The following is a 55,264-nucleotide window of genomic DNA, read 5'->3' as shown; positions in this document are numbered from 1 at the left end:
CACCTTCGAGGGGTCGGCGGCGTCGAGGAGGATGGCGCCGGCCGCGTAGTTGACGTGCTGCTGCTGCGAGAAGGCGCTGTCGATGGTGCCGGTGACGCCGTGGTGCAGCAGCAGCCAGCCCTCGGGCACCCGCAGCGGCACGGGGCCGCCGCCGATCTTCAGCTCCTCGAAGGCGAACTCGGGGCCCGCGACGAAGCGGTGCCGGGTCCAGCGGGTCAGGTTCGCCAGGTCGCGGTCCACCTCGTCGACCGGCACGTAGCTGATCCAGATGCTCTGCCGCGGGTCGTCGACGCCGGCGGGCAGCCGCACGCCCTCCCCCGGCCGGGTCTCGCCGAGGTCCCACATCGGCCGGTGCAGCACCGCGAACGAGCGCGTGCCGTCCGGCGCCGAGACGATCTCGGGGAAGAACACCGTGTCCTTGTTGTGGAAGAGCCCGAGGTCGATGTCGAGGGCGTCGTCGTAGGCGAAGGTCACGGGGCCGAGGCGCCGCCACTCGCGCAGGTCCTCCGAGACGGCGAGCGCCGTCCGCGGCCCGAGCGGCCCGTAGGCGACGTAGGTCATCACGTGCAGGCCGAGCGCCTCGATGAAGGTGACCCGCGGATCCTCGACGCCGGAGTGCGTCGCCCCGCGCTCGAAGCCGCGGTCGGGCGCCAGCACGACGCCCTGGCGCTCGACGCCGACGGGCACGCCGTCCTCGACGAGCACGCGGGCCAGGCCGATCCGCGAGACGTTGCCGGCGGCGACCATCCGGGGCAGGAGGTAGAGCTCGCCGTCGGGGCCGCGCCCGCTGCCGGGGTTGAGCACCCCCTCGGCCTCGAGCGGCTCGCCGGGGAGCGGCTCCATCACGACGCCGACGCGCTCGAGGCGGTAGGGGACGGCGGTGCGGGTGGTGGCAGCGGCGGTGGTGCCGGGGGTGGGAGTCATGGTCATCCTTTCACTCCGGATCCGAGATCCGTCGAGACGAAGTAGCGCTGGAACACGATGAAGAGCACGACGACGGGGGCGGCCAGCACGACGGCGCCCGCGAGGATCGCGCCGAACGGGTTGTCGGTCGACGACGCGACGTTGGAGATGTAGTTGGCGAGGGACACGGCGAGCGGCTGCAGCGACGCGTCCTTCGTGATCAGGAACGGCCAGAGGAACTCGTTCCACGGGCCGATGAAGGTGAGCAGCACGGCCGTGACGAGCGCGGGGCGCACGAGCGGCAGCGCGATGTTCCACAGCAGCTTGATCTCGCCGGCCCCGTCGATCCGCGCGGCCTCGAACAGCTCCTTGGGGAGCTGCAGGAAGTACTGCCGGAAGATGATCACCGCCGTCGAGTTGATCGCGAACGGCAGGATCATGCCCAGGTGGCTGTCCGCGAGTCCGTAGTCGCGGGCGATCAGCACGTAGAGCGGGATCTGCAGCAGCTGGAACGGGATGACCTGCACCAGCAGCGCGAGCGCGAACACCGCGTTCCGGCCGCGCCACTCGAGCATCGCGAGCGCGTAGCCCGCCAGCACCCCGAAGACGATCGTGCAGAGCAGCACGCCGCCGGTGAAGATCCCCGAGTTGATCAGGCCCGTGAGCAGGTTGATCCGCTCGTTCACGTTCACGTAGTTGTCGAGGGTGAGGTTCCCCGCCTCGGGGATCGCCCCGGCCAGGGTGGGGTCGGGGTCGGTCTGCAGCGAGCCGATCACCATGTAGTAGAAGGGGAACAGGAAGACGATCGCGCCGAGCGCGAGCACGACACCGCGGAGGATCACGGCCGATCGGCTCGAGGCCGGGCGCTTCCGCCGGGTCGGCGGGGCGGCGGCGGCGGGGACCGCGGAGGTCGCGCCTCCGGCACTGGCGAGCGTGCTCATGAGTTCCTCTCCCCGGCGAAGCGGTTCTGCAGGTAGGCGATGACGAGCACGAGCAGCACCAGCACGACGCCGATGGCCGAGGCCACGTCGGGCTGCCCCTGCTGGATGCCGAGCTGGTACATCAGCAGCACGGGCGAGGCGGAGGCGCCGTTGGGACCGCCGCCGCCGGTGAGCAGGTAGGGCTCGGTGAAGAGGTTCGCGCCGGTCACGGTGGAGACGAGCAGCACCAGCAGCGTCGCCGGCCGCACGCTCGGCACGGTCACCGACCAGAACTGCCGGATGCGGCCCGCACCGTCGGTCGACGCCGACTCGTAGAGCTCCTTCGGCACGTTCTGCAGCGCCGCCAGGTACAGCAGGATGTAGAAGCCGAGCTGCTTCCAGGTGACGTAGAGCGCGATTATCGGCATCGCGAGCTTGTCGTTGATCAGCCAGGACGGGTCCGGGGCGAGCGGCCCGAGCAGGCTGTTCACGAGTCCGTTGCCGTTGAAGAGGAACAGCCAGACGCCGACGACCGCGACGCTCGCGGTGACGTAGGGCACGTAGAAGCTGACCCGGAGGAACGTGCGCAGGTGCACGACCTTGTCCAGCGCCGAGGCGAGCAGCAGCGAGAGCACCACCGTCAGCGGCACGTTGATCACCAGGAAGATCCCGATGTTGCCGAAGGAGCGGATGACCTGCGGGCTCGAGAACGCGGTGACGAAGTTGTCGAAGCCGACGAACGGGCGCTCGACCTGCACGCCGGGGGCCGCGAAGAAGAAGTCGTGGAAGGCGATGTAGACGGAGTAGCCGACCGGGAACGCGAAGACCGCGAGCACGAACAGCAGGTAGGGGCTGCCGAGCAGCAGCCCGAACGGCTGCGGACCGAGGACGCGGCGGAGCAGGCTCCGCTTGTCCTGCGGCCGCGGGGCTCCGGCGCCCTGCGACGCCGGAGCCTTCGGGGCGAGAGTCGTCATCTCACTGCCGTCCGGCGTGTCACTGCTGGCCGGCGAGCCCGGTGACGGTCTCCGCCGCCCCGTCGAGCGCCGACTGGACGTCGCCGTCGCCGAAGATCACGGTCTTGCCCCAGGCGTCGCGGATCGCCTGCAGCATCTGCACGGTGTTCGGGCCCGAGGGCACCTCGATGGTGCGGCTCGCCTGGTCGCCGAAGCGCTGGTAGGCGGGGTTGGCCTCGAAGTAGTCGGCGTAGGTGGTCTGCAGATCGGTGCGCAGCGGCATCTGGCCGGTGGTCTCCAGCAGCGAGCGGTCCTGCTCCTCGCTGGTGGCGAACTTCAGGACGTCCCAGGCGGTGCCCTTGTTCTCGCAGGCGGAGTAGAGGCCGACGTTCTTCGCGTCGCTGAAGGTCCAGGTGTCCTCGGCGGGCGTGCCGTCGGGGGTGGGCACGGAGACGGAGCCCCAGTTCAGGTCGTCGTAGACCGAGACCGCCCAGGGGCCGACGATCGACATCGCGGCCTGGCCGTCGGCGAACGCGTCGCCCTGGTACTGCTCGCGGCCGGCGAGGCCCTGGTCGTAGAGGCTCTTCCAGAAGTCGGCGACCTGGTAGCCGGCGTCGTCGGCGAAGGTGGCCTTGCCGTCCTCGACCAGCCCCGTTCCTCCGGTCGCCGCGGCGTAGAGCGGCATGAAGTCGAACTGGGTCTGGAAGAACTCGCTGGTCGGCGCGGGCTGGATCGCGGCGGGCGCGGCTCCGGACTCGACGAGGGTCTTCGCGGTGGCGGTGAACTCGTCGTAGGTGGCGAGCGAGGGGTTCTCGGGGTCGAGCCCGGCGGCGGTGAAGATGTCCTTGTTGTAGAAGATGACGACCGGGTTGCTCTTCCACGGCATCTGGAAGTAGTCGCCGTCGGCGTTCTGGTACTGCTCGGCGAGGTCGCCGCTGCGGGTCTCGATGTAGTCGACGCCGTCCTCGAACTCGGACAGGTTCACGAGTCCGCCCTGGCGCTCGAACTGGCCGACTGCGCTGGGCGCCGTGTTGAAGACGAGGCAGGGCGCGTTGCCGGCGGTGATCGCGGCGCCGATGACCTCCTCGCTGCTCTTGCCGGCCGGGATCTCCTGGCCGGTGATCTGCTCGTCGGGGTGGTCGGCGTTCCAGGCGTCGACCATCGACTTGCCCCACTGCACCTCCTGCTCGTTGTTCGAGTACCAGATGGTGATCGGGCCGGTCGCGGTCAGGTCGGTGGAGGCGCCGCCCCCGCCGCCGCTGCAGGCGGTCAGTCCGAGGGTCGCGAGCGAGGCGATGCCCACTCCGGTCAGCCAGCGTCTCTTCATCGAGGCCATGGTGTTCTCCTTGTTCTGCGCGTGCGCGGCGGTGCGCAGGCGCGTCAGTGGATCGGGTTCAGGGGGTCGGGGTGTCGGTGGGTCGGGACCGCGGTGGCGCAGTCGAGTGGCGGACCACGAGTCCGGCGGGCTCGAGGTCGACGTCGGGGGCGGTGCCGTTCTCGATCAGGTCGAGGAGGGTCCGCGCGGCCGCCTCGCCCCAGCGCGCGGGGCGCGTGCGGGCCGAGGTCAGCGACGGGTAGACGTGCGCGGCGATCTCGGAGTCGTCGAAGCCGGTGATCGAGAGGTCGTCCGGCAGGCGCAGCCCGCGGGTGTGCGCGACGCCGAGGCCGGCGATGGCCATCGGGTCGTTGGCGAAGACGATCGCGGTGGGCGGGACGGCGGAGTCGAGCAGGGTCTCCGTGGCGCTCGCGCCCTGGCCGGCGCTGAAGTCGGTGACGACGACGGGGCCGGGCTCGAGGCCGGCGTCGGCGCAGGCGCGCTCGAACGCCTCGCGGCGGCGGAGGGAGTGCAGCAGGTGCCCGGAGCCGGCGACGTGCGCGATGCGGCGGTGGCCGAGCTCGGCGAGGTGCTGCACGGCGCCGGTGATGCCGGCGGTGTCGTCCATCACGACCGCGGGCGAGGCCGAGCCGTCGAGGCGGCCGAGCGTGACCGCGGGCAGGCCGAGCTCGGCGAGCAGCGCCGGGCGGGCGTCGGCCTCGCGCAGGTCGCTGAGGAAGACGCCGTCGACGCGGCGGTCGGCGGCGAGCGTGCGGTACACCGCCTCCTCGGAGGCGCCCGGGTCGACGACGCTGAGCACCAGCACCCGGCCGTGCTCGGCGAGCACCCGCTCGACCCCCGAGATGAAGGCGGGGAAGAACGGATCGGCCGCGATGACCTCGGGGTCGCGGGCGACCACGAGCCCGACCGCGAAGGAGACGCTCGTCGACAGCGAGCGGGCGGTGAGGCTGGGCCGGTAGCCGAGGTCGGCGGCGACGCGGAGGATCCGCTCGCGCGACTCCGGCGAGACGCCCGGCCGGTCGTTCAGCGCGAAGGAGACGAGCGCCTTGCTGACGCCGGCCGCGCGGGCGACGTCGAGGATCGTCGGTCGTGCCGCCATGGCCGCGCCTCCTGCTCGTCGTCGAGTCCGGATCTGAACCGGTTTACTTAACCGGTTCAGGCACCGTAGCAGCCGCGTGCGGGCGGAGGGAAGTGCCGGCGCCGCGCTGACCCCCGGATCGAGACCTGCGCCCGTCCGAGCATGGTGGTCGAGTAGCCCCGCAGGGGCGTATCGAGACCCGACATCGCCAGCAGGGCGGGACTGCAGACTCGCCCTCCGGCGCCGGTGGATCTCGATACGCCCGCTCCGCGGGCTACTCGATCAGCATGTAGACGGCCCTGCGGGCACCTCGATCAGCGGGGAAGCACGCCGCGGGCGCATCGATCAGCGAGGAAGCCCGCTCCGCGGGCTGCTCGATCAGCAGGCATTCGCCAACGGACCCACGATGGGGCTCGCGCCGCGAGCGGGCCCCTGTACGCGTCCACTCACCAGCGCCGACCCGCGCGAGTGGACGCGCACCGGGCCCGGCGCTTCAGCCGAACCCCGTTCCGGGTCCACTCGCCGAACATGCTGGTCGAGTAGCCCCGCAGGGGCGTATCGAGACCCGACGTCGCCGGCAGGGCGGGACTGCAGACTCGACTTCGGGCGGTGGTGGATCTCGATACGCCCGCTGCGCGGGCTACTCGATCAGCATGGAGACAGCCCGGCCTGTCGCCGCCGGCCCGTCGAAACCCGACGATTGCCGGAGAAGGTCTATGCATACGCATGCAGGGTGTGAGACAGTCGGTTGTCGCGACAGGCAACCCGAAACTGCCGTCGTGACGAAGAACCGAGCGGCACGGGCATCCCGAGCGGCGCACCTCGCGTGCGGCGCTGCCCCGCCGCTCTCACTCCCGCCGCCGGCCCGCCTCCTTCCGGAGCGCCCTGGCCCGCGCACCTCACCCCCAAGGACACCCTGATGAACGACACCCGCCTGCGCTCCACCCTGCCCACTCTGCCCCGCCGCAGCGTCCTCTCCGGCGCCGCCTGGTCCGTCCCCGTGATCGCCGTCGCGATCGCCACCCCGGCCGCCGCCGCCTCGACCGCCCCCGAGGCCGACAAGGGCCCGATCACCGGCACCATCGCCTTCACCCCGGTCCAGTACCGCGGCGCCCGCGCCGGCGACCGGGTCGAGTTCCCGGTGCTGACCGGCGTCGTCACGATCTCCCGCGGCCCGCTGCCGACCAAGATCTTCCTCAACTTCTCCGAGGTCAGCGCCGGTCGCGTCGACCTGCGCCGCGACGCCGGCCGCTACGTCGCGGTCGACCCGGCGACCGGCCGCTTCGAGGTCCGCGGCGTCTACAACGCGATCGTCGGCGGCGACAACCCGTTCGGCTTCGTCTACGCGGGCGTCGAGGCGGAGGACGCCGACGGCGCGCTCTTCGGCTACACCGTGGCCGAGCTGATCGGCTGACCCGCCGACGATCCCGCGAGGTCGGCGCGCGTCACCGGGCCAGGGCGGCCAGCTCCGCCCGGTTGCGCGCGCCGGCCTTGCGCAGCAGGTTCGACACGTGGAACTTCGCGGTGTTGCCGCTGATGCCGAGGTCGTCCGCGATCCGCTGGTTCGACGCGCCGAGCGTGATCAGATTCAGCACCTCGCGCTCGCGGGCGCTGAGCTCGGCGACGTCGAGCCCGTCCGGCTGAGCCGGCGGATCGAGCGGCAGGCGGATCGACAGGGTCGAGCCCCAGCCAGCCGTCGACGCGATCGACAGCTCGCCGTCGAGACCGCGCACGCGCTCCGCGATCGGGCGCAGCGCCTCGTCGCGGGTGGTCAGCTCGCCGCGGCCGTCGTCGCGGATCTCGACGAGCAGGTTCAGCCCGTCGCAGTCCCACTGGATCCGCACCCGCCGCGTCTGCTCCGACTCCACGAAGGCCAGCACCGCGCTCCGCACGATCGCACGCGCCGCGTGGGCGACCTCGCCGGGCAGAGCGCGACCGGTCGTCGGCGGCTCGACGAACTGCACGTCCAGGTCGCCGAACCGCACCAGCGGGCTCAGGTCGCGCCGCAGCCGGGCGAAAGCGCCGACGACGGGCTCGAGCATCGCACTGCGCTGCTCGTCGGAGGCGGTCCGCAGCTCGACCAGCGCGTTCGCCGCGATGTCGATCGCGACGGTGCGGGCCGCCCGATCGTCCAGGCGCTCGGCGCGCAGGGCGGCGAGCACCGACTCCAGCGCCACCGCGTGCCGGTCGGCCTGCTCGGCGACGGTGCGGGCGTGCTGCTGCAGCAGCGAGCGGGAGGCGGGTGTCTCGGCGGCGGTCTCGGCTGCGGTCTCGGCTGCGGTCTCGGCGGTCTCCATCCCTCGAACCTACCCGGCCTACCCGCGCACAGCGCCGCCCACCCGATCGGGTAGGCGGACCCGTTCCAACGGGTGGTGGGAGCCGGAGCCGCCCACGCGCAGGCTGGCCACATGCCCGCATCCACCGACGTCACCACCGACCCCGCCCAGGCCCTCGCCGCGATCGTCGCCGAGGTCTCGACGGCGACCGCCGCGCTCACGACCGACCGCCTCGAGCCCGTCGCCGAGCTGCTCGCGGACGCCGAGCGCGTCTTCGTGCACGGGGCCGGCCGCTCCGGCCTGGCCCTGCGGATGACCGCCATGCGGCTGATGCACCTCGGTCTCGTCGTGCACGTGGTCGGCGACGTCACCACCCCCGCGATCCGCGAGGGCGACGTGCTGCTCACCGCGAGCGGCTCCGGCACCACCGGCGGCATCGTGCGCGCCGCGCAGTCCGCCGTCGACGCCGGAGCGCGGGTCGCCGCGATCACCACCGCCGCCGGGTCCCCGCTGGCCGAGCTCGCCTCCGCCGTCGTCATCGTGCCGGCCGCCGACAAGCTCGACCGCTCGGGCGCCGCCTCGGCGCAGTACTCCGGCGGGCTCTTCGAGCAGGTCGTCGTGCTCACCGGCGACGCCCTGTTCCACGCGCTGTGGAAGCGCGGCGGCGCGAGCGCCGACGAGCTCTGGCCGCGCCACGCGAACCTCGAATGACGACCGGCCCCACCCTCCTCACCATCCCCACCTCGACAGGAAGAAGCACCCCGTGAAGCTCCAGTTCGCCATGGACACCCTCAGCACCGACGCCGCCCTCGAGCTCGCCGCCGCGGCCGCCCCGCACGTCGACATCCTCGAGCTCGGCACCCCGCTGATCAAGAGCACCGGCCTCTCGGCCATCACCGCCATCAAGGAGGCGCACCCCGACAAGACGGTCTTCGCCGACCTCAAGACCATGGACGCCGGCGAGCTCGAGGCCGACATGGCCTTCAAGGCCGGTGCCGACCTCGTGACCGTCCTCGGCGTCGCCGGCGACAGCACCATCGCCGGCGCGATCGCCGCCGGCAAGAAGCACGGCAAGGGCGTCGTCGTCGACCTGATCGGCGTCCCCGACAAGGCCGCCCGCGCCCGCGAGGTCGTCGCCCTCGGCGCCGAGTTCGTCGAGATGCACGCCGGCCTCGACGAGCAGGCCGAGGAGGGCTTCACCTTCGAGACGCTCCTGCGCGACGGCGAGGCCTCGGGCGTCCCGTTCTCGGTCGCGGGCGGCGTGAGCACCGCCACCATCGAGTCGGTGCAGCGCGCGGGCGCCGTGGTCGCCGTCGCGGGCGGCGCGATCTACGGCGCGCCCGATGTGGGTGCGGCGGCCGCCGCGCTGCGCGCCGCGATCGCCTGATCACCGACATCGCCTGATCACACGGGGCGGCGCCGCGCTCACGCGCAGCGCCGCCCTTCTTCCTGCCACCCTCCGATTTCAGCCCGCCACCCTTGAGGCGGCCGGCCTCGGGTCGCGGATCCGGGACAATTGCGGGATGACTGGACGCGACGTCGAGCTGCCGACCGGCTACGAGCCGTTCTTGCGTTCGCTGGCGTCGCGCGTTCAGGATGCGCAACTGCGCGCTCAGCGCACCGTGAACGCGCAGCTCGTCAGCCTGTACTGGGAGCTCGGCCGCGCGATCCTCGACCAGCAGGCCAAGGAGCCGTGGGGCACCCGGGTCCTCGACCGGCTCGCTGAAGACCTGCGCCGGGAGTTCCCGGCGATGACGGGTCTGTCTCGCAGCAACCTCTTCTACATGCGCGCTTTCGCCGCCGCCTGGCCCGATCGGGAGAAAGTCCCACAGGCTGTGGGACATCTGCCCTGGGGCCACGTCCGCCTGCTCCTCGACAAGCTCTCCACCCCCGATGTGCGCGCGGCGTACGCCGCCGCTGCGGCCGAGAACTCGTGGACGCGGTCGATGCTGCTCACCCACGTGAAGAACCAGACCCTGGAGCGGTCCGGTCGGGCACCGTCGAACTACGTCGACCGGCTCGCGCCCGCCGACTCGGCTCTCGCTCGGGAGATCGCCAAGGACCCCTACGTCTTCGACTTCCTGAACCTCACCGAGGACGCTGCCGAGCGCGACATGGAGAACGCCCTCCTCGACCGCATCGCAGAGACGCTGCAGGAGCTCGGAACCGGGTTCACCTTCGCCGGCCGCCAAGTGCACTTCGAGGTCAGCGGCCGGGACTTCTCCCTCGACCTGCTCTTCTTCCACACCGAGCAGCTCCGGTACGTCGTCGTCGAACTCAAGAAGGGCGACTTCGAGCCCGCGTTCACCGGCCAGCTCGGGTTCTCCATCGCCCTCGTCGACGAACGACTCCGGCGGCCGAGCCACGCCCCGACCATCGGCATCCTCATCTGCGGCGACAAGGACGAGCACATCGTCCGCTACGCCCTCAGCCAGGCGGCCTCACCCATCGCCGTCGCGACCTACACCTACGACGCGCTGCCCGACGCCGAGCGTCTCGCGCTTCCCGACGAGCAGCGCATCATCGCCGCCATCGACGCCAGCGGGGTCGTCGACGAATAGTCCCACAGCCTGTGGGACTATCGATCATTCCTCACGACGATCGATGCGGGCGAGCTCGGAGCCGGCGTGATCGCCGCCGGGAAGAAGCACGGCAAATGCCTCCTGCCGGGCCGTTCTTGCGAGGAGGCGCGCGAACACGATGCCCCAACGGCGCCGTGAAAGCTTCGCGATCCTCGATGAGGGAGAGGACATAAGCTCGCACGCATGGCAGCCGGCGCAGTGATGTACAACTTCGCGATACAGCTGGCTGATGTGGACCGCGGCGTCTACGAGGACATCACGCTGCGGGCCGCTCGGCACCCTTCCGAGACCGACGCGTTCATGATGACGCGCGTGCTCGCGTACTGCCTCGAATACGTGGAGGGGATCACCTTCAGCGAGGGGATCTCGTCGACGGCGACCGAGCCGGCGGTGCTGGTCCGTGATCTCACCGGCAGGCTGATCACGTGGATCGAGGTGGGCGCGCCGGATGCCGAGCGACTGCACTTCGGGAGCAAGCTGGCCGACCGCACGACGGTCTACACGCATCGCAACCCGGAGAAGGTGATCGCGGCGTGGTCCGGCAAGCGAGTCCACCAGCTCGAGCGGATCACCGTGCAGAGCTTTGACCAGGGTTTCCTGGATGCCGCGGTCGCGGTACTCGAGCGCCGCAACACGCTGACCGTGTCGGTCGTCGAGGGGCAGCTGTATCTCGAGTTCAACGGCGTGACGTCGAGCAGCGACATCCACGTGCATCAGCCGGGCTGAGCGTCGGCACCCTCGACGCGAACGGAAGGACCGAGTCGCGTCCTGTTGCACGTCGACGTCCGTCGACTACTGCATTTCAGGCGGAGGCACGGCCGTCACGACGGGCCGGGTGCAGTGTTCGTCGGTCTGCTGCTCGCGTAAGAGGCGGCGTTGGAGGCGTTGACGCGCCGACGCCGTGGTCGCGGGGGTGACGAGGGAAGTCGATACACCGCACCGCGGGTCGGCGGTCAGCAGATTCATGTCTTCGAACGAGGCAGAGAGCATCTGGTTCCCCGGTGCAGCCGACTCACTGGGGCACCGGGCTCTCAGCGACGCCGAGCCGGGCGGTCCTCTCGAACGTCTCAGTGCGCAGTGCGCGGCCGCCGCCGCCGCCGCCGGTCGAGCCGCCGTCGCCTGATCCCCGCGGCGCTGCGCGCCCTTCCGCAGGAACATCGCCCTCCTCCAGCGCCACCCCTCCGACTTGACCCCTCCCGCCCCCGCCCTCCATACTCGTCAAAACGAACTTTGAGTTCACCTAGTGAACTCCGCATCCCTCAACGACGAGCGGAAGGAACACCCCATGGGGTTGGCTGTCTGGGCCCTCATCGCGTACATCGCGGTCATCGTGATCTGGAGCGTCGCGCTCAAGCGCGGCATCGGCGAGGCCATGGTGGTCGGCTTCCTGGTCGTCTGCGCCTTCGGCGGCGGTGACTTCCTCCGCCTGGTCCTGGTCGGCATGCAGGCCGCCTTCGACCAGGAGATCGTGTTCGCCGCGCTGGCCTTCACGTTCATCGGCTTCCTGCTCGCCTCCACCGGCGTCATCGACCGGCAGGTCGACCTGCTGAACTCGCTGCTCGGGCGCCTCCGCGGCGGCGCGGGCTACGTCGCCACCGTCGGCTCGGCGCTGTTCGGCGCGGTCGCGCACTCCGGATCCGCGAACGCGGCGACCATGGGCTCGGTCGCGATCCCGTGGATGAAGCGCTCGAACTGGCCGCCGCACGTGGCCGCGACGCTGATCGCCGGCAATGCGGGCAACGGCACCGTCATCCCGCCGAGCGCCTCGTTCTTCATCCTGATCGGCACCGCCACCGTCGCACCGTACATCTCGATCGACCAGCTGCTGCTCGCGATGTTCGCCGCCGCCGCCTGGTGCATCCTCTGGCGCCTGATCGTCGTCTTCTACTTCGTGCGCAAGTACAAGATCGGCCGCGTCGCCGCCGCCGACATCCTGCCGTTCGCGAAGTCGTTCCGCCGCGGCTGGACCTCGCTGCTGGTCTTCCTCGGCATCATCATCCCCGTCGTCGTCACCCTCGGCCCGACCGGCGAGGCGCTGACCGGCGTGCTCGGCGCGGACGTGATGGACGCGATCAGCATCATCGTCTGGATCCCCGTGCTGCTCGGCCTCTTCGCCGCCGCGCTGGGCTGGCGCGGCCTGCCGAAGTCGGGCCGGGAGTGGTACGGCTTCGTCGCGAAGACGGCGCCCCGCTACCGCGACATCGGCGCGACCCTGGTCTTCGCCTTCGCCGGCGGCGCGGTGCTCACCGAGCTCGGGCTCGCCGAGCAGCTCTCCAGCGTGCTGAACGGGCTGAACGCCTCGCCCGTCGTGATGTCGGTGATCGTCGCCGTGATGGTCGTCCTGGTCGCCGGGCCGTTGAGCTCGACCGCGACCATCGCGACGATCGGCGGCATCGGCTTCAGCGTCCTCGTCGCCTCGGGCGTCGACCCGGTGCTCGCCGCGTGCGTCGTGCTCGTCGCCGCCTCCACCGAGGGCGCCTCGCCGCCCGGCGCCGCCGCGATCTACATCGCGACCGGCATCGCGCAGGTGAACCCGGTGAAGACGTTCGTCCCGCTGATCGTGCTCTACGTGCTCCCGATCCTGCTCATCGCCGCCCTCATCGGGCCGGGCTGGCTGCCGGTGCCGCACTGATGCGCGCCCGCCCCCGCCCCCGCCTCCGTCCCGCCGCCGCATTCCCACCCTCGTCCTGGAGACACTGATGTCCGAAGAAACCGCCCCCCGCGACTCCCCGCACGGCCCCGGCCGTCAGCGCGTCATCTCGCTGATGACCACGGTCTTCGTGGTCCTCCTCGTCACGATGCTCGTGCTCGGCACGATCCTCGTCCTGCTGCAGATCGCCGGCCTGATCGTCGTGAACGGCACCCTCATCGCCGGCGCCTCCGCCGCGCTCAGCCCGTGGACGTTCGGCGTCGCCGGCGTGCTCGGCATCTGGACGCTCCTCCTCTCCTACGCCCACGGCTGGAAGCCCGCCGACTAGGCGGCGCCCCCTCGACACGGAACGAGAACGACATGACCGACAGATCCCTCCTCGAGCGCTTCGCCGCCCTGCCCGTCGCCAACGTCGGCGACTCCATGGACCGCCTCGGCGTCGTCGACGCCGCGATCCGCCCCGTCTGGCGCGGCGCCCGACTGGCCGGCCCCGCCTTCACGGTGGAGGTCGCCGGCGGCGACAACGCCGGCATCCACGAGGCGATCGGCCGGCTCAGCCCCGGCGACGTGCTCGTCGTCAACGGCCACGGCGTGCAGGACCGCGCGCTCGTCGGCGAGCTGATCGGCGAGCGGCTGCGCAAGGTCGGCTGCATCGGCATCGTCATCGACGGGGCCCTGCGCGACGTCGACGACCTGGAGGAGATGGGCTTCCCGGCCTTCGCCCGCGCGGTCAGCCCGGCCGGCCCCTACAAGAACGGACCGTTCCGGCTCGGCCTGCCCATCGCGATCGGCTCGGTCGTGGTCTCCCCCGGCGACCTCGTCCTCGGCGACTCCGACGGCCTCGCGATCGTCCCGCGCGGCGAGGCCGAGGCCGTGCTGGAGCGGGCGGAGGCCAAGCACGCCACGGAGACCGCGACTCGGAAGAGCATCCTGGCGGGGCCGTGACCGGGGACGGGACCGCCGCCGGGGACGCCGGGGCAGCGGACGTCAGCGCCGCGGCCCGGGACAATGGTGGCCATGGCCCAGACTCCCGCGGACGCGTCCGCCTCGACCGTGCGCAGCGTCGACCGCGCGCTCGACCTGCTCGAGCTCCTCGAGCGCAGCGACTCGCCGCTGCGGCTGGTCGAGCTGAGCCGCGGCTCCGGCCTGCAGAACGCGACCGTGCTGCGGATCCTCGGCTCGCTCCAGCACCGCGGCCTCGTCGCCACCGAGAACGGGCTCTACCGGCTGGGGCCGGCGGCGCTCGGGATGGGGCACAGCTACCTCGCGACCGACCCGCTGATCGCCCGGGCCCGGCCGGTGCTGCAGCAGCTGGCGGGCAGCACGGGCCTGACCGCCTCGCTCTACGCGCGGATCGGCGACTCGCGGATCCTCACCGTGCGCGTCGACGGGCAGGACCCGCTGCGCTACCAGCTCCCGCTCGGCCGCCGGCTCCCGCTGCACGTCGGCGCCGGGAAGAACATCCTGGCCGCCCTGCCGGAGGACGAGCGCGACCGGATCCTCGAGGGGCTCGGCGACACCGACACCGCGGCCGGCGAGCGGGTCACGGCCCGGGAGCTGCGCGAGCAGCTCGAGCAGGTCCGCCGCGACGGCTTCCACATCTCCATCAACGAACGCGAGACCGGCGTCGCCGCCGTGAGCGTGCCCCTCGGGGGCGCTGCCGGTGACGTGATCGCCGCGATCTCGGCCTCGGGCCCCCTCGAGACCACCCCCCGCGCCCACCTCGAGGCGCAGGTGCCAGAACTGCGCCGAGCGGCGAACGCCCTCCAGCGCTGATCAGCCGGAGCGCAAGCGTCCGGCGAAGGAAGGACGCGCGATGCGCATCGGATTCATCGGACTCGGCGAGGCCGGAGCCCTCTACGCAGCGGCCGCCGCCGCCCACGGCGACACGGTCTCGGGCTACGACCCGGCCGCTCCCGGCACGCCCGAGGGGGTGGAGCGGACCGCGGACCTGGCGGGTGCCGTCTCCTCCGCCGACCTCGTCGTCGTGCTGACCGCGGCGTCGCTGAGCGAGCGGATCGCGGCCGACGCCGCCCCGCACCTGCGCGCGGGCGCCGTCTACGCCGACTTCACCACCGCCTCCCCCGCCACGATGGAGGCGGTCGAGCGGGTGATCGACGCCGCGGGCGCCCGCTTCGCCGACGTCGCGATCCTCGGCCCGGTGCCCGCGAAGGGCGCGCGGACCGAGACCATCGTCAGCGGCGCCGCGGCGGCGGATGTCGAGGCGTGGCTGTCGGCGCTCGGCGCCGAGGTCGAGCGGATCGACGGCCCGGCCGGCGTCGCGACCTCGCGCAAGCTGCTCCGGAGCGTGCTGATGAAGAGCCTCGCCGCGGTCGTCGTCGAGGCCGTCACCGCCGGCCGCGCCGCCGGCTGCGAGCCGTGGATCCGCGAGCAGATCGCCGCCCAGCTCTCGGGCGACGTCGAGGCGAAGATCGACCGCTACGAGACCGGCAGCCGCAAGCACGCCGTCCGCCGCAGCCACGAGATGGCCTCCGTGGTCGAGTACCTCACCGCCCTCGAGGTCCCGTCCGAGATGTCCGCTGCCTCGGAGCGCGTCCTGCAGCGCCTCGCGGACGAGGAGGCGGGCGGCGCATCGCGGGCGTGAGCAGCGAGCGCTCCCTGCTGGTCGAGTAGCCCCGCAGGGGCGTATCGAGACCAACCGTCTCCAACAGGGCGGTCTGCAGACCCGTCCCCTGACGCGGGTGGATCTCGATACGCCCGCTCCGCGGGCTACTCGATCAGCATGGCTTCCCCAGGACGGAAAAGGCGCAGCAGCGGCCCCTCCATGCTGGTCGAGTAGCCCCGCAGGGGCGTATCGAGACCCACCGTCTCCAACAGGGCTGTCTGCAGACCCGTCTCCTGACGCGGGTGGATCTCGATACGCCCGCTCCGCGGGCTACTCGATCAGCATGGCTTCGAGGGCCCCGACGCGCCGCGCCCACCGCTCCCCCGGTCCTAGCCCCGCTCGACTCCGGGCTCAGCGTCCGCCCAGCTCGCGAGGTACGGCAGCCGCCGCTCGAGCGCGAAGACCCGGGCGACCTCGGCGGCGTCGGCGCGGCGGCGGGCCGACTCCTCCTCGGTGCCCGACCAGGCGTAGGGGTAGGGGAACGGGTCGGTGAGGTGCGCCATCAGGTGCAGCACCATCTCGTCGTCGTCCTCGGCGGTGAAGTCCGGACTCGCGGTGCCGCGCTCGTTCCACTCGGCGCTCCAGCGGCCCGCGGAGTCGCGGCGGGCGGACCAGCGCGGGTCGCCGTCGTAGGCGAGGCGGTCCTCCCGAACGACCGACCAGTGCCGGTCCCGCGACGGCAGCAGCTCGTGCGCGGCCTCGACGACGGAGACGGGCGTCCAGCCGGCGGGGAAGAAGGTGCGCAGCGCAGTCGCCAGCACGAGCGGAGTCGGGAGCGCCGACGCGTCCGCACGGCCGGCGCTCACCAGGGCGCACACCGCGAGGGTCTCCGGGTGCGGTCCCCCGGAGGCGCGGCCGAGCTCGGCCAGGTGGATCGCGAGGGAGCGGTGGAACGCGGCCGAGCCCTCCGGGCCGGTGAACGGCGGGGCGGGGATGCGGCGGTCGAGCCGGATCCGGGGGATGTGGCGCACGACGGCTCCTTCGGTCGGCTCCATTCGATCATGCAGAACATCAGCCAGGGCGGCCGCTCATCGCTGATGGGCGATGGAGAGGCCTCCTGGCTGATGATGTGCGCGCCGATCCCCTCGCCGACCGCGGCGAGTCGCCGCCCGGCCCCCCGCGACTCTCCGAAAGTCGCGGTAGTGGCGCGCGACTACCGCAGCTTCTGGAGAGTGGCGGGGGCGTGGGCGATCCAGCCCGTGGCCTCCTCCAGGGCGCGGGTCACCGCCAGCAGCTGGGCCTCGCGGCCGTGGCGGCCGACGACCTGGACGCCGACGGGGAGGCCCTCGGGGGTGAAGCCGGCCGACGTGACGACGACGGGGTGGGCCGTGAGCGTCAGGCGGTTGGCGAGCATCTGCCAGGTGAAGTAGCGGTCGAAGTCGTGGCCGTCGACGGAGGGCACCCACTCGAGCTCCGCGGGCGGGGCGACGACGGGGGTCGCCGGCAGGATCAGCACGTCGTGCGTCTCGAGGACGCGGGCGGTGTCGCGGAAGAGGCGGGTGCGGCGCTCGTAGGCGTCGGCGAGCTGCGTCGCCGACATCGCGCGGCCCTGCTCGACGTTGCGGACGTAGTCGGGGCGGAAGCCGGTGGCGCCCGCGTCGACGGCGTGCCGGCCGCCGAGGAAGAACTCGAAGGTCTCGATGGTCTCCCAGGCCTCATCGGCACCCGCGAAGTCGGGCTCGTCCGCGTCGAGCACGGCGCCGAGTCCGGACAGCTGCGCGGCGAACGCGGCGTGCACGGCGCGCACGTCGGGGTCGATCGGCAGCCCGCCGGCGTCGTCGCTCCAGGCGATCCGCAGGCCGTCGACCGCGACCGGGCGCGCGGCGCGCACCGGCAGCGACGACAGCGGCCAGACGCTCTTCTCCACCGAGAGCGCGTCGAGGAAGAGGGCGGCGTCGGCGGAGTCGCGGGCCATCGGCCCGGTCACGCCGTGCGGGGTCCAGGCGTTGCCGGTGCGCCCGCTGGCCACGCGGCCGGGGCTCGGCCGCACGCCGACGACGTTGCAGAACGCGGCCGGGTAGCGCAGGCTGCCGCCGCTGTCGGAGCCGTCGGCGATCGGCAGCATCCGCGCGGCGAGGGCGGCGGCCGCGCCTCCGCTCGACCCGCCGGCGTGCCGCGAGAGGTCCCACGGGTTCACGGTGGTGCCGAACACCGGGTTGAAGGTCAGCACCCCCTGGCCCATCTCGGGGGTGTTGGTCTTGCCGATGATCAGGGCGCCGGACTCGCGGAGCAGCGTGGCGAGGACGCTGTCGTGCGCGGCGGGTGCGGCGTCGGCGAAGGCGGCGGAGCCGTTCGTCGTCGGGAAGCCGGCGACGTCCATCAGGTCCTTCACCGCGGTCGGCAGGCCGTGCAGCGGCGGCAGCGCCTCGCCGGCCGCGAGTGCCTCGGCGGTGCGCCGGTCGGCGGCCTCAGCGGCGGCGAGCGAGACCGAGTCGGGCTGCTGCGAGACGACGGCGCGGATCGACGGGTTCCGCTCCTCGATCCGCTCCAGGTGCGCGCGCATCACCTCGACGGCCGAGACCTCGCGGGAGGCGACGGCCGCGGCGAGCGCGACGGCGCTGCTGTCCGCGAGGTGCTCAGCGAGCCCCGCCATCAGCGCCCGCCCTCGTGCCCGTGCTGCTGCTCCGCGTGCTCGTGCCCGGCGTGGGCGTCCGACGCGCCATCGGTGTGGCACGCGTGCGCGTCGCCCGAGCCCCCCGGCGCGCAGTGCGCCGACTCCGACGCCGGCACGTCGAGCGACGGGTTGCGGTCGAAGAAGCCGTCCGGCTCCAGTCGCAGGCTGATCCGGTCGACGGGCATGATCGGCCACTGCTCCGGACGCGGGAAGTGGTGGACGCCGAGGACCGGCCAGAGCACGAGGCGCTCGTTCTCGAGCGAGCGGTCGGCCTGCTGCCAGACGTGCACGCCGTCGTCGCCGAGCTCGCCCTGGTTGGGGTACTCGCCGGCGATGAAGCGCTGCTCCGGGTCGAAGGCGCTCGCCCAGAGGTGCTGCCCGACGAAGGGCGCCTTCCGCTCGACGACGCTGCCCGGGCGGGCGTAGAGCTGCGCGGTGTTCTGCAGCGCGAGGCGGTAGGCGGTCGCCTCGCCGTAGCGGTTCTGCGCCGACTCGCTCTCGATCCGCCAGTGCAGGGCGCGCGACGGGTCGGCGCGGCGGGCGGCCACCGACTCCGAGGCCAGCGGCGTCTCGACGGCGAGGCAGGCGTTGCCGTAGGGGTTGGTCGTCTCGTCGGGGTCGGCCTCGGCGTGCACCTCGACCAGGCGGTTGAGCGGGCCGTCGATCGCGGTGTCGAGGCGGACGGCGAAGTAGTGCTGGTGGATCGGCGCCTGCACGTTCGGCGCGACCATCCGCCCCGAGCGCGGCGACTCGCCGTCGGCGATGCCGCTCACCGACATCAGCCCGGTCAGCTTCACCTCCAGCTCGACCGACCCGTCCTGGTACAGCGACCAGTAGAAGCCGTAGTCGTAGTTCGCGACGGTCGCGAAGCTGGAGATCACCAGGCGGCGGCTGCGGCGCACCTCGGCGCTGCCGGTGCGGGTGTTCACGTGCTTCCAGAGGATCGAGTCGTCCTCCTCGTGCAGGCAGATGCCGTTGACGATGGTCTGCGGCTCGCCGTGGCCGTCGAGGTAGTCGACGTCGAAGTAGCGGATCTCGCCGAGGCAGTCGCAGCCGAGCTCGAGGCTCGCGGTGAGCGGGCCGGCGCCGTACTCGCCCCAGTCGAAGAAGTTCTTGCGGTAGGCGGTCGGGTCGCTGTCGAGGTACGGCACGTACATCTCGTTGACGGCGGCGCGCGCCAGCACCGGTCGCTCGACGTCGCCGTCGCGGTAGGTCAGCTCGTGCAGCACGAGGCCCTCGCGGTGGCTGAAGCCGACCCGGAACGACCAGTTCTGCCACTCGACGCGGTGCCCCTCGATCGCGAAGCCGGGGCCGTCGGCCTGGACGATGTCGAGCTTGGACACCTCGCGGTCGGGTCCCCAGGTGCCGGCGGTGTAGACGCCGGTCTCGCTCGCCATCGGGATCACGCCGTGGTCCTCGATCCGGATCACCTCGAGGGTGTCGAGGTCGAGGATCGGCACGAGGCCGGCGACCGGTCGGGCGTAGCCGTTGTCCTCGGGGAACTCGCGGTACCAGACCGTGCCCCAGCTGAGGCGGCGGTCGGCGAGGTCGTCGGGGACGAAGCCGGTGATCGACTCCGGGTCGACCCAGACCAGCGAGGTGTCGGTGATGCCGCGGAGGGCGAGCGCCTCCTTCAGGAGCGGGGAGTTGCGGGCGGCCTGGGCGATCAGGCGCGCCTCGTCGCTGGAGACGCCGGGGCGGCGGTGGTCGACGTCGGTCCAGACCTCGACGATCGCGGGGCTGTCGGGGCCGGCTGTCCAGCCGCGCACCTCCCAGGCGGCGCGGGCGTCCGGGTCGAGCACGACCAGGCGGACCGGGCGGGCGCCGCCGGGCGCGATGCCGCGGGCCTTCTCCTCGTCGAGGCTGATGCCCCAGAAGCGCGGGCGGGCGCCGATGCGGTCGCTCGCGCGGACGGCCGCGACGAAGGACGCGATCTCGGCGGCGGCGAGGGGGTCGAGCACGTGCGAGTGAGTGGTGAGGGTGCTGGTGGTGGAGCTCATGGCGGTCCTTCGGATCGGGGCGTCAGAGGTGCAGAAGAAGGGGGCGTTCAGCGGGAGGAGAAGGGGAGCGGAGTGACGGGGCCGGTCCGACGAGGCGGGCGCGGTTCCCGGCCGCGACGGTCGAGAGCGGTCAGCCCGCCCCCGCGACGATCGCGCGGCCGTCGGCCCGCGGATCGCTGGCGGAGTCGAGCCGCCCGTCGCGGTGCAGCCGCACGAGCTGCACGTGCCCGGCCTCGTCGATCGGGCCGGACGATTCGGCGACCGGCAGCCCCAGAGCACGCGCCGCCGCAACGGCCTCGGGGACCCCCGGCTCCACCACCAGCGTCAGCTCCTCGTGCCCCAGATCCCGCGCCCCGACGACGAAGCGCGGCCGCTCGAGCACGGCGGCGGGATCCGCGGCCGGATCGAGCAGCTCGCGGACGAGCTGGGCGAGGATCCACGGCTGGGCGCTGCCGCCCTGGCAGCCGAGGCCGAGCAGCAGGTCCCCGCTCTCGGCGATGACCGGCAGCAGGGTGTGCGGCGGGCGCAGGCCCGGGCCGACCCGGCCGGGGTGGGCGGGGTCGGTGCTGAAGGCGGAGCCGCGGTTGTGCAGGACGATGCCGGTGCCCGGGTCGAGGATTCCCGAGCCGAAGAGCTGGTAGACGCTCTGGATCAGAGTGACGACGGTGCCGTCGGTGTCGGCCGCGGTGACCGCGACCGTGTCGCCGAGCGCGCGGCCGGCCCGCGGCAGCGAGCCGCGCAAGAGGGAGCGGGGGTCGAGCATGGCGGCGACGTCGATCGCTCCGCCGCGCGGGTCGCCGAGCGCCGACTGCCGCACGAGCGCCGCGTCGCGCACGGCCTCGACGAGCTGCGCGGTGTCGCCGGACAGCGCCTCGGGCAGGACGCCGAGCAGCACCACGCCCTGGCTCGGCGGCGGAGCCACCCACCAGCGCACGCCGCCCTCGCGGGAGGCGGCCGGCTCGACCAGCTCGGCCTCGTGCGCGGCGAAGTCGGCGGGGGTGTGCGCGCCGCCGAGGGCGGCCAGGCGCGCGGCGAGGGAGTCGGCGATCCGGCCGCGGTAGAACGCTCCGGGATCGTCGACCAGCTCGGTCAGCGAGGCGGCGAGCGCGAGCTGCACCAGCAGGTCGCCCTCGCCGAGGAGCCCGCCGTCGCCGTCGCCGAAGACGCCGCGCATACCCTCGTCGGCGAGCAGCTCGTCACGGCGCAGGGCGATCGCGCGCCCGAGGCCCGCGGAGATCGGGAAGCCCTCGGCGGCGAGCGTCGCGGCCCGGCGGAGCGGGGTGTCGAGGCCGAGCCGGCCGCCGAGACCGGCGATCGCCTGCCAGCCGGCGACCGCGCCGGGGATGGTGACGGTCTGCGCGCCCTGCCGCGGCATCCGCTCCTCGCGGGAGAGCGCCGCGACGTCGATGCCGGCGGGCGCCGCTCCGGCCGAGAGCACGGCGACGACGTCCTCGCCGGGGCGGCGGACCAGCGCGATCAGGTCGCCGCCGAGCCCGCACTGGTGCGGGTAGACGACGGTGAGCGCGGTCGCGGCGGCGAGCGCGGCGTCGATCGCGTCGCCGCCGTCGGCGATGGCGCGGGCCGCGGCGTCGAGTGCGGCGGGGTGCGGCGCCGCGACCGCGACGCGGGCGGGAGGCGGGGAGGAGGTCATGCGGTCACCGTCCGGTCCGGGCTGAGGAAGTCGAGGTCGGGGCGGTCGACGCCGTCGACGAGGTCGGCCAGCGCCTCGCCGATCGCGGGGCCGAACTTGAAGCCGTGGCCGGAGCAGGCCGCGGCGACCAGCACCTCGGGCCGGCCGGGCAGCGCGCCGACGACGAAGCGCTTGTCGGGGGTCATCGTGTAGAGGCAGGCGACGGCCTCGCCGCCGGCGGTCTCGATCCCGGGGACGAAGCGACGGAGCAGGCCCTCGAGGTGCGCGATCTCCGCCGCGGTCGGCGGGGCGACGGGGACGGCCGGGTCCCAGACCGGCCCCGCGTCGACGCCGATCTTGGCGCCGGAGCCGGCCGCCTCGGGCAGGCCGAAGACCAGCCCGTCCGGCAGATCGACGGAGAAGCAGCCGAGCGCCGGCGGCTGCGCGACGCGCTGACCGGCCGGGACGGTGAGGGTGAGGATCCGCTGCACCTCGAAGAAGCCGGCGGTCTCGGGCAGCAGCCGCTCGACCCAGGCGCCGCCGGAGACGACGAGCCGGCGGGCGCGCAGCTCGCCCGCGGAGGTTCGGACGGTGACGACGCCGGCGCTGTCGCCGGTGCCGACGCTCCAGTCGAGCACCTCCTCGTCGAAGCGCAGCTCCGCGCCGGCGGCGGTCGCGGCGGACTGCGCGAAGGCCAGCGCGCGGGCGGCCTCGACGACGCCGGCGTCGGGGTCGTGGACGACGCCGTAGTCGGCGGGCGGAGCGAAGGACGTGTCGGGCCGCTCGACCGGCCGGCTGCGCCCACCCTGCAGCGCCGCCTCGCCGCGGTGCGCGTAGAGGCCGCCGGTCGGGTGCACGAAGGGCGCGCCCGCCGCGGCCGCCCAACGGTCCCAGCCGCGGAAGGCGCGGTCGACCAGGTCGTTCCAGACCGGGTTCGGGTAGGCGCGGCGGATCATGCGGGTCGCGCCGTGCGAGGAGCCGCGGACGTGACCGGGGCCGAACTGCTCGATCCCCACCACACTGCGCCCGCGCACGGCGAGCTCGAAGGCGGTCGCGGAGCCGTGGATCCCGAGGCCGACGACGATCGCGTCGTGCACGGTGTCCTCGAAGACCGTCATGAGGTCACTCCCGCGACCGCCGTCAGCAGCGCCTCGACGTCCGACTCGTCGGTGTAGACGTGCGGCGACACCCGGACGACGCTCGCGAGGCCGCGCGCGCCGAGGTCCCACTGCGCGTGCGAGGCGGGCACCGCGAGCGAGTCGACGGCCGCCTCGCGCAGCCGCGCCGAGACGGTCTTGCCGGGGACGCCGTCGACGGTGAAGGTCACGATGCCGGACGGCGACACGGGCGGATCCGCCACGGTGACGCCGCCGATCGCGGACAGCTCGGTGCGCAGCCGGGCGCCGAGGGCCACCAGGTGCGCCTCGGTCGCCGCCGTGCCGCGCTCGTGCGCCTCGCGCAGCGCCTCGCCGAGTCCGAGGCGGAGGGCCACCGACGACTCCCAGGTCTCGAGGGCTCTCGCCGTGCCGTCCATCGTCCACTCCTGCTCGCTCGTCCACTGCGAGCCTCGCACGTCGGGCGCCCAGGCCCCGATGCCGTCGAGCAGGCCGCGGCGGAGGAAGACCAGCCCGGTTCCGCGCGGCCCGCGGAGGAACTTGCGGCCGGTGGTGACCAGGGCGTCGCAGCCGATCGCGCGCACGTCGATGTCGAGCTGGCCGACCGACTGGGTCGCGTCGAGCACCGTGATCGCGCCGTAGCGGCGGGCCAGCGCGCCGATCGCGGCGACCGGCTCGACCAGGCCGGAGGAGGTGGGGACGTGCACGGCGCTGATCACGGTGCGGCCGCTCGCGGTGGCGAGGGCGCTCTCGAGCGCCTCGATGTCGAGGCCGCCGCTGGAGTCGTTGGGGAGGAGCGTCAGGCGGACGCCGTCGTAGCGCTCGAGCGCGAGCAGCCGCAGCGCCTGGCTGACGTAGCTCGAGCGCGGGGCGAGCACGGTGTCGCCGGGGCCGAGGCGGAGGGCGTCGAAGATCGCGCGGAGGCCGCTGGTCGCGCTGTCGAAGAAGGCGATCTCGTCGGCGTCGGCGCCGAGCAGCGCGGCGGCGGCGGCGTAGGCGGCGTCGACCCGGTCGGCGACGGCGTTCGCGGCCTCGTAGCCGCCGATCCGCTGCTCGAGGCGGAGGTGTGCGATGACGGTCTCGAGGACGGAGTCGGTCATCAGGCCCGCGCCGGCCGCGTTGAAGTAGTGCCGGCCGGCGGTGCCGGCGGTGCGAGCGCGCTCGGCGGCCACATCGATGGACGTCCGGGCGGGGGCGCCACCGGTGAGGCCGATCGTCATCTGCAGGTCCCTTCTCGCGGTCGCCGTACCGCCGACCCCTTAATGGATCCCATCGTACGCAGGTTGTATCCATTCTGGCTACCGCCGGATACGCTGGCGGCATGAGCCACCCCGCCGTTGAGCACCCCGCCGAGCAGCACTCCCCCGAGCGGCGTGCCCGCGAGCTCGGCCTCGCGATCCCCGACTACCTCGACCCGCCCTACGGCGGCCGCTACGGCGGCAGCACCCTGCGGGCGTTCCACCGCACCGGCGACCTGCTCGAGCTCAGCGGCATCACCCCGGAGTCGCGCGACGGCGCCCTGCTGCACCCGGGAGCGGTCGGCGTCGACATCACCCTCGAGCAGGCACGGGAGGCGGCCCGCTACACCGCGGTCAACGCGCTCGGCATGATCCGCGCGGCCCTCGGCTCGCTCGACGAGGTCGTCGCCCTCTCGCGCGGCCTGTGCTTCGTGCTCTGCCCGCCCGGCTTCGAGCGCCTCAACGAGGTCTCGAACGCCGCGAGCGGCCTCCTCCTCGACGTCTTCGGCCCCGACGCCGGCCGGATGGGCCGCGCCTCGATCGGCGCCACCGCCCTCTCCCGCAGCGCCTGCTTCGAGCTCTGGCTCAGCCTGGAGTGCCGACCCCGCTGACGCGGCGGGGTCTCTGCTTGCTGATCGAGTAGCCCGCGCAGCGGGCGTATCGAGATCCACCCGCTGCAGAACTCCGACAGCCGCACCCCCCGATGGCGGCGGGTCTCGATACGCCCTGCGGGCTACTCGACCAGCATGGGCGGGCCCGCGCCGACACGCCTCGCACGCCCCGGACGCCGGCGGGCACACCGACGCACCCAGCGCGCCTCCCATGCTGATCGAGTAGCCCGCGGAGCGGGCGTATCGAGATCCACCACCGTCAGAACGGCGGCGGTATGTCGACGAAGTGCGGTCGCCGGGGAGGATCCGGCGGCCGCCCGGGCAGCGGGGGTGGCCGGTTGCTGATGCGCCGGCCGGTCGGGGTCGTCCAGACGATCGTCCCGGCGTCGTCCCTGGCATACGTCCACCGGTCGCCGTGCCGGAGGTGGTGGTGGCTGGTGCAGAGCGAGACGAGGTTCTCGAGGGAGGTCTCGCCGCCGTTGCGCCACTCGAGGGTGTGATCCGCCTCGCTGCGGGCCGCGGTGCGCAGGCAGCCGGCGAAGCGGCAGGTCTGATCCCGCAGCTGCACGTGCAGGCGCATCCGCGACGGCGGGAGGCGCTGCGTGCGGCCGACGGAGACGACGGCTCCCGTGTCCCGGTCGGTCAGCACGCGCGTGAAGGAGGCCGCCGTCCGGATCAGCTCCCGCGCGACAGCGGCGGGCACAGGACCGTAGCCGTCGAGCTCCGCGGGTTCGTCGTCGAGATCCACGGCCGTGGACGCCGCGAGCGTGAGCCGCACCTCCGCCCGCACCCCGGAGACGAACGACGGGTCGGGGCGGTCCTCGGCGTCGGGAGTGGTGCCGAAGATGTCGCCATCGCAGAGGAGATCCACGGCGACGTCCGCGCGAAGCTGCGAGAGCGTGCGCACATCTCCCGCATCGAGGAGGGAGCGTGCCATCCGGTCGGCGCGGTCGTACGCGCCCATCACGGCTGGCGCGGGACCGTAGACGCAGAGCGTCGCCATGCCGTCCACGTCCGGCGTCACCCAGACGGCCCGGTCCGCTCGGGCGCGGGCGTGGCGCGCCGCGAGGGACTCCTGGTGCAGCTCCTCCCGCCAGCGGCGCAGGGCGCGGCGCAGCTGCGTGAGCGTCATCGACGGCGCCGCCTCCGCGGCGCGCTCGTCGAGGGCGGCACGGGAGGACTCGGGCAGGCTGCCTGCGGTGGCGCAGATCGCCTCCCCTTCCTCCCAGTGCAGGCGCGCCTGCGCGAGCAGGGCGCGGGTGAGAGGCAGGTGCTCGAAGAGGAGCTGCGCGTTCTCGAGACGGCGGGCGATCACCTGCTCCGACAAGCCCTCCGCGACCGCGAGCTCCGCGCGGATGGAGCGCTCGACGAGGTCGCGGGTCTCACCGGGGGTCGCGCCGCGGGCGAACGCGTCCGGGTGGGCGAGGGCGGTGCGGTGGAAGTCGTAGAGGTATCGGGCCTCGGCGAGACGCGGATGGGCGGCGGCGCGGGCGCTCGCGGCGGCGCGATCGCTGAGTGCGCGCAGGTGCGCGAGCACCTCTTCCGTCGATCCGAACTCTGTCATACGAGTATTGAAGCAGGGACCACCGACATCGGGGCGTGGTTCGGAGCGACTCGGGGACAGTGCGGTCGGATCGAAGGTTGTGGAGGAGGCTCGCTCCCGGACGTCCGGTGATGGTGGGTCTCGATACGCCGCCGGAGGCGGCTACTCGACCAGCATGAACGCGCCGCGGAAGGCGGAGATTCGACCAGCATGCAGGGCCGCCGGAGGCGGCTCCTCGACCAGCATGGAGAACCTGCGCTGATGCATCGCGCGGGCGCCGGGCATGCTGATCGAGTAGACCGCGGAGCGGGCGTATCGAGATCCCGCGCACGAACACGTCGGTCTCGATACGCCCTGTGGGCTGCTCGACCAGCATGCGGCGCTCGACCGCTCAGGGATGCCGCCGGGGCTCCCACACGGCCGCCCTAAGCTCGAGGGCGTCGGTGGTCGGTGCAGCCCAGCAGGAGGACGAGTCGTGGACGTGGTTCTCGGAGTCGACGTCGGCACGTCCAGCACGAAGGCGATCCTGGTCGGCCTCGACGGGCGGGTGGTCGCCGAGGCGGCCCGCGCGCACGTCGTCGACCGGCCGCGGCAGGGCTGGGTCGAGATGGACTCCGGCGTCTGGTGGGCGGAGTTCCGCAGCCTCGTCGCCGAGCTGACCGCCGCCGCGCCGCACGGGGTCGTCGTCGCGGTCGGCGTCAGCGGCATGGGCCCGTGCGTGCTCCTCACCGACGCGGCCGGCGACGAGCTCCGCCCCGCGATCCTCTACGGCGTCGACACCCGCAGCGTCGGCATGCTCGACGAGGTGACCGCGCTGCTCGGCGGCGAGGAGGCGATGCGCGCCCGCACCGGCTCCGGGCTCTCGGCGCAGGCCGCGGGCGTCAAGCTCGCCTGGGTCGCCCGCCACGAGCCGGAGCTCTGGCGCCGCGCCGTCCGCTTCACCATGCCCTCCTCGCGGATCGTCGAGATGCTCACCGGCGAGTACGTGCTCGACCACCACTCCGCCAGCCAGTGCACGCCGCTCTACGACGTCGCCCGCGAGGAGTGGATCGACGAGTGGGCCGCCCTGCTCGCCCCCGGCCTGCCGCTCCCCCGCCTCGGCTGGCCGGGCGAGACCGCGGGCCGCATCACTCCCGAGGCCGCCGCCGCGACCGGGCTGCCGGCCGGCGTGCCGGTGGTCTTCGGCACCATCGACGCCTGGGCCGAGAGCCTCAGCGCCGGCCGCCGCCGACCGGGCCGGGTGTTCCTCCAGTACGGCACGACGATGTTCCTGGTCGCGCCGATGGCCGCCCCGACCCCGCTCGGCGGGATGTGGACGACGGTCGGCGCCGCCCCGGGCGAGCCGACCGCGGCCGGCGGCATGGCCACCTCGGGCGCCGTGACCGACTGGCTGCGCCGGCTGACCGGCGCCACCTGGGCCGAGCTGCTCGACGAGGCCGCGCGGTCCGGACCGGGCGCGGGAGGACTGCTCGTGCTGCCCTACTTCGCGGGCGAGCGCTCGCCGTTCGCCGACTCCGACGCCCGCGGCGTGATCGCCGGGCTCGGCGTCGGCTCCACTCGCGGCGACCTCTACCGCGCCGTCCTCGAGGCCACGGCCTTCGCCGTCCGGCACCACCTCGAGGTGCTCCGCGAGCACGGCGTGCGCGTCGAGGCGCTGGTCGGCGCGGGCGGCGGGGTCGCCGCCGAGCTCTGGCCGCAGATCGTCAGCGACGTCTGCGGCCTGGAGCAGGTGATCCCCACGGTCTCGGTCGGCGCGGCCTACGGCTCGGCCGTGCTCGCGGCGGGCCTGGTCACCGAGGTCGACATCGAGGAGTGGAACCCCGCGGCGACGACCCTCGTCCCCGATCCGGCCGTCGCCGCGCTCTACGACGGGCTGTACGCCGACTTCCGCCGGCTCTACCCCGAGACCCGCGCCACCGTGCACCGCCTGGCGCAGCGGAGCCGGGACCTCGGGGAAAGCGGCTCTCTCTAGGCGTCCACGCCCTTCGGCGCGCTCCCGTCGTACCCGCAGATCGCCGCGACCTTGCCCGCCGAGGCGCTCGACGGATCGAACTCGTAGCCGAGCCACTCCCGCGCCATCCGCCGCGCCACCTCGAGCCCGACCACGCGCTGGCCCAGGCAGAGCACCTGCGCGTTGTTCGACAGCACCGACCGCTCCACCGAGTAGGAGTCGTGCGCCGTCACCGCGCGCACCCCCGGCACCTTGTTCGCCGCGATCGCGACGCCCAGGCCCGTGCCGCAGACCAGGATCGCGCGGTCCGCGGACCCGTCGGCGATCATCCGCGCGGCCGTGACCGCGATGTCGGGGTAGTCGGTGTGGCTGTCGGCGTCGACGCCGACGTCGGTCACCAGCGAGACGCGGTCGTCCTTCATCAGATCGGCCTTCAGCGCCTCCTTGTAGTCGTGGCCCGCGTCGTCCGATCCGACGACGACCCGATAGGTGGTGGTCATGCCGCTCCTCCTTCTGTGGTGGTGTGCGCTTCTGCAGTGGCATCCGCACCGGCGCGCTCCGCGAGGACGTCGCCGACCGCGGTCAGGATCATCCCCATCGAGGTCGCGCCCGCGTCCGGTGTGCCCAGGCTCTTCTCGGCCAGCGGTCGCGCGCGGCCGACCTTCGGCCGCAGGTCCGCGGTGGCGGCGGCGCGCTCGACGGCGACGCCCGCCGCCTCCCGCCACGCCTCGACGAGCGGCGAGCCGCCCACCACCCGCTCCCGCAGCACGCGCGCGAACGGCAGCAGCGCGTCGAGCATCGTCTTGTCGCCCTCGCCCGCGCGCCCGAGATCGACGATCGACTCCGCGAAGGCGTCGACCCCGGCCACGACGTCCGCCGCCGAGTACTCCTCGCGCCCGTCGGTGAGCGACGCGCCGAGCGCCTCGAGCGCCGCGCCCCAGAGCACCCCGGAGGTGCCGCCGGCCTGCTCCGCCCAGGACTGCCCCGCGCGGGACAGCAGCCAGGCGCCGCCCGCGCGCTCCTCGATCCGGTCGAGGCGCCGGGTCGCCGCGCCGATGCCCTTGAGCATCCCGCGGCCGTGATCGCCGTCGCCCGCGACCGCGTCGATCCGCCCGAGGGTCACCTCCTCGCGCTGCAGCAGCTCGTGCATCCGGACGAGCGCCGCGCGGACCGTCTCGCCGAGCGCCACGGCCGCATCGGTGGCGGAAGGAGCGGACTCCTCCTCGCCCGCCGCCGCGTCCTCGCCCGAGGGCGCCAGCAGCGCCGCCACCGGCGCCGCGACCCGGCGGTAGGCCGGTGTGTAGGCGTCGGCCCGCCAGTAGCGCTCGAGCTCGTCGTCGAGCCACTGCAGCGTCAGCGAGACGCCGCCCATGTCGAGGCTGGTGACCAGCTCGCCGACCTCGGGCTCGACCGTCTGCAGCCCGGCCTCCTCCAGCCGACGCGCGACGTGGCGCCAGAGCAGGAAGAGCTCCTCGTACTTCGTGGTGCCGAGCCCGTTGAGGATCGGGGCGACGCGCGTCGTGCCGCCCTCCGCCCCGGCGCCCTCGGGGAGGTCCGCCAGCAGCCGGTCGACGAGCAGATCCGCCAGCTCCGCCGCGCGCAGCAGCTCGATGTCGCGGATGCCGGGCTCGCCGTGGATCCCGAGCCCGAGACCCAGGTGCCCCTCGGGCACGCTGAACAGCGGCTCGGCGGCACCGGGCATCGTGCAGCCCGAGAACGCGACGCCGAGCGTGCGCGTCGCCGCATTGCTCGCGTTCCCGACCCGCTCGACCTCGTCGAGGGACAGCCCCTCGGCCGCCGCCGCTCCCATCGCCTTGAACACCGGGAAGTCGCCCGCGATCCCGCGGCGCTTCCCGTTCTCCTCCGCCGAGGCGATGTCGTCCGTGACGACGACGATCCGGGTGTCGATCCCCTCCTTGCGCAGCCGCTCGGCCGCGATGCCGAAGTTCATCGTGTCGCCGGCGTAGTTGCCGAAGCTGAACACCACTCCGCGACCCTGATCGGCCGCCTTCGCCACCGAGTAGGCCTGCGCCGCCGAGGGCGAGGTGAAGATGTTGCCCACCACCGCCCCGGTCGCGAGGCCCGGGCCGACCGTGCCGCTGAACGCCGGGTAGTGCCCGGAGCCGCCGCCGATGACGACCGCCACCTGCGGCGACGCGCCCGCGGTGCGGTGCGCGACCACTCCACCGGGCACGCCGCGCAGGCGGTCCGCGTAGAGGGAGAGGAAGCCGGCGAGCTGGTCCTCGGCGAACTCGTCGGGGTCGTCGTAGATCGTCGTCATGCCGTCAGCTCCGGGCGTCGGCCGCGACGACCGCCTCGGTCAGCGACGGCACGATCGAGACCTTGACCGAGCCGCCCTGGCTGTCGGCGACGAGGTCGAGCGCCTCCTGGAACTGCTCGAGCGGGAACTGGTGCGTGCAGATCTCGTCCATCGGCAGGACGCCGCTCTCGAGCAGCTTGATCGCGGCGGGCCAGCAGTTCGGGCCGAGGTGGGCGCCGAGGACGTTGAGCTCCTTGTCGTCGCTGATGATCGACCAGTCGACCGAGGCGTTCGAGCCGAAGACGGAGTACTCGACGTAGGTGCCGAGCTTGCGCAGGATGTTGAGGCCCTGCGAGACCGCGGACGGGTGGCCGGTGGCCTCGATGTAGACGTCGGCGCCGTAGCCGCCGGTGAGCTCCTTGACGACGGCGACCGCGTCCTGCTTCGTGATGTTGATGACGAGGTCGGCGCCGGCCTTGGTGGCGAGCGCGAGCTTCTCGTCGCTCATGTCGAGCGCGATGACCATCTTGGGGTTCTTCTGGCGGGTGCCCGCGATCGCGCCGAGGCCGATCGGGCCGGCGCCCGCGATGACCACGACGTCGTCGAACTGGATGCTGCCGCGCTCGACCGCGTGCATGGCGCAGGACAGCGGCTCGCTGAACGCGGCGACCTGCGGGGCGAGGTCGCGGCTGACGGGGTGGGTGAGCGCGCGGGTCGGGACCAGCACGTACTCGGCCATCGCGCCGTCGAAGCCCTTGAAGCCGAACATGTCGTGCGGTCCGCACATCCAGTAGGCGCCCATCAGGCAGTAGCGGCACTCCCAGCACGGCACGATCTGCTCGCAGGCGATGCGGTCGCCCAGTGCGACGCCGCGCTTGGCGAGCGCCGCGTCGTCGCCGGCCACGACGGTGCCGACGAACTCGTGGCCCGCGATGCGGTCGCGCTCGGCCCAGGCGGGGCGGTTCTCGTCGCCCCAGAACTTGGCGGCGCCGTGGTAGCACTTCAGGTCGCTCGCGCAGACGCCGACCGCGTCGACGCGCAGCAGCAGCTCGCCGGCGGCGGGGACCGGCACGGGCACGGTCTCGAGGCGGTAGTCCTCCGGGCCGTGCACGACGACGGCGCGCATGGACTCGGGCACGTCGGAGCCGTCGGAGTGCCGCGACTGCGGGGCCGTCTGCGGGGAAGGAGTGGTGATGGTCATGGGAAGCCTCCGAGGGGTTCGCGGGGCCGCTTCGTCGCGGCCTTCCCGAACCTACCCCGTCCAGAACACTTGTCAAGAACAGAATTTCTGTTCTCCGCAGGATGTGGCCGATCTGTCGCCAATTCCGCCGCGGCCCTTGCGGAAATTCTGTGGTGAACATAATTTCTTCTCCGGAGGCGGGTTCGCCCACCTCCCGCAGCGACGGAGCCGCCCCCGGGAGGCGCCGTCACGAGCACCACCACGACCAGCACTCCCGACCAGCGAACGGACACCGCGATGACGCGTGCACTCCCTCCCACCACGAGCAGGCCCCCGATCGGCGCCTCCCGGAAGCGCCTGATCCTCGCCGCGGTCGTCGTGGTCGTCCTCGCCGCGATGGCGTTCAGCACCAAGGTCGTCGGCGCCGACTCCGACCTGGGCGCCGGCCCCGCCGAGTTCTCTGCCGAGTCCTGGGCCGCCGAGAACTTCCCCGTCATCCAGGAGGGCATCGCCGACCGCGCGGTCGACGCCGCCACCCTCGCCACCGCGATCGCCGCCGACAGCGCGGGCGCCGCGACCGAGTACGGCGTCCCCGGCGGCACCGGCCCCGAGTTCGCCACCACCTTCACCGGCACCGTCGGGGCCGGCCAGAACGGCATCTACCCCGTGACCGTCGAGGGCGTCCCCGGCGACGTCCTGATCCGCGTGCAGACCGGCCCCGCGATCAACGGCACCGACCTCCGCGACGCCACCGGTACCGTCGAGTTCGGCCAGTTCACCAACCAGATCGACTACCAGGACGCGGCGAGCGCCCTCAACGAGCAGCTGAAGTCGACCGTGCTCGGCGCGGTCGACACCACCGCGCTCGAAGGGAAGACGATCCAGGTCACCGGCGCCTTCCAGCTGATCAACCCGGCCGGCTGGCTCGTCACGCCGTCCGAGCTGGTGGTCCAGTGAGCACCGCCGAGGCCCCGGTCGCCGGCATCGGCGAGGTCGTCCTCGAGGCCGTCGACGTGGTCAAGACCTACGGCGCGACCCGCGCGCTCAAGGGCGTCGGCTTCTCGGTGCACCGCGGCCAGGTCACCACGCTCTTCGGCGAGAACGGCGCCGGCAAGTCGACGCTGATGAAGATCCTGTCCGGCGTGGAGCAGCCCACCTCGGGCGAGATCGTGCTGAACGGCACCGCGGTCGCCTTCGAGGACACCGTCGACGCCCGCGAGCACGGCGTCTCGATCATCCACCAGGAGCTGAGCCTCGCCCCGAACCTCTCGGTGCGCGACAACATCTTCCTCGGCCGCGAGATCACCGGCCCGTCCGGCGTCGACTACGCCGAGGAGGCGCGCCAGGCCCGCGCAGTGCTCGAGGAGCTCGGCGAGGACATCGACCCGCTGACCCTCGTCGCCGATCTGCGGCTCGGCCAGCAGCAGCTGATCGAGATCGCCCGCGCGCTCTCCGTCGACGCGCGGATCCTGATCATGGACGAGCCGACCAGCGCGCTCAGCGCCGCCGAGGTCGAGGTGCTCTTCACCGTCATCCACGACCTCACCGCCCGCGGCGTCTCCATCGTCTACATCTCGCACCACCTGGAGGAGGCGCTGGAGATCACCGACCACGCCGTCGTCCTCCGCGACGGCTCGGTCACCGCGACCGCCGTCGCCGCCGACATCGACCTCGCCTGGGTCGTCCGCGCGATGGTCGGCGAGGGCTTCGACCTCGGCTCGCCGCCCACCGGCTACCCGTTCGGCGACGTCGCCCTCTCGGTGCGCGGCGTCAGCGTCGCGGATCCGTCGATCCCCGGTCGCGACGTGGTCGACCGCATCGACCTCGACGTCCGCGAGGGCGAGATCGTCTGCCTCTACGGGCTGATGGGCGCCGGCCGCACCGAGCTGCTCGAGGCGATCGCCGGCCGCACCGCCGTCACCGCCGGCACGATCTCGAAGAGCGGACGGGACCTGGCCGGGATGTCGATCGCCGAGCGGATCGGCGCGGGCCTCGGCCTCGTCCCCGAGGACCGCCAGCGCGACGGCCTGGTGCAGACCATGACCGTCGGCCGGAACCTCTCGCTCGCGAGCATCGGCTCCTTCGTGAAGGGGCTGTTCCTCTCCCCCCGTCGCGAGGTCGACCTCGTCACCGACTCGATCCGCACCGTGCACGTGAAGACGGCGGGCGGCGAGGCGATGATCGGCTCGCTCTCCGGCGGCAACCAGCAGAAGGTCGTCATCGGCAAGATGCTGGCCACGCAGCCCGACGTGATCCTGCTCGACGAGCCCAGCCGCGGCATCGACATCGGCGCCAAGGCCGAGGTCTTCCGGCTGCTCTCCGAGCGCGCCCGCGACGGCCTGGCCGTCGTCTACACGACCTCCGAGGTCGGCGAGTGCCTCAGCATCGCCCACCGCATCATCGTGCTGAGCCGAGGCCGGATCGCGGCCGAGTTCGGCTCGGACGTCTCCAAAGAAGACATCATGGCCGCCTCCGGTGAGGCCGTGATCTCGTGACCACTACGGAACGGAAGCCCTCAATGACCTCCACCGCGACCGGGCAGCGACGCCCCGCGCTCTTCAAGGACGGTTTCGACCTCGGCCGCCTGCTGCTGCAGGGGCGCGCGTTCTTCGCGCTGATCGCGATCATCGTCGTGTTCTCGATCCTCTCGCCCAACTACTTCACCGTCGGCAACATCCTCACGATGTCCTCGCACGTCGCGGTCTACGCGATCCTCGCGATCGGCATGCTGCTGGTCATCCTCAACGGCGGCATCGACCTCTCGGTCGGCTCGACGCTGGGCTTCTCGGGAGTGATCGCCGGCTTCCTGATGCAGGGCGTGCAGATCGGCGGGAGCACCCTCTACCCCGCGCTCTGGGTCGTGGTCGTGCTCTCCTGCGCGGCCGGCGCGCTGATCGGCTTGATCAACGGGATCCTGGTCGCCCGGTTCAAGGTCGCCCCGTTCGTCGCGACCCTCGGCATGCTCTACGTCGTCCGCGGCGTCGGGCTGCTGATGACCAACGGCCTCACCTACAACGACCTCGCGGGGCAGCCCGAGCTCGGCAACACCGGCTTCGACTGGCTCGGCTTCAACCGGCTGCTCGGGCTGCCGATCGGCGTCGTGATCATGATCGTCGTCGCGATCGTGGTCAGCCTCCTGCTCAACCGCACGGTGTTCGGCCGCTGGCTCTACGCCTCGGGCGGCAACGAGCGCGCCTCGGAGCTCTCCGGCGTGCCGGTGAAGCGGGTCAAGGTCCGCGTCTACGTGCTCTCGGGCCTGTTCGCCTCGATCGCCGGCCTCATCCTCTCCTCCGAGCTCACCAGCGCCAGCCCCACCGCCGGCAGCTCCTACGAGCTCACCGCGATCGCCGCCGTCGTCATCGGCGGCGCGGCCCTCACCGGCGGAGTCGGCACCGTCCGCGGCACGCTGCTCGGCGCGTTCGTCATCGGCTTCCTCTCCGACGGGCTCGTCATCATCGGCGTCTCGTCGTACTGGCAGACCGTCTTCACCGGCGCGGTGATCGTCTTCGCGGTCCTGCTGAACGCGGTGCAGTACCGCGGCAAGCCGCGCAAGGGCGGCGGCTCCGGCCCGCGGCCCGCCTCCGACGCGGGCGCCCCGGCGCCCGTCCCCCAGACATCGGGCGCCCCGGCCGCCTAGGCCGGCCTCCCGAGAGAAGACCTCGGTCGGCCACCGCCGATCGGACCACAGTGAAAGGAACAGACCAATGAACCGCAAGCTGGCAACGGTGCTCGCCGCGGGCGCGGGGCTCACCCTCGTCCTGTCCGGATGCTCCTCCGACGCGGGGACCGCGGGAGAGGCCGCCGGCACCCCCGGCGCCTCCGAGGGCGGCCTCATCTCGATCATCGTCAACGACCCGGCCAACCCCTACTGGCAGACCGAGGGCGACGTCGCGTCGGCCGAGGCCGAGGCGCTCGGCTACACGGCCAACGTGGGCGCCTCGAAGGGCGACACCAACACCGAGAGCACCCTGATCGACACCGCGATCACCAACAAGTCGGTCGCGATCATCCTCGACCCGGCCAACGCCTCCGGCTCGGTCGGCGCCGTGAAGAAGGCCGACGCGGCGGGCATCCCCGTGATCCTGGTCAACGCCGAGATCAACGAGACCGGCCTCGCGAAGGCGCAGCTCGTCTCGAACAACGCCCAGGGCGCGGCCCTCGGCGCGCAGCAGTGGGTCGCCGACGTCGGCGACACCGCGAACTACGCGGAGCTGTTCGGATCCCCCTCGGACAACAACGCGCAGACACGCTCCAACGGCTACGCGACCGTCATCTCGCAGTACCCCGGTCTCGTCGAGGTCGCGAACCAGGTCGGCAACTGGAACCGGACCGAGGGCCACGACAAGATGCAGTCGATCCTGCAGGCCAACCCGGACGTCACCGGCGTCATCTCCGGCAACGACGAGATGGCGCTCGGCGCGATCGCGGCGCTGAAGGAGGCCGGCAAGCTCGAGCAGGTCAAGGTCGGCGGCTTCGACGGCTCGCCCGACGCGGTCGACGCCATCAAGGCCGGCGAGCTGCAGTACACCGTGCTCCAGCCCGTCGCGACCTTCGCCAAGGAGGCCGTCCAGCAGGCCGACTCCTTCATCCGCACCGGCGAGACCGGCGCCTCGGAGGAGAAGCAGGCCTTCGACTGCATCCTCATCACGAAGGACAACGTCGACAAGATGACGGCCCCCTTCACCCTCTCCGAGTAACCCGCCCGTCTCTCCCCTCTCCGCGAGATGCCACTTATGACCGCCTTTCACGGCGTGTCGCGCTCACAAGTGGCATCTCGCGGAGGGGGAGGGGACCTGCACGACGCCGAGGAAGAGGGCACAATGACGCACGTGACTCCGCCGCCCAGCGCCCCCCGGCGCTCCGACACCGTCAGGTTCCCCCTCGACGTCGTCTACCAGGCGGCGCGGATGTACTACCTCGAGGACGCGACCCAGGTCGAGATCGCCGCGCGGCTCGACGTCTCGCGGCCCACGGTCAGCCGGCTGATCGCCGAGGCCCGGCGCCTGGGCCTCGTGCAGATCAGCGTGATCGACCCCTTCGTCGACGAGAACACCGGTCTCGCCGACGCCCTCCGCGAGGCGCTCGGCCTGAACGCCGTGCACCTCGCCCCCGTGACCCACGCCGCCACCCTCGGCCGCGACCTGGCCGTTCCGGTCGCCGCCGCCCTCGCCGACATGCAGCTCGGCGTCGGCGACGCCCTGCTGATGTCGCTCGGCCGCACCGTGCACGACCTGGCCAGCTCGGGGATGCTGCCGCCGCTGCCCGGAGTGACGATCGTCCCCGCCGTCGGCGGCCAGGCCGAGCCGCAGTCCTGGTTCCAGACCAACGAGATCACCCGGATGGCCGCCGCCGCGACCGGCGCCCGCTCCAGCTTCCTCTTCGCGCAGGCCCTGCCCAGCCCGGCGATGCGCTCCGGCCTCGAGGCCGACCCCGCGTTCCTCCAGGTGATGGACCTCTGGAGCAGCGCCAAGGGCGCCCTGCTCGGCATCGGCGCCCCGACCGCCACCCGCCACGAGCTCTCCTCCGGCCTCCCCAGCGACCGGCACCTCTTCGACGAGGCCGCCGGCGACGTCTGCCTCAACTTCTTCCGCGCCGACGGCTCGGCCGTCGAGTTCCCCGGCAGCGAGCGCATGGTCCGCGTCTCCCGCGCCGACCTCGCCGCCCTCCCCCACGCGGTCGGCGTCGCCGTCGGCGTCGACAAGGCCCCGAGCATCCTCGGCGCGGTGCGCGGCTCCCTGATCAACGCGCTGGTCACCGACGCGGTGACGGCCCGCGCGGTCCTCGCGGCGGTCTGACGCCGTTCGGCCGCATCGCGGAATCATGCTGATCGATAGCCCGCACAGCGCGCGTATCGAGATCCACCACCGCACGAACGCGACGGGCTCGAGACGCCCCTCCACCGTCGCTTCACCAGCACGCAGGCCCGAGCACTGTCAGCGCGGCGGCCCCGTGAGCAGCGTGACGGCGCGCTTGAGCGGCGGCGGCTCCAGCACGCGCAGGCGGCAGGGCCGTCCAGCTCGCGCGCCGCGTCGACGGCGAAGTCGTCGTTCCCGCCCTTCGGCGCGAACAGGGCCCAGGAGTTCGGTCCGGCGGCGCTCGTGTACCGGGAGGAGTACCGGATCCCGTCGAAACCGGCGGCGTGCAGAGCCGCCGCCCACGCCTGAGTGACGTCGTAGTCGGTCATCGTCGTGAGCTCGCGCGTGACGCCGTGCTGGTCCGCGTCCCAGGACGTGACAGCGGCGTACGTGCACCCCGCCGGAGGAAGGACGGCCGACACGCGGAAGGCGGCGGCGGCGGCCGGTGTGATGACCTGGTCGGGGACGACCCGGTCTCCGAGGCTCTCCCGCACCGCGGTCCGGAGGTCGTCCGCGACGTAGCAGGTGCCGTCCGCGCCGCTGTCGGGCAGGTCGAACCGGCCGCGGCCGCTCGTGCTGAACCACCATGCCGCGAGCTCCGTCGAGTGCGCCCGCCACCGCCACTCGGGCTCCGGCTCCACCGCCGGGAACGCCGTGAGGTCCTGATCGGCACCCGGGCCCTGCTGGGCGACCTCCGCGCGACTCATGACGTCCAGAGCGCGCCGGCGCTCCTCGCGTGCACGAGAACCTCCTCGATGCGACCCTGGCGCAGCGCCTGAGCGGGAGTCGCCCCGTCGAGGTACGGCATCGGGCTGTTCAACCAGAGCGCGTCACCCCACTCGTCGATCGATCGGGGGTCCAGTGCGGCGAGGACGGTGCGGAGCTGCGGCAGCAGCGCTCCGCTCGGACCCTCGAACTGGAACGCCGGGTACAGCCGATGACCGTCCGCCGTGCGGACGCAGAGGAGATCGCGTCGCTCGATCTGGCCGTCGATCGACTGCCGGGTCACCTTCCGCCACGCCCGCAGACCGGCCGTGTCGTAGAACGGGCCGATCTTGGCGTCGTAGTGGTTCGCGCCGGGAACACTCGCGAACATCCTCGAGACGACGCCCTCCATCCCCCCGCTCCGACCGGCGACCAGATCGAGGTCGAGGCCTGTCGCGTGGCGACGCACCGCCTCCAGGAGAGCGCGCAGCTCCGGTTCCGCTTCGTCGATCGATTCGCCGGTCCGGCTCTGCCCGACGGTTCGATCACTCGAGGCGTCGTCGGGCGCGACGGACGCGGTCGGCACGGCTCGGTCCGGAGGGCCTCCGCCTCGCGCTCGCAGGACTCGCCCCGCTCGCGCGACACCGAAGACCCCGCCGACGCCTGCGGCCGCCCGGAGGCGATCCGCCCCGCTGAGCTTCCGCCCGCGCGCCCGACGGAACGCCGCACCGCCGCTTCGAAGCCGCCCGCCCATGTCTCGACCCTTCGTCAATCGCGTCAGGTCTGAATTCTATCGGCGTCAGTCGCGTCAGGTCAGTGAGGAGGATCAGTGGCGCGGGACGTCGGGCAGGACACTCCGCATCAGCAGCCCACCCACCGCACCGGCCGGCGTGCCCTGCCGGGGAACCCCTGGCGGTGCGGCCCCGACCTAGCGTGGAGGGCATGGAGCACCCCCGGCCCCCCCCGTCCCGGAGCAGCGCAGCCCGGAGCAGCGCGTCCCGGAGCAGCGCGTCCCGGGACAGCACGCGTCCCCGCGGCGCACCCTGCTCCTCGCATCGCTCGGCTTCTTCCTCATCACGCTCGACATCCTGATCGTCAACGTCGCCCTCACCCGCATCAGCGCGGACCTCGGCGGCGGCACCACCGGCCAGCAGTGGATCATCGACGGCTACACCCTCCTGTTCGCGTCGCTGCTGCTCTTCGCGGGCAACCTCGCCGACCGCCTCGGCGCCAAGCGCGCCCTCGGCAGCGGGATCGCGCTGTTCCTGCTGTCGTCGATCGCCTGCGCCCTCGCGCCCACCGTCGGAGCGCTGATCGCCGCCCGCTTCGTGCAGGGCGCCGCGGCCGCCGCGATGCTGCCCTCCTCGATGGCGCTGATCCGCGAGGCGTTCCCCGACGCGCGCGAACGCGCCCGCGCCCTCGGGATCTGGGCCGTCGGCGGCGCGGTCGCCGGCACCGTCGGCCCCCTCCTCGGCGGTCTGGTGACCACGATCGACTGGCGGCTCGTCTTCCTGATCAACATCCCCGTCTGCGCGGTGATGCTCGTGCTGCTGCGCCGGGTCGCCCCCTCGCCCACCACCTCGCCGCCGTTCGACGGGGCCGGTCAGGCCCTCTCCCTCGTCGGACTCGGCGCGCTGATGTACGGGCTGATCGAGGGCGGCGCGATCGGCTTCGACGACCCGCTCGTCCTCGGCTGCCTCGCCCTCGCCGTCCTCGCGCTGTCCGGCTTCCTGCTCGTGCAGTCGCGCGCCCGCCACCCGATGATGCCGCCCGACCTCTTCCGCAGCCGGAACATGCGCCTCGCCCTCCTCGTCGGCTTCGCCTTCATGGTCGGCAACTTCGGCTCCGTGTTCGTCGTCAGCCTCTACCTCCAGCAGCACCTCGGCCTGACCCCGCTGCTCGCCGGACTCGCGTTCCTGCCCTCCGCGGCCTTCGCCGTCGTCGGCAACATCGTCAGCGGCCGCCTCGCCAACCGCTTCGGACCGCGCCTGCCGATCGTCGGCGGGCTCGCCACGATGGCCGCCGGCCTCGCGGGACTGCTCGCCAGCGCACCGCTCGGCTCGCCGCTCCTCGTCGGCGGCCTGCTCGTGCTCACCGGAGTCGGCGGCTCCGTCGCCATGCCCCCGGCGACCGCCGTGGTCCTCGCGAGCGTTCCGCCGCACCGGGCGAGCACCGCCAGCGCCGTCTTCAACACCTTCCGCCAGGTCGGCGGCGCCGTCGCCATCGCCGTCTTCGGCGCCCTCCTCGCCGGCAGCCGCGACTTCGTGGCCGGGATGCAGACCAGCATGCTGATCGCCGCGGCCGTCCTGCTCGCCGCCGCGACGGCCGCGGCCTTCCTCAGCACCCGCGAGCAGAGCGCCTAGCTCCCCCGCGGTCGGATCCTGACGCAAAACGACAGATGGCGAATAGCGCCCCGGAAATCTACTGTGGAGGGGCGGTCGAGGAGTGGGGGCTCCGGCGACGCCGCGGGGCAGACCGACGCGGACGTCGGTGCCGAGGTGCTCTCGGCCGCATCGGGGGACTGCGGCCGGGAGCACCAGCCCCGACGGGACGGGCCCTCGGAGGATCATGCTGATCGAGCAGCCCGCGGAGCGGGCGCATCGAGATCCACCCGCGTCGGTCCTGGAGTTTGCAGACCCGCCCTGCTGATCACGGCGGGTCTCGATACGCCCCTGCGGGGCTACTCGACCAGCATGTCTGCGGGCGTCTCTTCCACGGGGACCACCTTCTTCGTACAGGTGAAGCCGTGCTGATCGAGTAGCCCGCTGAGCGGGCGCATCGAGATCCACCCGCGCCGGGTCTGGAGCCCGCAGACCCGGCCTGCTGATCACGGCGGGTCTCGATACGCCCCTGCGGGGCTACTCGACCAGCATGCCTGCGGGCGACTCCTCCAAGGAGATCCACCCGCACGCGGCGTGGCGACCGCCCTCGCCCTCGGGGATCGACCCGTGGGCCCGCTCCGCCCTACGCTTCGACGATGACACGCACTGACGCGCCGGGTCGTCCTCGCAACACGGTCGGGCTGATCGGCTTCCTGCTCGCGGTCGTCCAGACGCTGACGCAGATCCTGCTCGCCGGGGTCACCACCGCGATACCGGTGCTCGCCTACGGCAACGGCATCGACGCGACGAGCATCGGCGCGCTGTTCACGGGCATCGCCCTCGTTCAGCTGCTCCTCGCCGCCGCCACCACCGGGCTCGGCGTCGCCGGCGTGGTTCAGCAGGGACGCCCGCGGATCCTCGCCGCGATCGCCCTGGGCGTCGGGGCGCACGGCGTCCTCGTGGGACTGGCGACGCTGGTCCTGCCCCCGCTGGTCGGCCTCGTCCTGCAGTGATCGCGCCGCGGTCTCCGCGTCACCGGCCCGCCGGAGGACGACCGCCCCTCGCCGACCGCCGATCGTCCGATTCCGGACATGACCGCTAGAGGACGTTGCCTCCTCGCCCCGGACCCTGCCACTGTCGCAGAGCGACCGACGACGGTCCACGACTCGAAGGACCGGAGTTCACCGATGAGCGATTCCCTGTCGACCGATCACCCCACGAGCGAGATGACGCCCGAGGTGCTGGCGGCGTTCAGCGACGCCTGGTCCCGCCACGACCTCGAGGAGCTGATGAACCACGTCACCGACGACTGCGTCTACGGCGCCTCCGTCGGTCCCGAGCCCGGCCGGACCTGGTCCGGGAAGGAGCAGGTCCGCGAGGGCTTCGCGCTGATGCTCGCCTTCGACACCGGCCAGGAGCGGCACGAGGAGGGGGAGCCCCTCATCGCCGGCACGCGCGGCGCGGCCACCTGGTCCTTCACCGGGACCGGCCCCGACGGCGAGCCCCAGGTCACCCGCGGCTGCGACATCTACGAGTTCCGCGGCGGCAGGATCGCCCGCAAGGACGCCTTCCGGAAGGTGTACAAGGCCGACGCGCCGGAGTGACCCTCGAGGAGCTCCGGCCCCTCGCACAACGACATCGTCCTCGCTCTCGATGTCTGCGAGACACCTCTGCGAGCGGCCTGCTTCTCGGCGCGGACGTCTCGCGACAGATCGGGACGATGCTCTTCTGCATGCCTGCTCGCCCGAGCCGCTGACAGGTACACTCGTGGCTGCCCGGGCCGGTGAGTCCCGGGAAGTGAACCCGAGACCCGTCCGGAATGGACGCGGCGCTCGGGTTTCGCGCTTTCAGGACCTGAGGTCGATCACCTCGCCGATCATCGGCTGAGCGCGTCGCCGCCAGTCGCCACCGCGAGCCCACGCCCACCCCACAGCATCCGGGATCGCGAGCAGCGGCTCGCTGGCAGCGGACTCGTGCCAGTACTCGAGCGTGCCGGCATTGCCCTCGCGGCGTGTCGCCTCGATCAGACACTGCTTGTCCCGAGCGACGAGCGTCTCATCACGCTCGAGACAGAGCCTGCCTCCGGCCACTCCGACGACGCTGACGAGCTCCTCCAGGCAGCGTCGGCGTCGGACGACCTCACTGCCGAGACCGCGAGGAGCCCGGAAGATCGTCACTGTGATTTCGAGCGCACTGAAGGTGTCGAGGAGGAGCCGTTTGCGCGACTCGTTCTCCTGCTTCATGTGGAGGCGATGCTGTCCGGGAAGGAGCAGCGAGCGGACCGCGCGCCGATATTCGGCGATGCGAGGCGGGTCGATCGCCACAGCGATCAGCACGTAGTCCTTCGCCTTGGATTCATCGACGAAGACGAACGCAGCGCTCACGCGCCATCCCCCGCCGCCCGGTTGTTCTCGATGGAGTCGGCTCTGCCGCATTCACTGCGCGCTCTGCCCGACAGCTGGACGGTCGAGCGCCCGGACTCGTGCCGGTCGACAGCAGACTCGCCGCCGAAGCGCTCCGCGATCGCAAAGGTCGGCATGTTCCTCGATTCTGCGCAGTGTGAGGAGCGGCTGGGTCGGTCGACGTCGCGGCGGATCGGGTGCGCGGACGAGCCGCCCCTGTCGACGAGGCGGCAGGCGGACTCGTTACTCCATCACAGCTCGAAGCCCGGGCGCCGTCCGCCGTCGCGAAAGCCCCGACGCACGGCATCGAAGTCAGGAGCGCGGCTCACGACCCAGCCGCGGCGGCACACACCGATCCGCGAAGAATCTCGCGACGCGGATGAACGCTCACGCGGTCCGCGCAGTACCCCTCTTCGAGTCGCCGATCTGCGGCGACCGGAAGTCTCGAGGAGTTCATGATGAGCAGGACCTTGAAAGTCGGCATCACCGCTGTCGCCGTCGCGAGCGTGATGGCCGTCGCCCCCGTGCTGGCCGGCGCGAGCACTGTCGCTCCCGCCGCCGCGACCAGCGATGCCAGCAGCGCTCTGGTCAGCGCCGCCCGCTCGGTGGCCGCCAAGCTGCGCGTCGTCGGTCTCGCCGACGAGGGCACGACGCTCGTGCAGTTCAACCCCCTCAAGCCCGGCACGGTCTCCGGCAGCGTCGCCGTCACCGGTCTGGCCGGCGGCGACACCGCGCTCGTCGGCATCGACTACCGCGTCCAGGACGGCAAGCTCTACGGCGTCGGGAACACCGCGGCGAGCGCCGGCGTCTACTCCATCGACGCGACCACCGGCGTGGCCACCCCGGTCACCCGCCTGACCGTGGCGCTGAGCGGCACCGCCTTCGGCGTCGACTTCAACCCGGCCGCCAACGCCCTCCGCGTGGTCAGCGACACCGGCCAGAACCTCCGTCAGCCGTTCGCGACTCCGGGTGCCGCGACCGTGGCCGACGGCGCGCTCAGCTACGCCGCGCCCGCCGTCGCCACCGGCGTCAACGGAGCCGCGTACACGAACAACGATCTCGACCCGAACACGGCGACGACCCTCTTCGTCCTCGACACGGCGCTCGACCAGATCGCGATCCAGTCCCCCGCCAACGCCGGCACGCTGGCGCCGACCGGGAAGCTCGGCGTCGACGCCGCGGGTGTCACCGGCTTCGACATCTACTCCGTCCTGCGCAACGGCGGCTCGATCGGCTCGATCGGCCTGGCCGCGGTGAACGGCTCGCTCTACGAGGTGGGCGTGCTCAACGGCACGGCCACCCGCCTCGGCACGATCGGCGCGGACGTCACCGACATCGCGATCCCGCTCGTCCAGCGCTGACCCGACCGGTCAGGAACGGCACCGACGCCGGCCGGCGCTCCGCGGGGAGTGCCGGCCGGCGTCGTTCTCGGCATCGACGTCACTGCTCCGACGACGAAGTGCGCGCCCGGAGGACACCGAGCGCGACCAGCGTCGCGGCGAGGCCGGCCAGGACGAGCCCGGCGACGCCGACCGCGCCGGAGAGCTGCACGGCCCCGGCCGCCGTCGCCCGGGCGCTCGTGATGCTGCCGGCGACGAGCACGCTGAGGATCGTGCCGCCGGCGGCGATGCCGACCGCGGTCGCGAGCTCGCTCGCCGTGTCCACGAGGGCCGCGCCGACGGAGGTGCGCTCGGCCGGGAGCCCCCGGAGCACGTTCGTCCCGGCGACGACGCCGACCACGCGCATCCCCGCCGCGACGAGCACGAGGGCGACCAGCACCCCGCCGTAGCCGAGGCGGCCGAGCAGCCCGAACACGGCGAGCCCGGCGACCACGGCGCCGGCGCTCAGCGCGGCGGCGCGCTCGAGGCCGACCCGCGTGACGAAGGGGCCGACGAAGCGACCGCCGGCGAGGAGGACGACGACCTGCGGGAGCAGGCCGAGCGCCGCGGCGGCCGGGCTCCAGCCCCAGGCGAGCTGCAACTGGATTGTGACCAGGTAGGAGAGCCCGCCGACGGCGAGACCGGTCGCGGCCTTGAACGCCAGTCCGCTGGAGACGAGCGGCAGGGCCACGAGGCGCAGGTCCAGCAGCGGATGCCGGGCGCTGCGCTGTCGGAGCACGAAGCCGGCTCCCGCGAGGACCGCCGTCGCCACAGCCGCCCACGGCGCCCACGGTCCGGTCCCGATCCCGGTCCCGGCGCCGTCGGTGCCCGTGGATCCGGTGCCGACGAACAGCGTCGGCGCGACGAGGGCGGCCGCGATCGTCACCGTGCCGAGCAGCGCGCCGACGACGTCGATCGGGTCGCGGTGCAGGGCGCCCGGGGCATCGGCCGGCACGCCCAGGCGGATGCCGATCAGCGCGAGCACCGCGATCGGCACGTTCGCGAGCAGGAGCACCTGCCACGGCGCGACCGCCAGCGCGAGACCACCGGCGGTGGGGCCGACCGCGAGTCCGACGAGCCCGGCGGTCGAGACCACGGTCAGCGCCCGGACCCGGAGCTCGTCGGTGCCGAACAGGCGGAAGGCGAGCGCCATCGATCCGGGCGTGGTCATCGCCGCCGCGACCCCCATCACGGCGCGGACGGCGATGAGCTGCTCCGTCGTCGTCACGGCCGCGGTCGCCAGGCTCGCGGCGGCGAGCAGCACCAGGCCGGCGAGCATCACCCTGCGGCGTCCGAAGCGGTCGGCGATCGCGCCGAAGAGGAGCATGAGGCCGCCGAACGCGACCGAGTAGGCACCCGTCACCCACTGCAGGCCCGCGGTCGACGCGTGCAGCTCGCGACCGAGCGTCGGCAGGGCGACGTTCAGGACCGAGTTGTCGAGCATCTCGAACAGGAAGACGGCCGACAGGCCGGCGAGGGCGATCCACGCGTCGCGCAGGCGGCGGGGAGCCGTGTCCCGCGGGGCGGATCGGGGGGTGTCGAGCACCATGGGCGCACTCCTTCACAGGGAAGAAGTGGCGGATCTCTCGATCCCGCGTGCGCGTGCAGACCGGCGCGGCCTGCCTTTTACCTCAGATGCGACGACGGTACACCTGACACGGGGGTGCGCGCGACGAGCGCCCCGCGGCACCGTCCGCCGAGGACCGGAAGGCGCCCGGGCGGGGATACCGTCGTGAGCGGACCGAGCGGGTGGCGCTCGGCGAGACGAGGAGCGACCGCATGCTCACCAGACACGGGGACCGCGAGCCCGTGATCCATCCGACCGCGTCCGTCGCGTCGTCCGCCGTGATCGTCGGCGCCGTCCGCCTCGGGCCGGGCGCTCGCGTCCTCCACGGAGCGGTGCTCTCGGCGGAGGACGGCGAGATCGTCGTCGGCGAGGACACGATCGTGATGGAGAACGCTCTGATCCGCGCCCGGGCGGGCCACCCGGTGAGCATCGGGGCGGCCGTCATGATCGGCCCGCACGCGCACGTGAACGGCAGCACCGTCGAGGACGAGGCGTTCATCGCCACGGGTGCCTCCCTCTTCCCCGGCAGCCGCATCGGCGCCGGCGCCGAGGTCCGGATCAACGCGGTCGTGCAGGTGAACACCGTCCTCGAGCCGGGCGCCGTGGTCCCGATCGGCTGGGTCGCGGTGGGGACGCCGGCGACGATCCTCCCGCCGGAGCGCCACGACGAGATCTGGGCGATCCAGCGCGGGCTCGACTTCGTCGGGACCGTCTACGGCGTCGGCCCCGGAGTGTCGATGCGCGAGCTCATGCGGCAGCAGTCGGAGTTCTACGGCGCCCACCTCGGCGATCAGGAGATCGACGGCCGCGAGCGCTGAGGGCCCGGTCCTCCCACGGGCGGATCTCGATACGCCCGCGGTGCGGGCTACTCGATCAGCATGCAGCGCAGCCGGCCGGCCCCATGCTGGTCGAGTAGCCCCGCAGGGGCGTATCGAGACCCCCCGTCGCCAGCAGGGCGGATCTGCAAACCTTCGTTCTGACGTCGGTGGATCTGGACACGTCCGCGGTGCGGGCTGCTCGATCAGCACGAGACGGCCCCGCGCGGCCGTGAAGGCCACCGGGATCGTCCGCGTCAGTGCGCCGCGTCGTACGCGGCCTGCACGTCCGCGGGCACCCGGCCGGAGCGCGGGACCTCGTAGCCGTGCCGCCGCGCCCAGTGCCGGATCGCAGCGAGCATCTCGGGACTCTTGCGCCCGGCGCTCGCGGCGATCGACGTCACTCGGGAGCGGGCCGGCGCCTCGGACAGCGGCCGGGCCGCGTCCACGAACGGCGCGAGCGCGCGGTGCAGGTGCCCGATGTTCGCCGCCGACAGATCGATCTCGTACGCGTCGTCCCCGACGGAGAAGGACACCGTCCCGCCGCGCCCGGCGGCGATGGGCGCACCGGTGAGATCGTCCACGAGCACGACCTGGGAGACCACGGATCCGACGACCTTTCACGGGAGGAGCAGTGCGACCGGACGGACGCACGCGCACGTCCATGGAACCAGATGCGGGCCCACGGCGGGGCCGGCGCGGTCCGACGAGGGGACGGCGGCCGGCGGAAGAGCCGTCGAAAGCTACTAAGAACAGCCTTCGATTAGCACCTTTAGCGGATTTCTGTGCGATCTCCCCAGCGGCCGCCAGGTCGTCACGGCGCCGCCAGAAGCTGTGGGCAGGGCCGACGGTGGCCGACACAGCTTGAAGTCAACTAAGTTGACTTCACTGCTCGACCACCCTGAAGGAGGACGCATGTCCACGACCGCCCCACTCACCGCCCAGAGCTCGATCGGGGAATGGCTGAACCACCCCGAGGGCTCCGCGCTCATCCGCGACGTGCTCGGCGGCGCCGCCGGCGGCTTCGACGAGGCGAAGCTGGCGCCGGTGCGCTCGCTGCCGCTGCAGCAGCTGGTCGCGCTGAGTCAGGGGCAGCTCCCGCAGAGCGTCGTCGACGATCTGGTGCTGCGTGCGAACGGCGGCGTCATGCCCGAGGCCGTGGAGAGCACGGGCTGGCGCGAGATCGTCACCACTGGCCGCTTCGCCGGGAGGACCGTGATCGTCACCGGCGCGGCGTCCGGGATCGGCCGCGCGACCGCCTCCCGCATCGCCCGCGAAGGCGGCCGGGTCGTCGCCGTGGACATCTCGGCCGAGCGGCTCCAGGAGTTCGCGGCCTCGCTGCCGGACGCCGAGATCGTGCCCGTCGCCGGCGACATCACGAAGCAGGACGACATCGACGCGATCGTCGCGGCGGCCGGCGAGCGGATCGACGGTCTCGCGAACATCGCCGGGATCAACGACGACTTCTCCCCCGCCCACGAGACCTCGGACGCGGTGTGGGACCGGGTGATCGCCATCAACCTCACCGGCGGCTTCAAGCTCTCCCGCGCCGTGCTGCCCGCGATGCTCGCGGCCGCGGCCGGATCGATCGTCAACGTCGCCTCCGAGGCGGGCCTGCGCGGCAACGCGTCCGGCAACGCCTACACGGTCTCCAAGCACGGCGTCGTCGGTCTCACCAGGAGCGCCGCGTTCATGTACGCGGGCAGCGGGATCCGCGTGAACGCCGTCGCGCCCGGCGGCGTCGCCACCGGCATCCCCTTCCCGCCGAACGTCTCCGAGACCGGCAGCGCCCGGCTCGCCCCGTTCCAGAGCGCGATCCCCTCCGTCGCCTCCGCGGAGCAGCTGGCGGCGTCGATCACCTTCCTGCTCAGCGACGACGGCGTGAACATCAACGGGGCGATCCTGCCCAGCGACGGCGGCTGGTCCGTGCAGTAGTCAGGCGGACGCCGGCGTGCCGGGCCGGTCCGCGGGAGTGAGCAGGCCCTGCAGCGCGTCGCCGTAGCGCTCGACGATCTGCTCGTGGTCGGTGGCGAGGAGCACCTCGTCGCCGACCACCCACATCGAGTGCAGCAGTCCGCCGACGAGCGCCGCGGCCAGGCGTGCGCGCAGGTCCGCGTCCGGCCCCGTCATGCGGGCCCGCAGCGGAGACACGAACGCCTTCTCGTGCACGGCGTGCAGCCGGGCGCCGATCGCGGGCTCGCTCCCCCCGCGCACCAGGGCGAGGAAGACGGCCTGCGTGTCGCGCTCGTCCGCGAGCAGGGAGGCGACGAAGCTGCGCCCGAAGTCCCGCAGCGGCACGTCCAGCTCCGGGCGGTCCTGGATGCTCACCTGCATCACGTCGAGGAACAGCGCCTCCTTCGACCCGAACCGGCGGACGACGACGGCGGGATCCACCTGCGCCTCCGCCGCGATCTCCCGGACGGTGACCCGCGAGTAGCCGCGCTCCCGGAACAGCCGCTCCCCCGCCGCGCGGATGCTCGCGCTGAGGGCGGCGGGGGAACGGCGAGGCACGGTGCTCGATCGTATCCGAACGGCTGAATCGGCCCTTCGGCGACGACAGCCGCTCCCGCACGACTCCCGTCGCCGGCGGAGCAGCTCGACCGTGCCGTCCTCGAAGCTCTCGAGGGGACGGCACCGCGCGACTCCAGCTGGTGGCCCGGCGTCACCGGGAAGGGTGGGTGTCCTGGGAAGAGACGCCCGCTCACATGCTGGTCGAGTACCCCCGAAGGGGCGCATCGAGACCCACCCACCCCGAGGACGTCGGTCTCTTCATGTCCTGCGCCGGCGCCGAGGCACCCCTCCCGCTCAGGGTCGCCTCAGCGCGCCAGCAGCCCGAACGACCCGATGACGACCGGCACCACCGCGACGGCCAGCAGGAGGTAGGACAGCACGAGCCCCACCGTCGACTCGCGGCGAGGGCCCTCGCGTCGTCGCGCCACGTGACCGACGACGACGCCGGCCAGCGGGAGGACGTACTGCAGCGTGGTCGCGATCCCGATCACCAGGGGATCGCCCCGCCACAGGTGAGCCACCGCCAGGTATCCGATCGCGTACGACACGACGGCGAGAACGCCCAGCACGAGCGACGCCCGTGTCCACCCGCGTCCGGTCCGCCGTGCGGTGCCCGTCTCCTTCATCACACTCATGCCTCCACTGTACGAACCGACCCTCGCGTTCCGTGGGCTCGGACCCGCACGAGGGCGAGGCGGAGGCGCGACGGCTCCCTCACTCGAGCCAGCCGGTGACAGCGCCGACCACGCGGTCGAGATCGGACTCGAGCAGGAAGTGCCCGCCGTCGACGAGCTCGACCTGCGCGTGGGGCGCGTCGCGCGTGAAGGCCTGGGCGCCGGCCGCGGCGAAGATCTCGTCGTTCCGTCCCCAGACGGCGAGGACCGGGACCCGGGACGTGCGGAGCCAGGCCTGCACGGCGGGGTACAGCTCGCGGTTGGCGGCGTAGTCGCGGAAGAGGGCCAGCTGCACGTCGTCCTGCCCGGGGCGGGCGAGGAGCGCGAGGTCGTGCTCCCAGGCGTCCGGGTCGACGGTGCTGGCGTCGGGGACCCCGTGGGTGTACTGCCACTCGACGGCCTCGCGGCCGAGAGCCGGCCTGAGGGCGTCCCTCGTCGCGTCGGTCCGCTCGGCGGCGTCGGCCCAGATCGGGTCCCAGAAGCCGGGGACGAACCCCTCCTCGTAGGCGTTGCCGTTCTGCGAGATCACGGCGACGACCGCGGCGGGGTCGGCCAGGGCGAGCCGCCAGCCGACGGGGGCGCCGTAGTCCTGGACGTAGATCGTGTACCGGGACACCCCGATGGTCTCGAGGAAGCGGCCGGTCGTCTCGGCCAGGGCCGCGAAGGTGTAGTCGTAGTCGTCGACGGAGGGCGCGGACGAGCGTCCGAAGCCGATGAGGTCCGGGGCGATGACGCGGTAGCGCCCCGCGAGGGCCGGGATCAGGTGACGGAACATGTGCGAGCTGCTCGGGTAGCCGTGCAGCAGCAGGAGGACGGGGGCGTCGACGGGCCCGGCCTCCCGCCAGAAGACGTCGAGCCCTCCCACGGAGACGGTGCGGTGGTGGACGGTGACCATGACTAACCCTTCCAAGTAGGTTTACTGGTTAGCAGGACGCTAGCATGGACGGACGAGCCACTCGGCGCGGGAGAGCGGGGAGCGATGGACCGGGACGAGGAGCTGCTCCTGGCGGTGCTGAACAGCGCGCCCGTGGTCGACGGCCGGCCGACGGACGACCTCGGTGACGCGTCCGGGCGGGAGCTCGCGCGACAGTGGGGCGGCGTCGGCACCGAGCACGAGCTCGAGCGGCTGCGCGGTGCGCGCGACGCGCTCCAGGTCGTCGTGCGCTCGGGCGCACCCTCGGCGGTGGCGGAGCTCTCGGGCGTGATCGCCGACGCCGTGCGCACCCCGCGCGTCACCGCTGAGGGCGTCGAGTGGGAGCTGAGCGCTCCCGAGGCCGATCGCCTCGCGGTGGAGGCGGTCCTCGCCTGGTCGAGCGTCAGCGCCCGGTTCCCGGGGCGGCTCCGCGCGTGCGCGAACGACGAGTGCAACCTCTTCCTCCTGGACCGCAGCCGGCCCGGCACCGCGAAGTGGTGCTCGATGGCGACGTGCGGCAACCGGATGAAGGCCCGCGCGCACGCGAGCCGATCGCGGGGCTGACGGCGCCCGCCCGAACCCCACCGACACCGGTCCGCGCAGTGCCGACCGGGCGGCCTCGCCGACGCAGCGGCCTCACCCGGCGGCGATGCCGTCAGGGCGAGGACGCCCCAGCTCCCCGGCGAAGAAGCCGGTGATCCGGTCGAGCGCCTCGATGACCACGGCCCGATCGCGCCCGGCGAGGAGATCGTGGTCCGAGCCGACGAAGACGTGGAGCTCCGTGCGCACGCCCCCGCTCCGGAGCCGCGCGGCGAGCTCGGCGCCCTCGGGGGCGAGCGTGTCGTCCCCTCCGGTCAGCACGAGCGTCGGCGGCATCGCCGCAGGCAGCGCGAGGTCGCGGGACGGCGACGCGAGAGGCTCCTGCTGGCGCGGGACGTCCGGGAAGTACGCCCAGCCGACGAAGCGCTGCACGAACGGGCTGATCGCCGGACGACGGACGCCCGACGTCCGGTCCGTCCGGATCACGTCCGTCACCGGGACGACGAGCGCGACGGCCAGCGGAGCCGGCAGCGACGCCGCGTGCAGCTGCTGGCAGATGTTGATCGCGAGCTTCGCCCCGGCGCTGACGCCGCCGAGCAGGAGCCGGTCCCCGGACCATCCGGCGCCGGTCTCCGCCTGGAGCCAGCGGGCGATGTCGCAGGCCTCCTCCTCCGCCACCGGATACTGCACGCGCGGCCCGGTGTCGTAGTCCGGCAGCACCACGACGGCACCGAGCCGATCGGCCATCGCCCGCGCGATGTGCAGGTCCTGCTCGGGGTAGCGGTTGACGAAGCCGCCGCCGTGCAGCTGCAGCACGACCGGAGCGTCCGGGTCGTCGACGGCGGGACGCTGCACCACCGCGCGGACGACGCCGTGCCGGGTCGGGATCCGCAGGCCGGTCGGGGCGGGCAGTCGGGTGCTCGGCTCCGGGAGACCGCGGGGCGCTCCGACGCGGACCCGCGACCCGATCTGCGCGAGGGCCCAGAACAGCGGGCTGAGGGGACGGCGGACGGTCACGCCTCCACCGTAGGGCGGCCGCGGGGGTGGCGCCCGCAGGACGGACGCTCGTCGAGCGGGAGGGCTGACGCGACGGCGCGTCCAGTTCACCTCCGGCTCGCGGAATCCCCTCCGGCTCGTCGTTCCGCGCGTTCCCAGCGAGCCCGAGAGCATTCCGCGAGCCGGAGCGCACCCGCCCCCACCTCGGACACGCGATCCGCCCTCCGGCACGTCGATCCGCGCGAATCCCACGAGCCCGAGCGCACTCCACGAGCCGGAGCACACCCGCGACCACCTCGGGCACGCGATCCGCCCTCCGGCACGTCGATCCGCCTGAATCCCGCGAGCCCGAGCGCACTCCACGAGCCGGAGCACACCCGCCGCCACCTCGGGCACGCGATTAGCCCTCCGGCACGTCGTTCCGCGCATTTCCAGCGAGCCCAAGCACAATCCACGAGCCGGAGTACGCCCCCACAGGGGACCTGCGGACCTGCACTCTCCGCAGCGGGTCCTCGATGCGCGCCACGGCCTTGGCAGGACGACGGCCGCCGAGTTGGATGGCAGGATGCTGACTCTCCTTCCGCCGATCTCGGAGCCCTGGACGGTCACGGGTCTGAGCCGCACCGACGACGGCCCGCTCGACGAGGTGCTGATCGCCGTCGACCGGGGAACGCCGGAGCGTCGCTTCACGATCCGCACGATGCGGCGCACCGGCACCCGGCTGGGACCTCGGGGCTCCGTGCACGGGACGGTGACGGACTCGGTCGCGACCGCGAGCCTGGCTGTCGGCTGCCTGCTCCTGGACGTGCTGCCCACCGACCTGCCGACGCACGAGGCGCGCGCCGCGATGAGGGCGACGGAGGAACGAGCCCAGGCTCTCGCCCGCGACCGGGACGGGTGGAACGTCACCGCGCTCCCCCTCGACGGCGTCGACTACGCCCTGTTCACCCGCAGCATCCCCGAGGGGAGCGTCGCCCACTCCGACCTCGGCTGGGCCACCGTCGCGATGTGGAGCCGCGGCCCTCTCCTTGACGGCCCCTTCCGGCTGGCGGACGTCGAGCCGGGCGACGACCTCGGCGAGCACTGACGCGGCCGATCCCCGTTCGGGACGGCGCGGCGCTACTGTTCGGGCATGATCTCCCCCGAGCACTTCCTGGCGTTCGCGCTCGCGTCGGTGGCCCTGATCGTGATCCCCGGGCCGAGCGTCCTCTTCACGATCAGCCGGTCGATCGCCTACGGCCGCCGGGCGGGGGTCCTGAGCCTGCTCGGGAACGCGCTCGGGATCATGCCGGCCATCTTCGCCGTGGCCTTCGGGGTGGGCGCCGTCGTCGCGGCGTCGGTCGTGGCCTTCACCGTCCTCAAGCTCGCGGGAGCCGTGTACCTGGTGTGGCTCGGCGTGCAGGCGATCCGCCGCCGCCACACGCACGCCGGCACGGCCGCCACCGCCCCGGCGTCGGCGTGGACCCTCCTGCGCCAGGGCTTCGTCGTCGGCCTGACGAACCCCAAGACGGTCGCCTTCTTCGTCGCCGTCCTCCCCCAGTTCGTGGACCCGGCCGCCGGCCCGGTCTGGGCGCAGCTGCTGCTGCTCGGCTTCACCTTCCAGGCCCTCGCGCTGATCTGCGACAGCGTCTGGGCGCTGGCGGCTGGCACCGCGCGCTCGTGGTTCGCGTCGTCGCCGAAGCGGATGTCGACCCTCACCGGCACCGGCGGCGTCATGATGATCGGCCTCGGCGGCACGCTCGCGCTCACCGGCTCGAAGAGCTGACCCGATCCACACCCCGACCGAGAGGGACACTCACCCCACCCCCCTCTGAACACTCTCACTCGGTAACGTCCGCGGCGCCGCTTTCGTCTCACCGGAAGGCGATAGTCCTCGGGCGACTGCGGTCGGAGTCGTAGGGTTCCCACCATGGAGCAGCCCCCTTCTCACGACCGCCCGGTGGACCTGTACCGAGCCCAGCTCGATGCGCGATGGACCGACTACCTGCGCACCCGAGCGCCGGCCGACGACCACAGCGACTGGATGCTGGACGCGATGGGCGGATACCGCGACGAGATCGTGCACTTCGGCGGGCAGCTCCTGAACGACGTCTCGATCCGCGAGTGGGACGAAGAACGCGCGCGCCGTGCGTACGGCCGATACCGGGCGGCCGCGGACGACTACGACCAGTACCCCGCCGCCTGGGAGGACGCGTTCTGGCGGCGGATCCGAGTGCGACACGAGGACGACCAGCGCGCACGACTCCGCGGGGAGACGTGATCGCCGATCGAGATGGAGTGTCGCGTGCCGCCGGACGAGACCGAGTCGGTGCCCTCTCGTTCGCGCCCGACGCGCCCCCTCCTCGTCCTGGAGGAACGGCGCTGGATGCGGTCGCCTCGGTGCGCAGCGATCGAGCCGGAGCGGCGACGTCGACCGCGAGCGGGCGGAGCAGCACTCCGACCGGACGCTGCTCGGTGCGCAGGCGGGCTGATCGGTGGGGGCGGGGCGGGGCGGGGCCGGGCCCGGCCCCGCCCCGTGGAATCGGGCAACGCGTCCGGTCATCTGCGGGGTACGAGACCGGAGGGCGGATTCCACCCCTCGAGCGGCGCGTGCGCGCTGCGCTCGAGAGTCGAGGGAGACGGGGGCCGGGTCTCGCGATCACCGGCAAGCTTCGCGCACGGCCGCGATCCTGTCCAGGGCGACCGCTCGCGGCCGTCGCGGGCGCGACGGCCCGGCGCCTAGGCTCGCGGAATGGCGAAGCGGAGGGTGTCGGAGCGCACGCAGGCGCTGCTCCTCGCCCACCCCTGGACGCTGGCCGTGCTCAGCGGCGTGTTCGTGGCGATGATCGTCGTGCTCGCCGCGGACGTGGGCTGGGACCCGGCCGCGGTCGTCGGCGGGGGGCGCCGGCACGCTCCGCTGTGGCTGGTGGCGGGGATCGGGCTGCCGTTCTTCGGCACCGGAGTCGTCGTGGGAGTCGTCAAGCAGATCCGTCTCGTCCGGCGGCGGCGGCGCGCGCCCGTGTCGCCGAGCCCGGAGGTCGAGCGCCTGCGTCGGGAGGGCCCCGGCTGGCTGAGCCGCCGGGAGGACGAGGCGCGCTCGCGTCGACGCGCGCCCTAGCCCCCACGCCCCCTGCCGAGGAG

53 protein-coding genes (1 of these 53 cut by a window edge) are annotated in these 55,264 nt (G+C 72.9%); 28 read left to right on the top strand and 25 right to left on the bottom strand.

Annotated features, from left to right (window positions below):
* The 5 genes in view from EDF17_RS15120 to EDF17_RS15100 are tightly spaced (at most 58 nt apart) and all read right to left on the bottom strand, a layout consistent with a single transcriptional unit that may run on beyond the window.
* Window positions 1–924: the 5' portion of a glycosidase gene (locus EDF17_RS15120; protein ID WP_123447431.1), read on the bottom strand. 177 nt of this gene lie to the left of the window's left edge; only the first 924 of its 1,101 coding nucleotides appear in the window; it begins with the start codon at window positions 922–924; the stop codon falls past the left edge of the window.
* A 2-nt stretch (window positions 925–926) separates the two neighbouring features.
* On the bottom strand, window positions 927–1,844 hold the full coding sequence (locus EDF17_RS15115) for a carbohydrate ABC transporter permease (protein WP_123447430.1): 918 nt from the start codon (window positions 1,842–1,844) through the stop codon (window positions 927–929).
* Window positions 1,841–2,797, bottom strand: coding sequence for a sugar ABC transporter permease (locus EDF17_RS15110; protein ID WP_123447429.1), 957 nt, complete (start codon window positions 2,795–2,797; stop codon window positions 1,841–1,843). The genes EDF17_RS15115 and EDF17_RS15110 overlap by 4 nt, the downstream gene beginning before the upstream one ends.
* 19 nt (window positions 2,798–2,816) lie before the next feature.
* Window positions 2,817–4,112 carry an extracellular solute-binding protein gene (locus tag EDF17_RS15105; RefSeq protein ID WP_243732911.1) on the bottom strand — a complete coding sequence of 432 codons (1,296 nt, stop codon included), beginning with the start codon at window positions 4,110–4,112 and terminating at the stop codon, window positions 2,817–2,819.
* 58 nt (window positions 4,113–4,170) lie between these two features.
* Window positions 4,171–5,211 carry a LacI family DNA-binding transcriptional regulator gene (locus tag EDF17_RS15100; protein ID WP_123447428.1) on the bottom strand — a complete coding sequence of 347 codons (1,041 nt, stop codon included), beginning with the start codon at window positions 5,209–5,211 and terminating at the stop codon, window positions 4,171–4,173.
* Between the two features lie 898 nt (window positions 5,212–6,109).
* Between EDF17_RS15100 and EDF17_RS20175 the strand changes: the two genes are divergently transcribed.
* On the top strand, window positions 6,110–6,604 hold the full coding sequence (locus tag EDF17_RS20175; protein WP_185019999.1) for a hypothetical protein: 495 nt from the start codon (window positions 6,110–6,112) through the stop codon (window positions 6,602–6,604).
* 31 nt (window positions 6,605–6,635) lie between these two features.
* Here EDF17_RS20175 and EDF17_RS15090 read toward each other — a convergent pair whose 3' ends face one another.
* On the bottom strand, window positions 6,636–7,487 hold the full coding sequence (locus tag EDF17_RS15090; RefSeq protein WP_123447427.1) for a LuxR C-terminal-related transcriptional regulator: 852 nt from the start codon (window positions 7,485–7,487) through the stop codon (window positions 6,636–6,638).
* Window positions 7,488–7,598: 111 nt separating this feature from the next.
* Here EDF17_RS15090 and hxlB point away from each other — a divergent pair, with 111 nt between their 5' ends.
* The 9 genes from hxlB (at window position 7,599) to EDF17_RS15045 (ending at window position 15,303) form a co-directional block, all read left to right on the top strand.
* On the top strand, window positions 7,599–8,177 hold the full coding sequence (gene hxlB, locus EDF17_RS15085) for a 6-phospho-3-hexuloisomerase (RefSeq protein WP_123447426.1): 579 nt from the start codon (window positions 7,599–7,601) through the stop codon (window positions 8,175–8,177).
* 52 nt (window positions 8,178–8,229) lie between these two features.
* A complete protein-coding gene (hxlA, locus tag EDF17_RS15080) occupies window positions 8,230–8,853 on the top strand; it encodes a 3-hexulose-6-phosphate synthase (RefSeq protein WP_123447425.1) in 624 nt (207 codons plus the stop codon).
* Window positions 8,810–10,027 carry a PDDEXK nuclease domain-containing protein gene (locus EDF17_RS15075; protein WP_311316444.1) on the top strand — a complete coding sequence of 406 codons (1,218 nt, stop codon included), beginning with the start codon at window positions 8,810–8,812 and terminating at the stop codon, window positions 10,025–10,027. The genes hxlA and EDF17_RS15075 overlap by 44 nt, the downstream gene beginning before the upstream one ends.
* Before the next feature lie 204 nt (window positions 10,028–10,231).
* Complete coding sequence (locus tag EDF17_RS15070) at window positions 10,232–10,774, top strand: YaeQ family protein (RefSeq protein WP_123447423.1); 543 nt, start codon at window positions 10,232–10,234, stop codon at window positions 10,772–10,774.
* Window positions 10,775–11,333: 559 nt separating this feature from the next.
* A complete protein-coding gene (locus EDF17_RS15065) occupies window positions 11,334–12,680 on the top strand; it encodes a TRAP transporter large permease subunit (RefSeq protein ID WP_123447422.1) in 1,347 nt (448 codons plus the stop codon).
* Window positions 12,681–12,747: 67 nt separating this feature from the next.
* Window positions 12,748–13,026 (top strand): hypothetical protein, encoded by a 279-nt coding sequence (locus EDF17_RS15060; protein ID WP_123447421.1) that lies wholly within the window; start codon window positions 12,748–12,750, stop codon window positions 13,024–13,026.
* Window positions 13,027–13,058: 32 nt separating this feature from the next.
* Entirely contained in the window at window positions 13,059–13,643 is a 585-nt protein-coding gene (locus EDF17_RS15055) for a methyltransferase (RefSeq protein WP_123447420.1), read from the top strand.
* A 72-nt stretch (window positions 13,644–13,715) separates the two neighbouring features.
* Window positions 13,716–14,474, top strand: coding sequence for an IclR family transcriptional regulator (locus EDF17_RS15050; RefSeq protein ID WP_123447419.1), 759 nt, complete (start codon window positions 13,716–13,718; stop codon window positions 14,472–14,474).
* A gap of 40 nt (window positions 14,475–14,514) precedes the next feature.
* Complete coding sequence (locus tag EDF17_RS15045) at window positions 14,515–15,303, top strand: NAD(P)-binding domain-containing protein (protein ID WP_123447418.1); 789 nt, start codon at window positions 14,515–14,517, stop codon at window positions 15,301–15,303.
* Between the two features lie 350 nt (window positions 15,304–15,653).
* Here EDF17_RS15045 and EDF17_RS15040 read toward each other — a convergent pair whose 3' ends face one another.
* The 6 genes from EDF17_RS15040 to EDF17_RS20165 form a co-directional block, all read right to left on the bottom strand.
* On the bottom strand, window positions 15,654–16,295 hold the full coding sequence (locus EDF17_RS15040; protein WP_133672098.1) for a hypothetical protein: 642 nt from the start codon (window positions 16,293–16,295) through the stop codon (window positions 15,654–15,656).
* A gap of 182 nt (window positions 16,296–16,477) precedes the next feature.
* On the bottom strand, window positions 16,478–17,917 hold the full coding sequence (locus EDF17_RS15035) for an amidase family protein (RefSeq protein ID WP_123447416.1): 1,440 nt from the start codon (window positions 17,915–17,917) through the stop codon (window positions 16,478–16,480).
* Window positions 17,917–19,938, bottom strand: coding sequence for a primary-amine oxidase (locus EDF17_RS15030; protein ID WP_123447415.1), 2,022 nt, complete (start codon window positions 19,936–19,938; stop codon window positions 17,917–17,919). The genes EDF17_RS15035 and EDF17_RS15030 overlap by 1 nt, the downstream gene beginning before the upstream one ends.
* 130 nt (window positions 19,939–20,068) lie before the next feature.
* Complete coding sequence (locus tag EDF17_RS15025; protein ID WP_123447414.1) at window positions 20,069–21,589, bottom strand: gamma-glutamyltransferase; 1,521 nt, start codon at window positions 21,587–21,589, stop codon at window positions 20,069–20,071.
* Window positions 21,586–22,686: an FAD-dependent oxidoreductase gene (locus EDF17_RS20170; RefSeq protein ID WP_208110621.1), complete on the bottom strand. Its 1,101-nt coding sequence runs from the start codon at window positions 22,684–22,686 to the stop codon at window positions 21,586–21,588. The genes EDF17_RS15025 and EDF17_RS20170 overlap by 4 nt, the downstream gene beginning before the upstream one ends.
* Entirely contained in the window at window positions 22,683–23,903 is a 1,221-nt protein-coding gene (locus EDF17_RS20165) for an aminotransferase class V-fold PLP-dependent enzyme (RefSeq protein WP_208110620.1), read from the bottom strand. The genes EDF17_RS20170 and EDF17_RS20165 overlap by 4 nt, the downstream gene beginning before the upstream one ends.
* A gap of 101 nt (window positions 23,904–24,004) precedes the next feature.
* On the opposite strand from EDF17_RS20165, the gene EDF17_RS15015 reads away from it, so the two are divergent.
* Entirely contained in the window at window positions 24,005–24,532 is a 528-nt protein-coding gene (locus EDF17_RS15015) for a RidA family protein (protein ID WP_123447413.1), read from the top strand.
* 259 nt (window positions 24,533–24,791) lie between these two features.
* Here the strand turns inward: EDF17_RS15015 and EDF17_RS15010 are convergent, their stop codons facing one another.
* Window positions 24,792–26,096, bottom strand: coding sequence for an HNH endonuclease signature motif containing protein (locus EDF17_RS15010; RefSeq protein ID WP_123447412.1), 1,305 nt, complete (start codon window positions 26,094–26,096; stop codon window positions 24,792–24,794).
* A 454-nt stretch (window positions 26,097–26,550) separates the two neighbouring features.
* Between EDF17_RS15010 and EDF17_RS15005 the strand changes: the two genes are divergently transcribed.
* Entirely contained in the window at window positions 26,551–28,047 is a 1,497-nt protein-coding gene (locus tag EDF17_RS15005; RefSeq protein WP_123447411.1) for an FGGY family carbohydrate kinase, read from the top strand.
* Here EDF17_RS15005 and EDF17_RS15000 read toward each other — a convergent pair.
* From EDF17_RS15000 to EDF17_RS14990, 3 genes are read right to left on the bottom strand one after another with little or no spacing between them, the layout of a single operon-like run.
* The gene (locus EDF17_RS15000; RefSeq protein ID WP_123447410.1) at window positions 28,044–28,526 is read right to left on the bottom strand and encodes a ribose-5-phosphate isomerase; all 483 of its coding nucleotides are present in this window, start codon (window positions 28,524–28,526) and stop codon (window positions 28,044–28,046) included. The genes EDF17_RS15005 and EDF17_RS15000 overlap by 4 nt on opposite strands.
* Window positions 28,523–30,307, bottom strand: coding sequence for a dihydroxyacetone kinase family protein (locus tag EDF17_RS14995; protein ID WP_123447409.1), 1,785 nt, complete (start codon window positions 30,305–30,307; stop codon window positions 28,523–28,525). Before EDF17_RS14995 ends, EDF17_RS15000 begins: the two co-directional genes overlap by 4 nt.
* Window positions 30,308–30,311: 4 nt before the next feature.
* A complete protein-coding gene (locus EDF17_RS14990; protein WP_123447408.1) occupies window positions 30,312–31,487 on the bottom strand; it encodes a zinc-binding dehydrogenase in 1,176 nt (391 codons plus the stop codon).
* Between the two features lie 276 nt (window positions 31,488–31,763).
* On the opposite strand from EDF17_RS14990, the gene EDF17_RS14985 reads away from it, so the two are divergent.
* The 5 genes from EDF17_RS14985 to EDF17_RS14965 all read left to right on the top strand — a co-directional run bounded on the left by EDF17_RS14985 (window position 31,764) and on the right by EDF17_RS14965 (window position 37,261).
* On the top strand, window positions 31,764–32,423 hold the full coding sequence (locus EDF17_RS14985) for a DUF2291 family protein (protein WP_123447407.1): 660 nt from the start codon (window positions 31,764–31,766) through the stop codon (window positions 32,421–32,423).
* Window positions 32,420–33,961: a sugar ABC transporter ATP-binding protein gene (locus tag EDF17_RS14980; protein WP_123447406.1), complete on the top strand. Its 1,542-nt coding sequence runs from the start codon at window positions 32,420–32,422 to the stop codon at window positions 33,959–33,961. The genes EDF17_RS14985 and EDF17_RS14980 overlap by 4 nt, the downstream gene beginning before the upstream one ends.
* 23 nt (window positions 33,962–33,984) lie before the next feature.
* Window positions 33,985–35,103 (top strand): ABC transporter permease, encoded by a 1,119-nt coding sequence (locus EDF17_RS14975; RefSeq protein WP_123447405.1) that lies wholly within the window; start codon window positions 33,985–33,987, stop codon window positions 35,101–35,103.
* Between the two features lie 67 nt (window positions 35,104–35,170).
* Window positions 35,171–36,163, top strand: a complete 993-nt coding sequence (locus EDF17_RS14970; RefSeq protein ID WP_123447404.1) for a D-ribose ABC transporter substrate-binding protein — start codon at window positions 35,171–35,173, stop codon at window positions 36,161–36,163.
* 132 nt (window positions 36,164–36,295) lie between these two features.
* Window positions 36,296–37,261 carry a sugar-binding domain-containing protein gene (locus EDF17_RS14965; RefSeq protein ID WP_208110619.1) on the top strand — a complete coding sequence of 322 codons (966 nt, stop codon included), beginning with the start codon at window positions 36,296–36,298 and terminating at the stop codon, window positions 37,259–37,261.
* A gap of 23 nt (window positions 37,262–37,284) precedes the next feature.
* On the opposite strand, the gene EDF17_RS14960 is transcribed toward EDF17_RS14965, so the two are convergent.
* Complete coding sequence (locus EDF17_RS14960; protein WP_123447402.1) at window positions 37,285–38,028, bottom strand: RES family NAD+ phosphorylase; 744 nt, start codon at window positions 38,026–38,028, stop codon at window positions 37,285–37,287.
* Complete coding sequence (locus tag EDF17_RS14955; RefSeq protein ID WP_123447401.1) at window positions 38,025–38,612, bottom strand: hypothetical protein; 588 nt, start codon at window positions 38,610–38,612, stop codon at window positions 38,025–38,027. Before EDF17_RS14955 ends, EDF17_RS14960 begins: the two co-directional genes overlap by 4 nt.
* Window positions 38,613–39,069: 457 nt before the next feature.
* Here EDF17_RS14955 and EDF17_RS14950 point away from each other — a divergent pair, with 457 nt between their 5' ends.
* The 3 genes from EDF17_RS14950 to EDF17_RS14940 all read left to right on the top strand — a co-directional run bounded on the left by EDF17_RS14950 (window position 39,070) and on the right by EDF17_RS14940 (window position 41,951).
* Window positions 39,070–40,389, top strand: coding sequence for a DHA2 family efflux MFS transporter permease subunit (locus tag EDF17_RS14950; RefSeq protein ID WP_221181813.1), 1,320 nt, complete (start codon window positions 39,070–39,072; stop codon window positions 40,387–40,389).
* A 614-nt stretch (window positions 40,390–41,003) separates the two neighbouring features.
* Window positions 41,004–41,360, top strand: coding sequence for a hypothetical protein (locus EDF17_RS14945; protein WP_123447400.1), 357 nt, complete (start codon window positions 41,004–41,006; stop codon window positions 41,358–41,360).
* Window positions 41,361–41,534: 174 nt separating this feature from the next.
* Window positions 41,535–41,951: a nuclear transport factor 2 family protein gene (locus EDF17_RS14940; RefSeq protein WP_166649702.1), complete on the top strand. Its 417-nt coding sequence runs from the start codon at window positions 41,535–41,537 to the stop codon at window positions 41,949–41,951.
* Between the two features lie 243 nt (window positions 41,952–42,194).
* On the opposite strand, the gene EDF17_RS14935 is transcribed toward EDF17_RS14940, so the two are convergent.
* A complete protein-coding gene (locus tag EDF17_RS14935) occupies window positions 42,195–42,731 on the bottom strand; it encodes a hypothetical protein (RefSeq protein ID WP_123447398.1) in 537 nt (178 codons plus the stop codon).
* Window positions 42,732–43,207: 476 nt separating this feature from the next.
* Here EDF17_RS14935 and EDF17_RS14930 point away from each other — a divergent pair, with 476 nt between their 5' ends.
* On the top strand, window positions 43,208–44,110 hold the full coding sequence (locus EDF17_RS14930; RefSeq protein ID WP_208110618.1) for a DUF4394 domain-containing protein: 903 nt from the start codon (window positions 43,208–43,210) through the stop codon (window positions 44,108–44,110).
* A 79-nt stretch (window positions 44,111–44,189) separates the two neighbouring features.
* Here the strand turns inward: EDF17_RS14930 and EDF17_RS14925 are convergent, their stop codons facing one another.
* Window positions 44,190–45,677, bottom strand: coding sequence for an MFS transporter (locus EDF17_RS14925; protein WP_123447397.1), 1,488 nt, complete (start codon window positions 45,675–45,677; stop codon window positions 44,190–44,192).
* 230 nt (window positions 45,678–45,907) lie between these two features.
* Between EDF17_RS14925 and EDF17_RS14920 the strand changes: the two genes are divergently transcribed.
* Complete coding sequence (locus EDF17_RS14920) at window positions 45,908–46,513, top strand: gamma carbonic anhydrase family protein (protein WP_123447549.1); 606 nt, start codon at window positions 45,908–45,910, stop codon at window positions 46,511–46,513.
* A gap of 254 nt (window positions 46,514–46,767) precedes the next feature.
* Here EDF17_RS14920 and EDF17_RS14915 read toward each other — a convergent pair whose 3' ends face one another.
* Window positions 46,768–47,115, bottom strand: a complete 348-nt coding sequence (locus tag EDF17_RS14915) for an Lsr2 family protein (RefSeq protein ID WP_123447396.1) — start codon at window positions 47,113–47,115, stop codon at window positions 46,768–46,770.
* Between the two features lie 310 nt (window positions 47,116–47,425).
* Between EDF17_RS14915 and EDF17_RS14910 the strand changes: the two genes are divergently transcribed.
* Window positions 47,426–48,445, top strand: coding sequence for an SDR family NAD(P)-dependent oxidoreductase (locus EDF17_RS14910; protein ID WP_123447395.1), 1,020 nt, complete (start codon window positions 47,426–47,428; stop codon window positions 48,443–48,445).
* Here the strand turns inward: EDF17_RS14910 and EDF17_RS14905 are convergent, their stop codons facing one another.
* The 3 genes from EDF17_RS14905 to EDF17_RS14895 all read right to left on the bottom strand — a co-directional run bounded on the left by EDF17_RS14905 (window position 48,446) and on the right by EDF17_RS14895 (window position 50,590).
* The gene (locus tag EDF17_RS14905) at window positions 48,446–49,021 is read right to left on the bottom strand and encodes a TetR/AcrR family transcriptional regulator (protein WP_208110617.1); all 576 of its coding nucleotides are present in this window, start codon (window positions 49,019–49,021) and stop codon (window positions 48,446–48,448) included.
* Between the two features lie 305 nt (window positions 49,022–49,326).
* Window positions 49,327–49,656: a hypothetical protein gene (locus EDF17_RS14900; RefSeq protein WP_127888023.1), complete on the bottom strand. Its 330-nt coding sequence runs from the start codon at window positions 49,654–49,656 to the stop codon at window positions 49,327–49,329.
* Window positions 49,657–49,735: 79 nt separating this feature from the next.
* Entirely contained in the window at window positions 49,736–50,590 is an 855-nt protein-coding gene (locus EDF17_RS14895; protein WP_123447392.1) for an alpha/beta hydrolase, read from the bottom strand.
* An 84-nt stretch (window positions 50,591–50,674) separates the two neighbouring features.
* Between EDF17_RS14895 and EDF17_RS14890 the strand changes: the two genes are divergently transcribed.
* The gene (locus EDF17_RS14890; protein WP_123447391.1) at window positions 50,675–51,172 is read left to right on the top strand and encodes a CGNR zinc finger domain-containing protein; all 498 of its coding nucleotides are present in this window, start codon (window positions 50,675–50,677) and stop codon (window positions 51,170–51,172) included.
* A gap of 72 nt (window positions 51,173–51,244) precedes the next feature.
* Here EDF17_RS14890 and EDF17_RS14885 read toward each other — a convergent pair whose 3' ends face one another.
* Complete coding sequence (locus EDF17_RS14885; protein ID WP_166649701.1) at window positions 51,245–52,165, bottom strand: alpha/beta hydrolase; 921 nt, start codon at window positions 52,163–52,165, stop codon at window positions 51,245–51,247.
* A 544-nt stretch (window positions 52,166–52,709) separates the two neighbouring features.
* On the opposite strand from EDF17_RS14885, the gene EDF17_RS14880 reads away from it, so the two are divergent.
* From EDF17_RS14880 to EDF17_RS14865, 4 genes are all read left to right on the top strand, one after another.
* Complete coding sequence (locus EDF17_RS14880; protein WP_123447389.1) at window positions 52,710–53,231, top strand: hypothetical protein; 522 nt, start codon at window positions 52,710–52,712, stop codon at window positions 53,229–53,231.
* Between the two features lie 45 nt (window positions 53,232–53,276).
* Window positions 53,277–53,909: a LysE family translocator gene (locus tag EDF17_RS14875; protein WP_123447388.1), complete on the top strand. Its 633-nt coding sequence runs from the start codon at window positions 53,277–53,279 to the stop codon at window positions 53,907–53,909.
* Window positions 53,910–54,053: 144 nt separating this feature from the next.
* Window positions 54,054–54,404: a hypothetical protein gene (locus EDF17_RS14870; protein ID WP_133672096.1), complete on the top strand. Its 351-nt coding sequence runs from the start codon at window positions 54,054–54,056 to the stop codon at window positions 54,402–54,404.
* Window positions 54,405–54,875: 471 nt separating this feature from the next.
* Window positions 54,876–55,241, top strand: coding sequence for a hypothetical protein (locus EDF17_RS14865; RefSeq protein ID WP_133672094.1), 366 nt, complete (start codon window positions 54,876–54,878; stop codon window positions 55,239–55,241).
* The last annotated feature ends 23 nt before the right edge of the window (window positions 55,242–55,264 follow it).

It is taken from the genome of Rathayibacter sp. PhB1 (assembly GCF_004362935.1).
In the GTDB taxonomy this organism is placed as follows: domain Bacteria; phylum Actinomycetota; class Actinomycetes; order Actinomycetales; family Microbacteriaceae; genus Rathayibacter; species Rathayibacter festucae.
Note: the sequence above shows the minus strand (reverse complement) of the source record. Positions and strands in the feature narration are given on the sequence as shown.

Coding starts and splice junctions, on each gene's coding strand:
- EDF17_RS14970 (WP_123447404.1), top strand. CDS start 35,171: ATGAACCGCAAGCTGGCAACGGTGCTCGCCGCGGGCGCGGGGCTCACC.
- EDF17_RS15075 (WP_311316444.1), top strand. CDS start 8,810: ATGTGGGTGCGGCGGCCGCCGCGCTGCGCGCCGCGATCGCCTGATCAC.
- EDF17_RS14880 (WP_123447389.1), top strand. CDS start 52,710: ATGCTGACTCTCCTTCCGCCGATCTCGGAGCCCTGGACGGTCACGGGT.
- EDF17_RS15110 (WP_123447429.1), bottom strand. CDS start 2,797: ATGACGACTCTCGCCCCGAAGGCTCCGGCGTCGCAGGGCGCCGGAGCC.
- EDF17_RS14865 (WP_133672094.1), top strand. CDS start 54,876: ATGGCGAAGCGGAGGGTGTCGGAGCGCACGCAGGCGCTGCTCCTCGCC.
- EDF17_RS15070 (WP_123447423.1), top strand. CDS start 10,232: ATGGCAGCCGGCGCAGTGATGTACAACTTCGCGATACAGCTGGCTGAT.
- EDF17_RS15025 (WP_123447414.1), bottom strand. CDS start 21,589: ATGACCTCCTCCCCGCCTCCCGCCCGCGTCGCGGTCGCGGCGCCGCAC.
- EDF17_RS15060 (WP_123447421.1), top strand. CDS start 12,748: ATGTCCGAAGAAACCGCCCCCCGCGACTCCCCGCACGGCCCCGGCCGT.
- EDF17_RS15105 (WP_243732911.1), bottom strand. CDS start 4,112: ATGGCCTCGATGAAGAGACGCTGGCTGACCGGAGTGGGCATCGCCTCG.
- EDF17_RS14995 (WP_123447409.1), bottom strand. CDS start 30,307: ATGACGACGATCTACGACGACCCCGACGAGTTCGCCGAGGACCAGCTC.
- EDF17_RS14940 (WP_166649702.1), top strand. CDS start 41,535: ATGAGCGATTCCCTGTCGACCGATCACCCCACGAGCGAGATGACGCCC.
- EDF17_RS14875 (WP_123447388.1), top strand. CDS start 53,277: ATGATCTCCCCCGAGCACTTCCTGGCGTTCGCGCTCGCGTCGGTGGCC.
- EDF17_RS14895 (WP_123447392.1), bottom strand. CDS start 50,590: ATGGTCACCGTCCACCACCGCACCGTCTCCGTGGGAGGGCTCGACGTC.
- EDF17_RS15050 (WP_123447419.1), top strand. CDS start 13,716: ATGGCCCAGACTCCCGCGGACGCGTCCGCCTCGACCGTGCGCAGCGTC.
- EDF17_RS15030 (WP_123447415.1), bottom strand. CDS start 19,938: ATGAGCTCCACCACCAGCACCCTCACCACTCACTCGCACGTGCTCGAC.
- EDF17_RS15015 (WP_123447413.1), top strand. CDS start 24,005: ATGAGCCACCCCGCCGTTGAGCACCCCGCCGAGCAGCACTCCCCCGAG.
- EDF17_RS15100 (WP_123447428.1), bottom strand. CDS start 5,211: ATGGCGGCACGACCGACGATCCTCGACGTCGCCCGCGCGGCCGGCGTC.
- EDF17_RS14870 (WP_133672096.1), top strand. CDS start 54,054: ATGGAGCAGCCCCCTTCTCACGACCGCCCGGTGGACCTGTACCGAGCC.
- EDF17_RS15055 (WP_123447420.1), top strand. CDS start 13,059: ATGACCGACAGATCCCTCCTCGAGCGCTTCGCCGCCCTGCCCGTCGCC.
- EDF17_RS14900 (WP_127888023.1), bottom strand. CDS start 49,656: ATGAGTGTGATGAAGGAGACGGGCACCGCACGGCGGACCGGACGCGGG.
- EDF17_RS14925 (WP_123447397.1), bottom strand. CDS start 45,677: ATGGTGCTCGACACCCCCCGATCCGCCCCGCGGGACACGGCTCCCCGC.
- EDF17_RS14920 (WP_123447549.1), top strand. CDS start 45,908: ATGCTCACCAGACACGGGGACCGCGAGCCCGTGATCCATCCGACCGCG.
- EDF17_RS15000 (WP_123447410.1), bottom strand. CDS start 28,526: ATGACCACCACCTATCGGGTCGTCGTCGGATCGGACGACGCGGGCCAC.
- EDF17_RS14960 (WP_123447402.1), bottom strand. CDS start 38,028: ATGAGTCGCGCGGAGGTCGCCCAGCAGGGCCCGGGTGCCGATCAGGAC.
- hxlB (WP_123447426.1), top strand. CDS start 7,599: ATGCCCGCATCCACCGACGTCACCACCGACCCCGCCCAGGCCCTCGCC.
- EDF17_RS15045 (WP_123447418.1), top strand. CDS start 14,515: ATGCGCATCGGATTCATCGGACTCGGCGAGGCCGGAGCCCTCTACGCA.
- EDF17_RS15115 (WP_123447430.1), bottom strand. CDS start 1,844: ATGAGCACGCTCGCCAGTGCCGGAGGCGCGACCTCCGCGGTCCCCGCC.
- EDF17_RS14990 (WP_123447408.1), bottom strand. CDS start 31,487: ATGACCATCACCACTCCTTCCCCGCAGACGGCCCCGCAGTCGCGGCAC.
- EDF17_RS20170 (WP_208110621.1), bottom strand. CDS start 22,686: ATGACGGTCTTCGAGGACACCGTGCACGACGCGATCGTCGTCGGCCTC.
- EDF17_RS14910 (WP_123447395.1), top strand. CDS start 47,426: ATGTCCACGACCGCCCCACTCACCGCCCAGAGCTCGATCGGGGAATGG.
- EDF17_RS15090 (WP_123447427.1), bottom strand. CDS start 7,487: ATGGAGACCGCCGAGACCGCAGCCGAGACCGCAGCCGAGACCGCCGCC.
- EDF17_RS14890 (WP_123447391.1), top strand. CDS start 50,675: ATGGACCGGGACGAGGAGCTGCTCCTGGCGGTGCTGAACAGCGCGCCC.
- EDF17_RS14985 (WP_123447407.1), top strand. CDS start 31,764: ATGACGCGTGCACTCCCTCCCACCACGAGCAGGCCCCCGATCGGCGCC.
- EDF17_RS20165 (WP_208110620.1), bottom strand. CDS start 23,903: ATGACGATCGGCCTCACCGGTGGCGCCCCCGCCCGGACGTCCATCGAT.
- EDF17_RS20175 (WP_185019999.1), top strand. CDS start 6,110: ATGAACGACACCCGCCTGCGCTCCACCCTGCCCACTCTGCCCCGCCGC.
- EDF17_RS14975 (WP_123447405.1), top strand. CDS start 33,985: ATGACCTCCACCGCGACCGGGCAGCGACGCCCCGCGCTCTTCAAGGAC.
- EDF17_RS15010 (WP_123447412.1), bottom strand. CDS start 26,096: ATGACAGAGTTCGGATCGACGGAAGAGGTGCTCGCGCACCTGCGCGCA.
- EDF17_RS15065 (WP_123447422.1), top strand. CDS start 11,334: ATGGGGTTGGCTGTCTGGGCCCTCATCGCGTACATCGCGGTCATCGTG.
- EDF17_RS14945 (WP_123447400.1), top strand. CDS start 41,004: ATGACACGCACTGACGCGCCGGGTCGTCCTCGCAACACGGTCGGGCTG.
- EDF17_RS15035 (WP_123447416.1), bottom strand. CDS start 17,917: ATGGCGGGGCTCGCTGAGCACCTCGCGGACAGCAGCGCCGTCGCGCTC.
- EDF17_RS14930 (WP_208110618.1), top strand. CDS start 43,208: ATGAGCAGGACCTTGAAAGTCGGCATCACCGCTGTCGCCGTCGCGAGC.